We start from the raw sequence: 57671 nt of genomic DNA, 5'->3' as shown, positions 1-57671 counted from the left end.
TCGGCGGTCACCTCCTCGTTGGCCAGAACCGTGCCCAGCCCGGGGCACCAGTTGACCGGCGAGCGCGAGATGTAGGCCAGGCGGAAGTCGTTGAGCACCTCGGAGCGCTCAGCCTCGTCCAGCTCCTCCCAAGAGGCGTCGGGATGGCCTGGAATGGGCCTGCTTCCGGACTTGAAGGCTTCGACTAGTTCGCTGATGGGCCTGGCCGAGCCCATCCCCCCGTCGGCACGGCGGTAGTCGGGGTCATACCAGGACTCGTAGATGCGCGAGAAGATCCACTGGGTCCAGCGCACGTAGTCGGTATCGATGGTGGCGAAGGAGCGACGATCATCGAAGCTGAGCCCCAGCCGGTGCAGCTGCCAGCGCATGTTGGCGATGTTCTGCTCGGTGGTGACCCGCGGGTGCTGGCCGGTCTGGACGGCGTACTGCTCGGCGGGCAGGCCGAAGGCGTCGTAGCCCATGGCATGCAGGACGTTCTCGCCCTTCATCCGGTGGTAGCGGCTGACCACGTCGGTAGCGATGTAGCCCAGAGGGTGGCCCACATGCAGGCCCTTGCCCGAAGGATAGGGGAACATGTCGATGACAAAGTAGGGACTGCGGCCTCCAGCGTGATCTCCGTGGGCATCCGTCAAGTCACCCTTGGTGTTGGCGGCCCAGAAGGTGCCCTCCTTGTCCCAGCGCTGCTGCCAGCGCTCCTCGATAGTCTGAGCCATAGCGGCATCGTAGCGGAATTGAGGCTGATCTGATTCCTGGGTCTGCTGATGATCCCTATCTTCGTTCGCGTTCATATGGTGAATTATCGCCATTCACATGGACACGGCCAGGCCGATGTCCAGCATCCGTCATCCTGGCGGAATGCGTGCTCAGTGATCGCCGGGCTGCAGGGTGCGGGCAGCGGCATCCATGGAGAAACCAATCGACTTGGATGCCCGGCTCAGAGCAGCCTTGAAGGATCCGTCCCGCATCATCCTCTTCAGGGCCTGGTTGATGACGTCCACCAGCTCCGGATCTCCGTGGGGCAAACCGATACCGTACCGTTCATGGGAGAAGGGATTGCCTACCAGGCGCAGCTGGCCTCCTCCGCGAACATGAGCCAGCCCAGCCAGGGCGAAGTCGTCGCCACTGGCGGCATCGGTGTCCCCGCTGAGCAGAGCTGTGATGCATTCGGGAAACTCCTCACGCTCCTGGACCTGGGCCTGGGGGGCCAGCGAGCGCACCAGAACCCCGGAGGTGGATCCCGCAGCCACGCAAACCCGCTTTTGGGCCAGATCCTCCACCCCGGCAATGTCAGTCTGGGTGCGGCGAACCAGGAGGTCCTGTCCCGCAGCCAGGTAGGGCCCGGCGAAATCCACCAGCTTCTGCCGTTCCTGGGTGATGGAGTAGCCAGCCACGACCATGTCCACCTGGCCCTGTTCGAGCATGTGCTCGCGGTCCGCAGGCTTCACTTGGCGAAAAACGATCTGCGACTCGGCGTATCCCAGCTCGTGGACCACATACTGGGCCACGTCCACATCCAGTCCTCGGTACTGGCCGGACTGGGCGAATCCAAGTCCAGGCTGGTCGAAGGAGATGCCCACGCTGATCTTGGGTCCGATGGAACCCGCACGGTAGGAATCCTCCTGAGATCCGCACCCGCTCAGGGGCGCCGCCAGAACCAGTGCCAGCAGAGCCGCCGCAATCCTGCGTGCAAACATGATCGATTCCTACTTGAACATTTTCGAACGTGTCAGGAACCAGGTTACCAAGGCGGTCACCAGGCCTGACAGAATCACCACGACCGCAAATCCCCAGGGCTTGTCAGTAAAGGGCATGCCGAACATGCCTTGGTTGAAGTTCATGCCATACATGGAAAAGATCAGCGTAGGCACCGACAGGCTGATGGAGATGATGGTGAAGATTCTCATGACGTTGTTGACGTTGTTGGAGACGATGGAAGCGAAGGCGTCGGTCATATTTGAAAGCACACTTGAGTAGATGTTGGCCATCTCGATGGCCTGCTTGTTCTCCGTGATCACATCGCCCAGAAGGTCCTCATCGTCCGGGTAGCGCTTGATCCGCTCCAGGCCGGTCAGCTTCTCAAGGACGATCTCGTTGGACTTGAGGCTGGTGGCGAAATAGACCAAGGTCTTGTTGAGCTCCAGCAGCATGAGGATCTCTCGGTTCTGCATGGAGTGGCGCAGCTTGAGCTCCAGCCGGTCCGACTCGCGGTCGATGATGCGCAGGTATCGCAGGTAGAGGGTGGCGTTGCGGTAGAGGATCTGCAGGATGAAGCGGGACTTCATGAAGGTGTTGAAACCCCGGATGGTGCCCTCCATGAAGGGGTGGAGCAGGACGGTGTCCTGCATGCAGACGGTGACGATCAGATCCTCCGTAACGATGATCGACAGGGGAATGGTCTCATAGTAGTCCCGGCCGTCGCGCTCCTCGGCCCGGGGAATGTCGACGATGACCATGGTGTACTCGTCCTCCACATCCACACGCGAGCGCTCTTCATCGTCCAAGGGGGCACGCAGGTCAGCCAGGTCTATGCCCGTGGTCTGCGAGACGTTGGCCAGCTCGACATCGGTGGGCGCCGATAAGCATATCCATGAGCCCTTGGAAGCCTTGCCGATCTGCTCGATCTGCCCGTTCATGGTGCTGAATACTCTCATCATCGCCATCACCGCCTCTCGTGCTCGAACCTGGCCGACGTGTCTGGCCGAACCGATAGTAGCAGATAACCAGTCGCCGCCGTGCTCAATTTCGCAGGGTAGTCCCTGGTCACCCCCTCCATGGGCGCAGGACGGCGGGTTGGATTTTGGAGGCGTCGAAGCGGAAATGACCGGTGATGGGACGATGACCGGGCGATCCCAGGTAGTCGTTCTCCCTGGCGCGCTGGCCCATGTTGTGCAGAAGCAGGGGAATACCCCGGCTGTCCCTTTTATCCGAGGCCATGCCGATGTGCCAGGAGGTGTCGAAGATGACGATGTCGCCCTGCTGCCACTGGTCGGTGGCCGCGATGTCGTTGGTCAGACGCTGGGCGTGCCGGGACAGGAATACGCCGAGGACGTTGGTGCGTCTGAAGTCGATGTTCGGATCAGGCCTGCTGATGACTCCGGCATAGGCCCCGGGAGACGAGGCGATGTCAGCGTCGACCATGGCTTTGAGATCCTAGCCGGCCTGTCGGAAGGCCCTCCAGATCTCATCGGTACAGGCACCCCGGTCATCGGGTGGATAGCCGCCCTGATAGTAGCCGCTGTCATAACATGGATGGATGCGTGCCTCCTGATGGGCTCCACGCACCATAGCCGTGTAATCGTCCACACCGTCGTGGTTGTAGTCCACAGGCGAGATCAGAGGCGGGTAGACAGCAGTCTGCTCAGGAGAATACCCGGGAGGGCTATGGGAAGCGGTCTTGCGGCCGTTTGCAGAGGAACTTTGATTATCATGGCGAGCAGATCCGACACCCATCAGTCTGCCAGCCAAGGCCAAGGAGCCCGCCACAATCAAAGCAAGCGCCAGCAGAACGGCCACCCACCGCAGAACAGTCGTCCGCCCACGACTGTTGCCGCTACGGCTTTGCTCTGTCGGCACGGCGGTCACCTCATCCGGTTGCGAAGGGGTCTGCCATCCATGAACCGACGAAGATTATCCAGGCAAATTTCCCGAACCTTGTCCATGTTGGAGGGGAGATGAGCTCCCCCGGCTACATGCGGAGTGAGCAGGCAGCGTGGTTGCCTCCAGAGTGGGTGGTCTTCAGGCAGAGGTTCCGGTTCGGTCACATCCAGCCCTGCACCGAAAATGCCATCCTTATCCAGGGCTTGGGCCAGAGCCATGCAATCCACGGCATCTCCCCTGCCCGCGTTGATCAGCACGGCGGTGGACTTCATCAATGCAAGACGATGGCCGTCGATGATATGTCTGGTCTGCGGCGTTGAAGGCAGGGCCAGAGCCACTACATCCATCTCAGGCAGCAGGGCATCCAGATCGTCAAAACCAGCCAGACGGTCGAACCCCTCCACCGGCTGGTCGGGATGCCGCCTGATACCGATGGTCCGAGCGCCTACAGCCTTGGCCAGACGAGCGAAGGAGGCTCCGATATCCCCCGTGCCCAACACCAGAACCTGGCAACCGCGCGGTGAAAGGACAGCCCCGCGAGGTTCCCAACGGCCCATGCTTTGGTTGTCCCGGTAACCAGGAAGGTCCTTCATCAGGGCCCACATCATGGCGAACATGTGCTCGGAGACCGACTGCCCGTAAGCGCCTGAGGCACTGGTCAACATGGCGTCCGGAGGCAGAACCCCCGGTTTCAGGTAGGCATCCACACCCGCGCTGCTGGTCTGCAGCCAGACCAGGTTACGGCAGGCAACCACCTGCTCGGCCGGCGGATTACCCAAAATGATCGTGGCCTCCGATCGGAGGGATTGAGGGACATCGATGAGCCAATGCATGCTCTGCCGCATGTCCGTGTCGACAATGAACTCCTGATGAACGCCTGGAGCCGCCTGGAGGAATTCCTGTCGTTCGCTCTGGTCCAAGGGCAGGCAGTTGATGATGAGCTGGTGCCCAGGATGGTTCTCGTTCCGCTTTTCAGCCCGTACTTCGACATCGTTTTTGCCGGTCATGGTCCGCCGCCTTTCCGTTGCTGCCGACCCCCTTGGTCGCCCCTTGTTCATCATGCTAGCGCACTTGCAAGCTCAGGAATGACTCAAGACCATTCGAGGATAAAATCCATCAATTAGCTCACAATCCCTGCAATTCCGGGGCAACACACTGAGTTGCTCCATTCGCCAATCCCGGTGTACTATAAGCAAGGCTTCACCAAGCAAGGCAAGCACGGGGCTATGGCGCAGCTGGTAGCGCGTCTCCATGGCATGGAGAAGGTCGGGGGTTCGAATCCCCCTAGCTCCACAGACAGAATCCCGAGGTCACCTCGGGATTCTTTTTTATATCTAGTACCTCTGCAACCGCGAGATTCCAGACGAAAACGCAGCGGCAAACTCAGCTGGGCCATCAACGGGCAATCCCATCCGATGGCCGTCCACACTCGATGGAGCCCACATCGCAATCAAGGCTTTGACCCTGGCATGTTTGCATTGTTTTTATCTACCGCTCCACAGAGGCGGACACGTTCAGATTCCTGACTCCATTGCGAATCAAGCCTGCTGCAATGGTTGCGCCGGCACTCTTCCAAGGACCTACAATGATTCTGATTAAAATTTTGCAATCTATCGGCCGACAGATTGGTGGACCCATCGCAACGACTCTGGAGGCCTACACAACAATGACCAGAACTGAAAAGGGCGCACTTGGCGCGCTTACCGGGCTGTCCTTGGGGGACGCGCTGGGCATGCCCACGCAGAGCATGAGTCCAGCAGCCATCCATGAGGCCTACGGCAGAGTCGACACCCTTCGTGATGCCATTGCGGATCAGCCGATAGCTCCCGGTATGCCTGCGGGGGCTGTGACCGATGACACCGAGCAGGCGCTGATCGTGGCGGAACTGATCATCGATGGCAAGGGACACATCGATCCGAAAGAGTTCGCCAAGCGCCTTCTAGCCTGGGAGGACGATATGAAGTCGCGCGGATCGCTGGACTTGCTCGGGCCCTCCACCAAGCTGGCCCTGGAACAGGTTCGCCAGGGCGCAGACATCATGCGCACGGGAAGGACCGGCACCACCAACGGGGCCGCCATGCGAGTCACCCCGGTAGGGATAGCCAACAGGCCCAAGGACACCAGGAGGCTCGCCAATCGCATCTACGAGTCCTGCCAAGTCACCCACGACACGGTCGCAGGCTTCCAAAGCGCCGCGTTGATCGCTACGACAGTCAGTCTGGGACTTGAGGGAATGACCGTTCGCCAGGCGTTGCAGGAGTCCCTGCGCCTGGTGCCCGCCATGGAGACCTCAGGGGCTTGGACCCCCAAGGCATCGGTTCCCGCACGCGCCCGCCAGGCAATACGGCTGTCTGAGGAATTCAGTGATGAGGGCGATTTCGAACGCCACCTGGTTGAAGACTGCGGCACCTCGGTCGAATCCAATGAGTCTGTGGCAGCCGCCTTCGCCCTGGCCTGGAGGTTCGCCGACGATCCCCAATCGGCTCTGTTCGCCGCAGTCAACCTTGGTGGCGATACGGACACCATCGCTGCAATGACCGGCGCAATGACCGGCGCGAGTGCAGGTCCCGAGGCCTTTGACCCCACACTCTGTTCCCGGGTGGCTTCGGTATCTCACCTCGACCTGCAGAAAACCGCCCGTGGCCTGATTGCCCTAAGGCAGTAAAGCGCAAACCGACAAGACTGATTCCGTCAGGAACACAACAATGTAAAATCCAGTCCCCCCCCCCAAGATTGCGGGGACCACACAGACCAGGCCAACTGCCAGAACAGCTGATCCATCGCTACATTCAGTACAACGTGAGTCAAAGGAGACAATCCATGTCAACTGCGCCAAAAGAGGGCACCATCCTCTCCAGGGTGGAGCAAAGGGGCATCGAGCCTGTGCCCGAGGACCAGAGGAACGGATCGCCCGGCCAGCTCTTCTGGGTCTGGTTTGCCGCCAACATCTCGATCCTGGGAATCCCTCTGGGAGCAACACTGATTGCCCAGGGCCTCAACCTCTGGCAGGCCGTGCTCGCCACGACCATCGGGGCCTTCGGATCCTTCGCCCTGGTCGGCATCATCTCCATAGCAGGCAGAAGAGGCGGTGCCCCCACGCTGACCCTGTCCCGGGCCATTTTCGGCGTCAGAGGCAATGCAGGCCCCACCCTGGTGGCCCTGTTGTCCAGACTGGGCTGGGAGACGGTGAACACGATGACCGGCGCCTTTGCGCTGCTCTCCCTGATCGCCATCATCTTCGGCACCCCGGCTGATGCCAAGCGCTCCCCCTTCCTGACCTTCGTCTGCATCGCCGTCTTCGTAGCCCTGACCGTGGTGGTCTCGGCAGCTGGTCACGCCTTCATTCTCACCGTGCAGAAGTGGGCCACCTGGATATTCGGCGCCCTCACCCTCCTGGTGGCCATCTATCTGGCGACGACCGTCGACTGGTCCTCCTTCATCGGCAATGCCCCCGGCTCAGCCAGCGCCTTACTGATCGGTGTCGGCACCATAGCCGCGGGGACGGGCATCGGCTGGGTCAACTCCGGCGCAGACATGGCCCGCTACCAGAAGACCTCGGTGAAACCCGGCTCTCTGGTCCTGACTGCAGCGGCCGGCGCCGGCATTCCACTGGTGGTCGTCATCGGCCTGGGATCGGTCCTGACAGCAGGCAACTCCACCATTGCCTCCGCCGCCGATCCGGTCGCCGCGGTTCGAAGCGCTCTGCCGGCCTGGGTCTCCATCCCCTATCTGATTGCCGCTTTCGCCGGGTTGCTCATGTCAAACAACCTTTCCGTATATTCGACCAGCCTGACCACCATCACCCTGGGCATCAGAATCCCCCGCGTCTATGCGGTAGTCGTCGATGTGGTGGTGACCACCTGCGGAGCCCTCTACTTCACGCTGGGCCGACGGGTTCTACGGCCCCTTCGTCACCTTTATCTCCCTGCTGGCAGTGCCTCTGAGCACCTGGGCAGGCATCTTTCTGTCAGCCATGATCTTCCGGAAGCGCTACGATTCCGACGGCCTTCTGAACCTTCGAGCCGACTCCCCCTACTGGTACTGGCACGGCGTCAACCTCCCAGCCATCATCAGCTGGCTGGTCGGAATAGTCGTCGGCTTCCTGTTCGTGACGGCCCAGGTCTCCAAGGACGAGGTCTGGTTCTCGGGACCGCTGGCCGACAGCTTCCTGGGCAGGAACGGCCTGGCATGGCTGGTTTCCCTCCTGCTGGGAGGAATTCTCTACGCCATTCTGCACGTCCTCTCCAAGGATTCCATGGCGGTGAGGAGCAGTGGCGATGACTGAGCCAAGGATCCTCCATCTCGGTCAGGTGGTGGTTGACCTGAGCATGGACATCGACCACCTACCGGAGCGCGGAGGGGATATTTTCGCCAGGCGAAGCGCCATAAACGTCGGCGGCGGGTACAACGTGATTCGCGCAGCCAGGCAGATGGGGGCGCCGATAGCCTATATGGGAGCGATCGGCACAGGTCCGATGGCGGACATGGCCCGTGGAGCCCTTGCAGCCCTACAGGTTCCCGCCCAAGGGCCTGTGCTGGATGACTGTGATACCGGATACTCGGTAGCCATGATCGAGCCCTCGGGCGAACGCACCTTTGTATCGGCAAGGGGCGCAGAGACCCGTGTACCGGAGGGCACCTACGAAGGCATGGACCTGGTTCCCGGCGATGTCGTCTATCTGAGCGGGTATTCCTTCTGCCACAAGGACAACACCCGGAGCCTAGTCGGATTCGCGCACCTACACCAGGGCGAAGGATTCCCTGTGCTCTTCGACCTGGGACCCATGGTGGCCGATATTGCACTGGATGTGCTTGATGCTGTCAACGGACTGCATCCGATCTGGTCGCTGAATGAACGCGAGGGACCAATCCTGGCGCAACGTCTGGAGTGCCGACCCGAAACCGGCAATGCAACCGAGCTGGAATCCCTCTGCCGCTCGCTCTCGCTGAAACTGGACAGTCCGGTGGTTCTCAGGGCCGGCGCCCGTGGTGCCTGGTACTGCCAACCCAAGGATGCAAGGCAGAGCCAATACATTCCGACCCCGCAGATCCATGCCATAGACACCAACGGTGCCGGCGATGCCCACTCGGGTGTCCTCTGTGCGGGCATCTTCCAGGGCCTGCCCATCGAGGAGGCACTGACACTGGCCAATTGTGCAGGTGCCCTTTCCACCACGCAGCCAGGTCCAGCCACATGCCCAGGCGAGCAAGCCATACGAAAGGCCGCTGCCTCCCTACAGGAGTGACCAATGTAAACCCAAGCAAAATACAAGCGGCCGCCGACTTCATGCCGACGGCTGCTTGGCAACTCACAGAGGGATCAGAACAGGAGAGCTCAGAGCTGCTTGCCCAGCTGATCGGCTGCGCGCAGGGCGTGAGCCACATCGGTGGGAGTCACCTCGAAGGGCATGTTGCCCATGGTCTCGTCGGGACCGCAGGCATGCTCGCCGACCTTGAGCAGATCCTCCTCGCTGGCCTGGCCGATGCCGATCTGCTCCAGGGAGGTGGGCAGACCCACGCTGCGGAAGAAGTCATAGACCCCGCGGGTCTCCTCCAGAGGCCGATCCTCAAGGACCAACTGGGCCAGGGTGCCGAAGGCCACCTTTTCGCCGTGCAGCATGGAGTGGGTGCCCTCCAGGGCGGTCATCCCGTCATGAATGGCGTGGGCTGCAGCCAGGCCAGAGCTCTCGAAGCCCAGACCGCTCAGCAGCGTATTGGCCTCGATGATCTTCTCCAGCGCAGCTGTGCGCACACCGGCCTTGGCAGCGGCCACGGCCTTGACCCCATCCTCCAGCAGGGTATCGCGGCAGAGACGGGCCAAGGCAAAGGCGGCCATGGTGGCGTGGCCTCCGGTCATGGTCACGGCGTTCGACTGCACGCAGGCGGCGGCCTCGTAGTAAGTAGCGAAGGCATCGCCCAGCCCTGATACCAGGAAGCGCACCGGAGCCTTGGCGATGACGTCGGTATCCATCAGGACCACGTTGGGGTTGGCAGGCAGGGGCAGATAACGGTCAAAGACACCCTCAGGCGTATAGAGCACGGACAGCCTTGAGCAAGGCGCATCCGAGGAGGCTGCCGTGGGCACAATCATGACCGGCAGATGGGCGAAGTGAGCCACAGCCTTGGCGGTATCCAAAGTCTTGCCGCCGCCGACGCCGATCACCGCGTCGCTGCCGCCCAAATGGGCACGATGACAGTCGATCTCCTCCATGGAACACTCGCCGCCGAATTTCATCAGTTCGTAGGGGATCCCATCGTGCTCAAAGGAGGCGACAATGTCGTCGTGGTAGAGCCCGTCGATGACCGGATCGACGATCAGATGGGCGCCCTTGGTGCCCAGAGCCGCATATTCTCCGGCCAGCTTTCCCATGGCGCCCTCCTGCTGAACATAGGAGCCTGGAGAGCACAGAACCTTGCGCATATACACACCTTTCTCATTGCTGATCCCGCCTTCAGGACCAGATCCTTAGGGACGGGCCTCTTGGACCGCCCGAAAGTGACCCTAGTCACATTACATGGTGGGATGGGTATGCCGCGCCGACCGACAGGTCAGTTACGAGGAGATGTACTGGTCGTGCTCGTCGGTGACGACTGTGGCGTAGGAGCCGTACTTGAGGGACTTGGCGCGGAGCTGGTCGCGTCGGCAGACGGCGAAGGCGAGCTCGTGGGGTTCCCTCCCTGCTGTTGACTCTGCCCGGATCCCTGTTCGCTGCCTTGGTTCTGATTCGAGCCAGAGGGCTGGTTCTGAGGGGCACTTGGGGTCGTCTGATATTCAGGCTCCTCTGTGCGCCGCGCTGGTTTGGAGGGGGTCTCCTCCTCCCGGCTGGGGGTTACCGTCTGGCTGGTTGGCGGGCTGACCACGTTGCGAACCACCTTGTCGGTGCCTTCGCCCTTGGTCAGGGCATTGATGGCCAGGGCGGACAGCAGTACGGCCACCAGGGCGCTGACCACGGAGACGATGATGACATTGCGGCGACGCTGATCAAGCTTCTTCTTACTGGTTGCCGTCATGGAGGCCGCATGGGTCCGTGGACCATTGCTGGACGAAACGGTCCTGCCGGTCTTGGCTGGCGACTTTTCGTCACCGACAGGGCGCATGACCTGGGTGGACCCATCTACCGGGTCCATGACCTGGGTGGATCCGTCGGCAGTATCGCTGGATTCGTCAGCACGACCCTCACCCTGAGCCGGCAAGGTGGTGGTCTGTCCATCGGCGTCCGAATCGGTATTCGAGTCCGTTTTGGAGTCGTCATCGTCCTGACCAGCACCGCCGACCACGGACTCCTGCAGCTTCTGGCCAGAGGCTTCCAAAACATTCTTGTAGATCTGCGAGGCCACGGCAGAGACGATGGAACCGATGGCCACACCGATGATGGATCCTGCCACGCCGATCTTGGCGGCCAGCCAGAAGGAGGTCATGGCTGCAAGAGCGCCGGCGATGATCTGCGCCCAGGAAATGTCATGAAAGAACTGCTTCACTCCGACCCCTTTTGATCCAACGGCTGGTTGCTGCGCTCTTATGGTAGCTGGTGGTCATGGCGATACTGTGATGGTCGGCCAACCACCCAAGGACCTCAGTCGGTCTGGACCAGCCCCCGGGGATTATCCCAGTCCCCTCGCATGGCGATGGCCGGACCGCGATTGTAGTCGATCATGGACCAGCGCAGACCGCCGTCCGGCAGGTCTCGTGGCATCAATCGGGCCCAGTGGGCGTTCCGCATGGTGACCAGGCCCAGGTATTCGGGATATGCAGTGGCCATGCCCAGCAGGGCCTGAAGAGCCTCGGCGATGAAGGACCCATGGGAGAAGACCATGAGATCCGTGTCCGGGCCGGCCCGATGAATCCATCGGTTCAGGGTTTCCAGGCCCCGGTTGCCCACCTGTGCCTTGGTCTCAGCACCGTGGCGCAGCTCTCCTCCGGTGCCCCGGGACCAGGATTCGTAATCCTCGGGCCAGCGTTGACGGACCTCCTCGGCGCTGGCTCCCTCCCACTCGCCGAAACTGCGTTCACGCAACCCGGGATCAAGATGAACCGTCTGGCCCAAGGGGTCGGCGAAGGCGTGGGCGGTGGCGGCAGCCCGGCCCAGGTCAGAGGAGACCACCAGCAGATGGTGGTCTTGGGGTGCCCCGTCCACATATTCTGCGCGAAGCTCCTCGGCTGTTCTCTCCACCTGCCAGCGGCCAACGCTGTTGAGCGGGATGTCGATCTGACCCTGCATTCGATGGCCTGCATTGTATGATGTCTGCCCATGGCGGACCACGGTCATGGAGCGCACATGCCGCCCATCTTCGGCGGCGGTATCCGAGTCAGTCATGACTTTCCTGAGGGTCAACGAAACGGCTGCGCAGATCATCCCCGTTCAAATCGTCCGCCTTGGAGGCCAACTGGCCATCCGTATCATCATCGGCAAGGGTGAAGGGGTGCTCCAGCTGCACATCCACCTGGGGGCAGTCCTTCCAAAGCCGTTCCAGGTCGTAGTAGGCCCGGGCCTGTTTGTGCATGACGTGGATGACGAAGTCACCGTAGTCCAGCAGAACCCACTGGGCCTCCTGGACACCCTCCCGCGAGCGCGGATCCAGGTTCTTTTGCAGATGGAGCTGCTTCTCCACCTCCTCGGCGATGGCCAGGACCTGACGTTCGTTGCTGCCAGTGGCTACCATGAAGATGTCGGTGATGGCAATGGGCTGGGAGACATCAAAAGCCACGATATCCATGGCCTTGACATCGTTGGCGGCCCGAGCGGCCACCCGGACCGCGTCGATGGATTCCTGCAATGCTGGCACTTGTCACGCCTTTCCTTGTTGTGAAGCAGATGCTTTCAAGGTTACCGCTCCCAGGCGGGCTTCCAGTCCGGAACCTGGTGCTGATCATTGGTGGAATAGACCATGGCCCCGTCCTCGACCGGATGGCGGATGACCGATCCGGCTCCGGTAGTGACCCCGTTGCCCACCTGGACGGGTGCTACAAAGAGGTTCCCTGCGCCCACATGCACTTCCGAGCCGATCACGGTGCGGTTCTTGTGCACGCCGTCGTAGTTGGCCGTGATGGACCCGCCTCCCACGTTGCTGTCGTGGCCTATATGGGCATCCCCTACATAGGAAAGGTGGGGCACCTTGGTCCCATGATCGATGGTGGCCTTCTTCATCTCCACGAAGGCCCCGGCCTTGGTGTCCTCGGCAAGGACGTTGCCAGCACGCAGATAGGTCCAAGGACCGATGTTGGCCCTGGCTCCGATGCGAGTCTCCTGCACGCGGGAACGCTCCACCTTGGCCTGCGGCTCGACGATGGCGTCAATCAAGGTGGTATAGGGGCCGATGACCGAATCCGAGGCGATCTCGGTATGACCCTGCAGGAAGCATCCGGGCAGGATGACGGCATCCTGCTGGATGACCACATCGTCCTCGATCCAGGTGGTGGCCGGGTCCAGGATGGTCACGCCCTGGCGCATGAATTCCTGGCAGACCCGCAGGTTGTGGGCCTTGGCCAGATCAGCCAACTGGATCCTGTCGTTGACGCCTTCGACCTTGAGCGGATCAGGGGCAGCGAAGGCCCCGACCCTGCCCAGGCGACGGGCCGTCTCCAAGGCATCGGTCAAATAGAACTCACCCTGGGCGTTGCTGTCGTCCAGACCGCGGACCGCCTGTCGGAGCAGATCCGCCTCGAAGACGTAAACGGAGGTGTTGACCTCCTTGACGGCCAGCTCGGTACCGGTGGCGTCCCGCTGTTCGACGATGCGCAAGACCCGTCCATCCTGGTCACGGATGATGCGGCCGTATCCGGTGGGGTCGTCCAGGTTGACCGTCAGCACCGTAGCCCCGTCGCCGGAGCTGACATGGTAGTCGAGCAGGCTATGCAGTGTGCCCGCATCCAGCAGGGGCATGTCCGAGGCGACGATCAGCACCTGGCCGTCGTGCCTGAGCTCCCCATCGAGCTGGTCCACGGCGCATTGGACCGCGCGTCCCGTACCCGGTCGGCTGTCCTGACGCACGATGCGCACCTGAGGATCGTAAGAGCGTGCAGCCTGCGCCACCAGGTCAGCCTGATGATGAACCACCACGGCCGTCAGCTCGGGATTGAGGGCGGTCACCGAAGTCATGACCCTTTGCAGGAAGGTCTTGCCGGCAAGGGTGTGCAGAACCTTGGGGTGGGAAGAGCGCATGCGGGTACCCTCGCCTGCGGCCAGAATGATGCCAGCGGTCAGCGTCTGCCCCCCGCTCAAAACTCCACCACCCCGCTCTCGGCGATGTCGATCAGATCCTGAATGGAGTCCACCACCTGGTCAGGGCGGTAGGGGAAGGTTTCCACCTCGGATCGTGTAGTGATACCGGTCAGCACTAGGAAGGTGTTCAGGCCAGCTTCGACTCCGGCCACCACATCAGTATCCATACGGTCGCCAATCATGGCCGTGGTCTCGGAGTGGCCGCCCACCCTGTTAAGAGCCGTGCGGAACATAATAGGATTGGGCTTGCCTACAAAGTAGGGCTCCCGGTTAGTGGCCTTGGTCACCAGAGCTGCGACGGCTCCCGCCGCAGGCAGGACGCCGTTCTCGCTGGGGCCTGTGGCATCCGGGTTAGTGCAGATAAAACGGGCCCCACCCAGAATCAAACGGATGGCTGTGGTGATGGACTCGAAGGAGTAGGTCCTGGTCTCGCCCAGAATCACATAGTCCGGGTTGATGTCGGAAAGAATGAACCCGGCCTCGTGCAGGGCCGTGGTCAGCCCGGCCTCGCCAATTACGTAGGCCGATCCCCGCGGCATAGTCCGGGATACGAAGTCTGCGGTAGCCAGCGCAGAGGTCCAGATCCGATCCTCGGGCACGTCGATGCCCGAACGACCAAGACGTGCCGAAAGGTCACGAGGGGTGTAGATGGGATTGTTGGTCAGCACCAGATACTGGCGGTTGTTGCGCTTGAGGGTGTCGATGAATTCGGCAGCGCCAGGCAGGGCGGTGTTCTCATGCACCAGCACGCCGTCCATGTCAGTGAGCCAGGTTTCGATCTTCTTGACTGCCAAGACAGTTCCTTTCGGTTGGTCACCGACCCCAAGGAGGCCGTCTCCGACCGGAATCGGCGAGCGTAAGCTCCCCCACCTGGATTCGAACCAAGACTAAGGGTTCCAAAGACCCGTGTGCTGCCTTTACACCATGGGGGAAAGGCGGAACCTCACGGCCCCGCCAAATTTATTATGCCACAGACGGACGATTACGCCACGCCATGCCGGGCAGGCAAGGCTTTAAGCAAAGAGGAAGCCCTGACCATGATGGGCTGGATAGGTGTCGAAGAGCCGGGCCACCGAGCCGTCCTCGAAGACCGCCTTGATAGCCGAGGCCAGCAGGGGCGCGATGGACAGGACGGTCAGCCCATCCCAGCGCTTATCCTGGGGAATGGGAACCGTATCGGTCAGAATGACCTCCTTGGCCTTGCAGGACTTGAGCCGCTCCACGGCGGGTCCGGACATGACGCCATGGGTGGCCACAATGGTGATGGAGTTGGCGCCAGCCTCATCCAGGACGTTGCAGGCTTCGGCGATGGTGCCGCCGGTGTCGATCAGATCGTCTACCAGCACGCAGTCCAGGCCGCGCACGTCGCCCACCACCCGATGGGCCACAGCCTTGTTGGGCTGAGTGATGTCGCGGGTCTTGTGGATGAAGGCCAGGGGCACGCCTCCCAGACGCTGGGCCCACTGCTCAGCCACCCGGATGCGGCCCGCATCGGGAGAGACCACGGCCACCTTGGACAGGTCCATCCGGTCGCGCACATAGTCCACCAGCACAGGCATGGCGATCAGGTGGTCCACAGGCCCGTCGAAGAAGCCCTGAGACTGGGCTGCGTGCAGGTCGACCGACATGATTCGGTCTGCACCGGCCGCCTTGAGCAGGTCGAACATGAGTCGGCAGGAGATGGGCTCGCGCCCCAGATGCTTCTTGTCTTGACGGGAGTAACCCAGGAGTGGGCAAACAGCGGTGATGGATCGTGCCGAGGCCCTCTTGAGGGCATCAATCATGATCAGCTGCTCCATGATGGACTTGTTGACCGGGTCGGAATGGGTCTGTAAAACGAAGACATCGGCTCCACGCACCGACTCCGTATAACGCACATACATCTCGCCGTTGGCAAAGTCGTAGGCTGTCGTCTCCAGGACGTCGATGCCGAGTTGATCGGCCACGTCCGCCGCGAGTCTGGGATGGGTCCGGCCTGTGACAAGTATGAGATTTTTTCCTGGTCTGCCTTTGAGTATCGCGCTCACCATATCTCCAAACGTTGTTTTCGCTGAAGCGGACAGCCTCCATAATAATGGCGCGCGCTGACACAGCCGGACAGTCCGTGTTGGCGAGTCCGAGGGTATGCGAAGCTCAGGAAGCCGAGCGATAGAGCCCGTGCTTGTTGATGTACTGCACCACCCCGTCCGGGACCAGGTACCAGACCGGCATGCCCCGGGCCGAACGACGCCGCACGTCCGTGGACGAGATGGACAGGGCCGGAATCTCCAGGGTATCCACCCGCTGGGCAGGCACCTGAAGGTCGTCCAGGCTGGAGGAGTAGCCGGGTCGGGAGACGGCCACGAACTTGGCCAGATCCCACATCCGGTTGGCATCCTTCCAGCGCATGATCTCGGCCACAGCGTCCGCCCCAGTGATGAAGAAGAGGTCGCTGTCGGGGCGCATCCGCTTGATGTCGCGCAGGGTGTCCACCGTATAGGTGATGCCAGGACGCTCGATGTCCACCCGGGAGACCGTGAACTTGGGGTTGGAGGCCGTGGCGATCACGGTCATCAGATAGCGGTCCTCGGCATTGGTCACCGTCTTGTTCAGTTTGAAGGCCGGGCGGCCGGTGGGCACAAAGATGACCTCATCCAGGTCGTAGACCCAGGCCACCTCCGAGGCAGCCACCAAGTGGCCATTGTGAATGGGGTCGAAGGTGCCGCCCATGATCCCCACCCGGGGTCGGCGGTTATGGTGGGCAGGCCTACAGGACCCGTCAATATCCGATGGCTCCTGTCCGGTTTCTCCCTCCTTGGACAGTTCAGACATCATCCGGTTCACGCCTGCTCGCCCTCCCGTCTGGCTTCCGAGGCGTTCTCCTCGTTCTCGGACTCGGCCTCCTGGCGCATCTGCTCGGCGCTGGGGTTGACCCGGTCAGGATCGATACGCTCCATGTCGGCATTCCACTCCTCCTGGACCACGCGGCGGATCTCGGAGTAGGTGGGCAGGGGGAAGCCTGGCTGGTATGCCCGACGGACCTGGGCCACGCATCCGGTGATGGCTACCAATGAATCGGACAGGTCGGCGATGCGACCCTCCTGCTCCTGTTTGCGGAAGACCGGCACCCGCTCCTCCATGACGGTGATGTCGTGCCTGACGTGGTTGAGTTGGTCCTGATCCAAGTCACGCACATCATCGGCATGTTCGTCAGGCCAACCAATCAGGACTGCATCGGCGTACTCCAGGCAGGAGCGCTGCCCCGCGTCCGGGATGCCGTCCTCGATTTGGACCAGAAAGACGTACCGCAGCAGGCTCAACCGCTCTGAAGCCACCCTCAGCCAGATGCGCGGATTGTCGTGCTCGCGCTGAAAGAGCTCTTCGATCTTCTCGTTCACGGCCGCACCTGCCCCCTGCCGTAGCCGATCCATTTGGTGGTGGTCAGCTCCTGCAGACCCATGGGACCTCGGGCATGCAGCTTCTGGGTAGAGATGCCCAGCTCGGCACCCATGCCGAACATGCCGCCATCGGTGAATCTGGTTGAGGCATTGACCATGATCACGGCCGAATCCACCCGACGGGAGAACTCTTCAACAGCCTCGTAGTCCCGGGCCAGGATGGCCTCGGTATGGCCGGTGGAATGACGGTTGATGTGCTCGATGGCCTGGTCCAGGGAATCTACCACGCGCACCCCCATCTTCAAATCCAGATACTCTCGATCCCAGTCATTCTCTTCTGCGCGGACCAGCAGTTCTTCAGGCAGACCATGCCCGGCAAGGATGTCCATGGAAACTGCATCCAGGTGCAGCTCGACCTGGGCCCGGGTCAACGCTTGCGCCACACGTGGCAGGAATTCGGCGGCCACATCCCGGTGGACGACCAGCTTTTCAGCGGCGTTGCAGACGCCCACCCGCTGGGTCTTGGCGTTGACGATGATGGGAATGGCCTGATCCATGTTCACCGAGCGATCCACGTAAATATGGACATTGCCAGCCCCGGTCTCGATGGTGGGCACGGTGGCCTGCTCAATCACGCTGCGGATCAGCCCTCGGCCACCCCTGGGCACCAGCAGATCGATATGACCGCGCGCCTTCATCAGCGCCTGGGCCCCTTCGCGACCGTATCGGTCCACGGAAGCCACCAGAGCCGGATCCAGCCCCTGTTCACGGAGCACCCCGCACATAAGTTCCACCAGGGCGCGATTAGTGCGCTCGGACGCGTGGCCCCCTCGCAGGAGAGCCGCGTTGCCGGACTTAAGGCAGAGGGCCACCACATCTATGGTGACATTGGGCCGGGCCTCGTAAATCATGGCCACTACGCCCAGAGGAACCCGCACCTGATTGAGCCGCATGCCGTTGGACATGTCATGGCCGCGAACCACCTCGCCCAGGGGATCGGTCAGCCCGGCCACCATGCGCACGCCCCGGGCGGCATCCGCGATACGAACCTTGTCCAAGCGCAGACGGTCGATCAGACCGGCGCTCATTCCTTCTTCAAAAGCTTGGGTGCAGTCCTGCTCATTGACCGCGGCAATCTGATCGGCCTGGTCGATCAGTGCCTCGGCTAGGGCCAGCAAGAGAGCGTTCCTGGCCTGGCCGGTCATGCCTGCCAGACCTGCTTGTGCAGCAGCCGCTGCATCGGCCATGGCACAGACCCGATCAAACACATCCTGACGAATGGAGTTCTCGTTTTCAGTCATGTTCGTCAGATCCTTTCGCCCTCGCGGGTCAGCCAGACCCATATTCTGTACCGATTGTAACCCTCAATGAGGGCAATGACGACAGGAGGAGGGAGGGCATTGCTGCACCTCCCTCCTCCAAGGGCCAATCAGTGGGTCTGGTCCAGCTCAGGATAGAGCGGGAAGGCCTCAACCAGCCGGTCCACCCGAGCCTTGAGAGCATCCAGATCCACCTGGGGGCCCTGGGCCAGCGCAGTGCCGATCACGTCGGCCACCTCCTCGTACTGAGCAGGGCCGAATCCGCGAGTAGCCAAGGCGGAGGTTCCGATGCGCAGACCGGAGGCCACAGAGGCCGGTCGAGGATCGAAAGGCACTGTATTGCGGTTGACAGTGATGCCGATCTTGGCCAACAGGTCCTCCCCCTGGCGGCCGTCCATCTCGCTGTTGCGCAGATCCACCATGACCAGGTGGACATCCGTACCTCCAGTGAGCACGGTGATGCCGTTGTCGGCCACATCCTTGGCCATCAGGCGTTCAGCCAAGATCTTCGCACCCTCCAGGGTGCGCTCCATGCGTTCCTTGAATTCAGGCGTTCCCGCCAGCTTGAAGGCCACAGCCTTGGCAGCGATCACATGCATAAGCGGGCCGCCCTGGTTGCCGGGGAAGACCGAGGAGTTGAGCTTCTTGGCATATTCCTGACGGGCCAGGATGAAGCCGGACCGAGGTCCGCCCAGGGTCTTGTGGGCCGTGGAGGAGACCACATCGGCATAGGGCACCGGGCTGGGATGCAGACCGGCTGCGACCATACCAGCGAAGTGGGCCATATCCACCCAGAACTTGGCTCCCACCTCGTCGGCGATCTCCTTCATGGCTGCAAAGTCCTCAATGCGCGGATAGGCGCTCCATCCGCCGATAATCAGGGCTGGATGGGTTTCCAGGGCCCGCTGGCGGATGATCTCGGGCTCGATGCGGAAGGTCTTCGGATCGACCCCGTAGGATTCGGCATGGTAAAAACGTCCGGAGAAGTTGATCTTCATACCGTGGGTCAGATGGCCACCATGATCCAGGGCCAGGCCCAGCACGGTGTCGCCAGGCTTGATCAGGGCCTGATAGACGGCGGCGTTGGCCTGTGCGCCCGAATGAGGCTGGACATTGGCGTACTCGGCACCGAACAGAGCCTTAGCGCGGTCCCGGGCCAGGTTCTCGACCTGGTCCACCCACTCGCAACCACCGTAGTAGCGTCTACCAGGATAGCCCTCGGCATACTTGTTGGTCAGTACGGATCCCTGAGCCTGCAAGACGGCCTTGGGCACGAAGTTCTCTGAGGCGATCATCTCCAGACCACCGCGTTGGCGCTCCAACTCTCCATCCAGCAGTGCAGCGATCTCCGGATCCACCTGCGAGATCGAAGAGTTCAGGACATCGTAGGATTGCTGTACCGGGTTCTCTTCGACCATGGGTCACTCCTTTGTCTATAAGGTCCAGCCACGGATACAGGGCTGGTGGGCAATACTGTACGCCATGCCAACCCCTGGCAGGCCGTGGCGTCCATAGACGGTTTCCTCCGCGAGCCGAGCAAGGCCATGGTTCGGACTCCTGTACGGGGTAGAATGCCCTGGTAATGATCTGTTCGGCGACATGGCGGAGGGGCAGGCAACCATGAGCACATACCACAGCACCCGAGGCGGCAAGGAGCAACTGCAGTCCAAGCAGGCTATCAGACGAGGCCTGGCTCCTGACGGCGGACTCTACGTCAACGATGAACTGGACGCTCTAACCATCGACCCCGCCTCGGTCGCCGGTTTGGACTACAAGGGCACAGCCAAACTGATCCTTTCGGGACTGCTGAGCGATTACTCTTCCGCTCAGCTGGACTCCTGCCTGGATGCAGCATATGGAAAACAGTGGTCCGATACGGCAATCACCCCTCTGGTGGACCTGGGCGGTAACGACTTCGTACTTGAGCTCTTCCGCGGGCCCACTTCGGCCTTCAAGGACGTGGCCCTGCAGCTTTTGCCAAGACTGATGGCGCTGGCCGGAGACGATGATGAGCGAATCATGGTGCTTACAGCCACCTCCGGAGACACAGGCAAGGCGGCGCTGGCCGGATTCGCGGACGCGCCGGGCACGGGTATCACCGTCTTCTACCCTCAGGGCAAGGTCAGTCAGATCCAACGCCTGCAGATGGTCACCCAGGAGGGCAGCAACCTGCGGGTTTGCGCGGTTCGTGGCAATTTCGACGATGCCCAGTCCGCAGTCAAGTCCATCTTCGCCGACACTGATCTGGCTCGTGAACTGAGCGAGAAGGCCTCGACCGTCCTCTCATCGGCCAACTCCATCAATGTGGGCCGTCTGGCCCCGCAGGTCGTCTACTACTTCCGGGCCTATGGCTCCCTGATGGAACGGGGAGTGATCAGACCTGGGGATCCTGTCGAGTTCTGCGTGCCCACCGGCAACTTCGGCGATGTGCTGGCCGGATACTACGCCAAGATGATGGGCCTTCCGGTGGCCCGGCTGACCGTGGCCTCGGACCGGAACCGGGTTCTCAACGACTTCCTGACCACAGGCGTCTATGACCGCAATCGCCCCTTCTACACCACCACCTCCCCCAGCATGGACATTCTGATCTCCTCCAACCTGGAGCGGATGCTCTACTACATGGCCGACGGCGACACTGAACTGATCGCCTCGCTTATGGCCGATTTGGAGTCCAAGGGACGCTACCAGGTGCCTGAGGCCCTGATGACCAGAATCCGCGGGCTCTTCTCCTGCGGCTGGGCCGACGAGGACCAGGTGGCCTCAGCCATCAGCGACTGCTGGGAGGACCGTGGATACCTGATCGATCCGCACACGGCCTGTGGCTACCAGGTCATGACCGGGCAGACCGACAGGGATCCTGCCGTGCCCCGGGTGCTGCTGTCCACGGCCAGCCCCTACAAGTTCCCCCGGGTGGTCTGCCAATCCCTGGGCCTGGAGACCCCGGACAGCGACTTCGACTGCATGGACATCCTGGCCGAGTCCACCAACACCAGGCCCCCCAAGGCTCTGCGCACCCTGGAAAACGCGCCTGTGCGCTTCCAGGACTGCATCGATCCCGGAGACATGTCCGACTACGTCCGCCACGCGGTCATGCAGTCCTGAAGCCTGAGCGAATCGGCTCAGATCTCCTTCCTGGCATAGACCTTGCGAGATATGGCTATCGAAACCATATCAGCCGCCAGAATCACCGCCAGCCCGAGGAGCACCGGCCGCCACAGGTCGGATGTCAAAAATCGCATGATTGAATTCCAGACGGCCCCCCAGTCAAAGGGCAGCCAACTGCCGACAAGGGCCGTTATTGGTACCAAACCAAGAAGCGCCAGAAAAGCTATCATAGCTTTGGCCATTTCCAGCCAATAAAACAGGGGCGCAGCTACTGCAAAGAGCAAAGACTCAGACATGAACAACCCCAGAGTAAACAGGACGGTAGCACGCCAATGGTCCTGACCCTGCAAAAACGCATCAGCAACGCAGAAATAGAATATTGCATAGCCGCAAGACTGAACCAGGACCAGCAGACTTACAGCAGCATAGCGTCCGAATACCTGGTGATCACGTGTTATGGACAGCAGACCGTTCAACCGAATTGCCGCATTGTTGAAATCGACAAACAAACCAGATATCAGGCCTATAATCAGTCCGATTCCCGTGCCGGCCACTGCTCCCGTCAACGCAGTCCGTGCATCATCCCCATCATTGCCTGTCAGGGCCATGACCAGGTTCAGCAGGATTCCGATGACGGGCGCGGACAGGAAAATCAGCACACCAATCCAAGTTCTCCCTGCTCCTGAGAAACGTTGCATGTCCAACTTGATCTGCTTGGCTATCGCCTTCATGACTCCACCTCCTTATTCTTGTCGGCCGCAGCAGGTGAGCCTGCGGTCAGTCTGATGATGTTGTCAAAGTCGGCCCGCTCCACCAGGTAGCGGTCCTCTGAGGGCTCCATGGCGGCAGGGGAAGCCGATGCCAGAAAATCTTTCAAGCGTTCAGCGGGCACCAGAGCCTCGAAACCTGTGGCGGAGCGCTGCAAGCCCATCAGATAGGGTATCTGCGCTCTAGCCAGATCGTCCGGCCCCCCTCTTACAACCTGGAAAGCCTCCATCAACTCGTCCTTGGGGCCGGTGTAGAAGACAGACCCCCGATTGATGTAGGTAACGAAGTCAGCCACCCGTTCGAGATCTTCGGTGATGTGCGTGGAGAAAAGCACCGAGTGACGACCATCGCCGATGTAGTCCAGGAGAATATCCATGAGCTCGTCCCTGGCCAGGACATCCAGACCACTGGTGGGCTCATCCAGAATCAAGAGCCTTGCGTCGTGGCTGAGCGCGACGGCCAGCATCAGTTTCATCTGCATTCCACGGGAGAGCTTGCCGATTTTGCGGTTTTCTTGCAGACCGAACCGACGCAGATAGTCCTGATAGCGATCACTGTTCCAAGAGGGATACATGGGTGCCATCACTGGCTCGACGGCCTTGACCTTCCATGTCTCCAGGAAATAAATGGAATCGAAGACCACGCCCAGGTCTGCTTTGACCTCCTCCTCCTGGCTCAAGGGATCGCGGCCCAGAATGCTGATTGCTCCGCTGTCTCGGTGGGTCATATTGAGCAAGAGCCGGATCAGGGTGGATTTGCCTGCGCCGTTGGGGCCTATCAATCCCATGATGTAGCCCATGGGCAGGTCCATGGTGACCTGGTGCAGGCGGAAACCCGTGCCGTCGGCCTTGGCGTAGCTTTTCCCCAGGTCACTGACGCGCAGGGCATAGTCGACATCTTCGCCAGAGGTTGTCATCGCCGGTGATGCGCACATGCTGCTATTCCTTTCCTTCTTCGGACGCGGGTGCAGAACCCTTGTCGCCCAGCAGGCCGTCGAGCAGGCCGCGAATACGGTCCGGCTCCATGCCGGCCCGACGAGCCGTATCGACCGCCTCGCCCAGCAGGGACTGCACGCGGTCCTCCATATGCCGCCGCATGACCTGGTCGCCACTGTCAGCCACGAAGGTCCCCTTGCCTTGGATGTTCTCCACCAAGCCCTCTTGAGCGAGTTCGGTATAGGCGCGGGTCACGGTCAGCACGGACACCCTGAGCTCCTGCGAGAGATGTCGCAGGGAAGGCAGTCCCTCCCCCGCTTGCAGGTCTCCGGTCAGGATGGCCGAACGTATCTGGTCCTCGATCTGCCGATAAATCGGCTGCCCGGACAGGGATGAGATGATCAGCTTCATCCAAGCCCCTTTCATTGATTGTCGGCACGACCCTGGCTGAGCTGTGCCGGTGTTCATGTATACACTATAACAGTTTCACCATGAAGACAACTCGCCATTGATCTTCTGTCTGCGCGATTCAAGAATCGACAGAAACGGTGCTGCAGTGCTGAAATCCCGGCCGATCACGACTTCGGAGAAAATCCATTTGGAACAGATCATCGCCGCATTGCTCATGTCCAGGGCGGGTACGGGGTCATCAACGAAAATCCGGCACCTTCATTGCCACAGGCTCATTGACAGCCGATTGCCTACAGTCAAAGCATCAGAATGAAAAGCAACGGAATGACGAATGTCGAGCATGCATCGCACGGCCACAAAAGGCGGCAAAGCCGCCAAAGCTTGTCAAATTCGCTGAATTGTCGGACTTAGGTACAGCAAAGAGCAGACGACAACCAGACTTATCTGGTCTGGAGTCTGCTTGATGCCAGAAGCTCTCGGGCGTGCTTCAGGGAGGTTGCAGATTCGCTGCCGGCCAGCATCCGTGCGATCTCCCGCTCCCTGTCCTCGCCTTCTACCTGACGGACCAGAGTCTCTACGGCATCGCCGCCTTCGCGCCCTTTGGCCACGACGAACTGCCGATCGGCCCAGGAAGCCACCTGCGGCAGGTGGGTGACCACAATCACCTGGGCGGTGACGGCCAGCCAGGCCAGACGGCGACCAAGCTCTACAGCAGCCCGTCCGCCTACACCAGCATCCACCTCGTCAAAGATGAAAGTCATCGTCGGGTCGCCAACCTGAGAATCAAGGCCAATATGCCCAGCATCAGCTCCGTCAGATCCCGATGATGTCCGGGCTTCCGCGGCCACCAGCTCCAGGGCCAGCATGAGCCGGCTGAGTTCGCCGCCCGAGGCGCTCTTGCCCATGGGCAGAAGATCCGAACCTGGATATGGTCTGAAGAGGAAGTCGATCTGGTCCAGACCATGCCCGTCCATGTCCTGGTCCTGACGCGGCCTGACGCGAATCTCAAGCCCGGCACCCGCCATGGCCAGGGAGTGCAATTCGCTATCGACAAGATCGCTCAGCCTTCGTGCAGCCTTGGCCCGTGACGCAGACAAATTCCGTGCCGACTTCAAGGCGCTTCCGCGAAGCTGCTCAACCTGACCTTGAAGCTCCTCCAATTTCTCGGGTGAGGCATCCATGTCCTCAAGTTCAAATGCAGCCTTCTTGCGCCAGGCCAGAACATCGTCGATGTCTGGTCCCCAGCGTCGGGTCAGCTCATCCAGATCGTGGATGCGGGCGTTGATCTTGTCCAGATCGCCCTCCTGGCCTTCGTCATCCAACTGGCCGCTCAGGGTGAAGACCAAGTCAGACAGATCAGCATTCAGCGACCGCAACCGCTGGGCCGACTCCTGAAAGATCCCCTCCACACCGATGCCCTCCAGGGCGACAATAGCTCGTTCCACCAGGGCCGTAGCTGAAGGTGCGTCGGCATCCGGGTCGATCTGGCCGGAGTCCAAGGCGGACAGCGCGGACATGACTCCCTGACTGATCTGGGCAGCATGCTCGATCCTGTCCCGCTGAGCCTGCAGTTCGCGATCCTCGCCGGGATGGGGGTCAACACGGTCAATCCGGGCAATGGATTCACGGAGATAATCAGCCTGGGCCATAGCGCCGGACTGCTGGTTGCGCAGCTCCTCCAGATGGTCCTGGGCCTGTCGGTACTGTCTGAAGGCCTTGGAAAAAGCCTCCAGCTGCGGGCCGTGACCGGCATAGGCATCCAAAAATTCGCGCTGCCGGGCCGGACTGGCCATACGCATCTGATCCGCCTGGCCATGAACAGTGACCAGCATCCCAGCCACCTCCTCCAGCAGACCACGAGGTGCCGTCCTGCCGTTCAGAGCGGCACGGGAACGACCCTTGACCGGCATGGTTCGGGCCAGGAAGATCTGCCCCTCATCCTCCAAGGGCAGGCCAGCCTCGGCTATGGCAGCGGTCACTGGACTCTCAACACCTGCGGCTCCGGCATCGAAAATCCCCTGCACCCAGGACTCGCGTGCCCCAGGCGACACCAGTTGTGGTCGGGCAGTGGACCCCGAGATCAGTCTGATGGCGTTGAGCAGCATGGACTTGCCAGCCCCGGTCTCCCCGGTGATGGCCGTCATGCCAGCAGCTGGGCGCAGCAGGGCATGATGGATGGGACCCAGGTCTCGTACTTCCAGCTCTTCCAGCATCAGTGCTCCTTGTCCGACTCCGGCGGCTCCCCCTGGTCCTGCCCGTTCGCAGCCGCCGAGGGGCGATGCTGCTCCCTCCAGCCGACCACTGGCAGGTCGAACTTGGAGACCAGCCGTCTGGTGAAGGGCACCCCAGACAGCCTGGCCAGCCTCAGGATGTCGTGGGACTGTCGCACCACAATGCGGGACCGCTTGGGCACTGGCCGCTGACGGCGCCCGTCATTGCAAATCCAACCAGCCGACTGGGAATCACCCAGAATGTCAAGGGTGAACTGCGACTTTGGACCGATGATCAGGGATCGGGCGAAGAGTGCATGGGCGGCTATGGGCACCATCTGTAGCGACTGTGCATCCGGCCAGACGATGGGCCCGCCCACCGAAAAGGCATAGGCCGTCGATCCGGTCGGGGTGGCCACAATCATGCCGTCGCAGCCAAAGGAGCTCATCTCCACATCGTCCACTCGGACCGATACCTCGATCATCTTGCCCCGATCATATCGTTCCAGGGTCATGTCATTAAGGGCCCAGTCGCTCAGTGGTCGATCGGCTCCGGGTATCCACAGGTCCACATGGGCCACCATGCGCTCGTCGATGGAGTAGTCATGATCGGCCACCCGACGGATGGCCTCCCCTATCTGGAAGCTCTCGAACTCGGCCAGGAACCCCACGTGACCCAGATTGACCCCCAGGATGGGCACCTGGGTGCCCTTGACCAGCTCTGCAGCCCGCAGAATGGTCCCGTCGCCGCCCAGGACGATGACGATCTCGGTGTCGTCGGCCACCTTCTGGCTGGGGCTGCCGAATTCCGGGGCGGCAATGTTGTCGACAATCGAGACGCTAAATCCGTCCCGGCGTAGCTGCTCCTCGACCTCATCCACCAGGTGGCCGCTTGCCCGGACCCGACTGTGCGTGACCACGACAGCGCTACGAGCACCCATGGAGCCTCCCTTCCGGCAACAATGATCATCCTATCGGGCCCGGCCAACAGCGGTGCTCATCGTGGCGGGGTCAGGCCAAACGACGACCAGCGGCTGCGGCCATGCCCTGCCCGGTCTCATAGCGAGGTGATCCGGTCCCGTCCACAGCATCGGCATCCACCACGACACGGGAGACATCAGTCCTGTCCGGCAACTCGAACATGGTCGCCTCAAGAGTGTGCTCGATGATCCCCCGCAACCCCCGGGCGCCCACCTTGCGCTCCAGGGCGATGGCGGCAACCCGATCCAAGGCGGCATCGGTGAAGACCAGATCAGCCCCGTCATCCAGGAACATGCGCCGGTACTGGTCGACCAGGGCATTGTCCGGTTCGGTCAGCACCCGCCGAAGCTCATCGGCGCCCAGTGGCTCAAGCGTGGAGATTACCGGCAACCGCCCCACGAACTCGGGAAGCAGGCCAAACTGTTCCAGGTCCTCAGCCCTGACCTGACTCATGACCCGGTCGTCGGGCACCCTATCGCTCCCCTGGGTAGCCGAGAATCCGCTCTCTCGCAGCCCCAGCCGTCGGCGGACGATCTCCTCAAGACCGACGAAGGCGCCGCCGCAGATGAAGAGGATGTTGGCCGTGTCCATGACGACCGTGCGGACATCGCCGTGCCGACGCGAACCCTGTACCGGCACGCGGGCCTGGGTGCCCTCGATGATCTTGAGCAGGGCCTGCTGGACCCCCTCGCCTGACACGTCCCGGGTGATGGAGGTGTTCTCCCCGGATTTCCTGGCGATCTTGTCGATCTCGTCGATGTAGATGATCCCGCGCTGGGCCAGGTCCATGTTGCCGTCGGCAGCCTGGAGCAGCCCCTGGAGGACGGATTCCACGTCCTCGCCCACATACCCAGCCTCGGTCAGGCTGGTGGCATCCACAATGACGAAGGGGACGTTCATGATGGTGGCCAAGGTTCGCGCCAGGTAGGTCTTGCCCACGCCGGTGGGGCCCATGAGCAGGATGTTGGACTTGTCCACCTGGACGCGTAGTGCTGCGCCCTTTCGATCAAACGCGGTGTCAGCAACACGGCCACGGTCGCCCAGGTCCATATTGACGCGCTTGTAGTGGTTGTAAACAGCAACGGACAGGGTGCGCTTGGCGGCCTCCTGGCCTATGACATACCGGTTCAGATAGGCGAATATCTTTGAAGGTGCAGGCAGGGTCACCCGCTGGTCGGCGGCATCCTTGGCCATGTCCTCCTGAATGATCTGGGCGCATAGACGTATGCATTCGTCGCAGATGGCACAGGAAGGACCCTTGACCAGGCGGCGCACCTGGTGCTCATCCTTGCCGCAGAACTCGCAGCGATTCAGTCCGTCATTGTAGCTGACCACACGGCCCATGGCTCTCCCTTCCCGGAGAATCCGCAAGGATCGGCGAAATCAAATTTGACTGGCATCTTCCATGATGCCAAAAACGTCCGGAGGCCGTAGGTCCTAGGGGCCCGCCGCCATCCGGACGATCAATCATGCGTGCAGTCACCGGAGCTAATTGCGGTGCTCCAGGACCTCATCCACCATCCCGTAATCCTTGGCCTGTTGGGCGGTCAGAATGGTGTCCACCTCGATGTCCTTGCGGATCTTTTCCACATCCTGACCGGTATGCTTGGCCAAGGTCTCCTCCAGCCAGGTGCGCATGCGCAACATCTCCTTGGCCTGGATTTCGATCTCGGTGGCCTTGCCGAAGTCCTGCTCCATGGCCGGCTGATGAATCAGCACACGGGCGTTGGGCAGGATCAAGCGCTTGCCCTTGGTGCCGGCCGCCAGGAGAACTGCAGCGGCCGAAGCAGCCTGGCCCAGGCAGACAGTCTGTACATCGGGCTTGATGTACTGCATTGTGTCATAGATGGCGGTCATGGCCGTCATGGATCCCCCCGGCGAGTTGATGTAGATGATCACGTCGCGATTGGGGTCCTGGCTCTCCAGAACCAAGAGCTGGGCCATAATGTCATCCGAGGAGGTGTCATCCACCTGGACGCCCATGAAGATGATCCTGTCGTCGAAGAGCCTGGTGTAGGGGTCCTGACGCTTGTAGCCGTAGGGGGTCCGCTCCTCGAACTGCGGCAGCACATAGCGGTCGGTGGGCATGGAGGCCAGGCCGCGGGGGCCGGCCAGTCGACGGGCCCGTGCTACGAATTGCGCTTCTTCAGATGCCATGTGGAGTGCTCACTTCCCTTGATCCGCGGTCATAGTGCCGTGGGTGGTCACGATCCGGTCGACAAAGCCGTACTCCAGGGCCTGCTGGGCCGTGAACCAGTGATCGTATTCGTTGTCCCGGTAGATCTCCTCCAGGGTGTGGCCGGTCTGTTCGGCCGTCAGCTGGGAGAGGGTGCGCTTCATGTCCATGATCAGCTCAGCGTTGATCCTGACATCAGTGGCTGTGCCACCGACGCCGCCTGAGGGCTGATGCATGAGCACCCTTGCATGGGAGGTGACAAAGCGCTTGCCCTTGGCCCCGCTGGAAAGCAGGAACTGGCCCATGGATGCCGCCATGCCGACCGCAACCGTGGCCACGTCCGGCTCGATCAACTGCATGGTGTCGTAGATGGCCATGCCGGCCGTAATGGAGCCGCCAGGCGAATTGATGTAGAGCCAGATATCCTTCTTGGGGTCCTCGGCCGCCAGCATCAGCATCTGTGCGCAGATGACGTTGGCGTTGGCGTCCTTGACCTCGTCCCCCAGCCAGATGATCCTGTCCTTGAGCAGTCGGTTGAAGATGGGATCGGTCGGCGTAGGGGCCTCCCCCTCCTCCATCACGGGACTGGTTGCCAATGAGTTGTTCACCCTGTCTCCTTCGATAAACGTATCTGTATTGAGAGTAGCCCCCACAATCGACGCGGCCACGGTCTTTCCGCTCTTTGCGCAACCGCTACGACAGGGCCGCACCCAGGCTGTTTCGCCATTGGGTGCGGCCCTGTTTGCTGCTTTGGAAGCTACTCCTGATCCTGGGAGAGCTGGTCGGCCACTTCAGCTGCGGCGGAAGCAGCCTGGACGCTTTCGTCCTGCTCCTCCTGGGCCTGGGGCTCATCCTCGCCCAGGAAGCGGCTCAGGTCCACCTCCTGGCCATCGGGATCCTTGAAGGTGACGGCCCGCATGCCGGCCAGCATACCCTTGGAGCGGCCGACCTCCTGCACGGCCGAACCCAGCTGGCCGTTGCGGACGATGCCGTTGATGAAGGCGCTGGGATCCATGCCGTACTGCTGGGCGATGGAGGCCAGGAAGTTGGTCACGTCGGCCTGGCTGACCGTGATGCCCAGCTTCTCGGCCAGGGCGTCCAGGGTCATCTGGTCGCGCAGTTCCTTCTCCACGGTCTGCTCGGCCTCGGCCTTCTCGTCCTTGCTGGCCTTGTCGGGATCCTTGCCTGTGTTCTTGAGCTGATCGGTCACCATGGACTGCCTGATGCCCTTGGGCACCGGGATATCCAGGCCGTCCTGGAGCTTGGCAATGAAGGCGTCGCGGGCGTCAGTGGCCTGCCGACCCTCGGCATCCACCTGGCACTGCTTGCGTACATCCTCGCGCAGCTCCTTCAGGGTCTCGAACTCCGAGGCCTCCTTGGCGAACTCGTCGTCCAGGTCGGGCAGCTCCTCGGCCTTGACCGAGTTGACCTTGACCTTGATCTGGGCCTTCTCGCCCTGGTGCTCGCCGGCCTCCAGGGTGCCCTCGAAGGTGGTCTCTTCCCCGGCGGACAGCCCGTCCAGGGCCTCATCCAGGCCGTCCAGCATGGTGTTGGAGCCCAGCTCGTAGCTGACCCCCTGCTGGGAGTCCACGGACTCACCGTCGATGACGGCATCCAGATCGATGTTGGCGTAGTCGCCCTTGGTGGCGGGGCGATCCACACTGACCAGGGTGCCAAAACGCTGACGCAGGTTGTCCAGACGCTTGTCCACGTCCTCGTCGGTGACGGCAGGCTTGGGGACCTCAATCTCCATGCCCTCGATGTCGGGCAGCTCGAACTTGGGACGAATCTCCACCTCGGCGGTGAACTTGAGCTTGGTGTCGTCCTTGGCCGAAGAAGGAATGTCCTTGACATCGATCTGCGGCTGGGCCATGGCGTGCAGCTGCTTCTCCTCCAGGGCCTTGGAGTAGAGCTCGGGCACGCCGGAGTTGACGGCTTCGCCCGCCACGCTGGCAAAGCCCACGCGCTGATCGATGATGGGTCCGGGCACATGGCCCTTGCGGAAGCCGGGGATGGTCACCTGCTTGCCGATCTCCTTACGGGCCTGATCCAGGTAGGGGTTCAGCTCATCGGGATCGACGGTGATGGTGAGCCTGACCTTGGTGGGCTCGAGGTTTCTGACGCTGATTTTCACGCTGCACTCCAATTCATCCAAACCGTTTGATCTGCCAGTAAGGCAACCGTTACATAATAGCGCGAGTCAGGGACTCTGACAGGAGCGAAATCTGCCAGGGACGGGCGCCCTCCTGACGCAGGAAGTCAGCCACATCCCGTTTCTCCGGTTCGTCTGTCCAGCAGAGGTTGCGCAAGTAGCGGGGCTTGATCAGAATCTCGTCGGGGGTGTTGGTCTGACGTCCCACCTCAGTCACCGCCTTGCGCGCTTCCTCCAGCCTGGCATATCGTTCCGGGTGACGGTGCCGCCAGACCTGCATGGACTTGGGGGCATTGGTCTCCTCACACCGCGGCTTGGGAGGCACAGGCAGCTCTTCGGTGGGCAGATGCAACGCATCCAAAATGGCCTGTTTCCAGACTGAGGGTCTAACCCGGCGCTGGATGGGCGCATAGCGCTCGAACATGCGGTCCTGCTCTCCGCCGGTGTGGATCCTGACCCGCTCGTTCAGGGATCTGATGGTCCGGAATTGGGCGTTGTTGTGGGGTTTGAGCCTACCGGCCTCGATGATGGCCTTGTCGGGCAGGAGCAGCGTCGGAGCTATGTCGTAACGGCGGGCCAGCTGGTCTCGGGTCGTCCACAGGGAACGGGCCACAGCCAGGCCTCGACGGTCATTGTGCAGGGCGTTGATATGCGAGATATGCCGCCAGGGCTGCTCAGGCTCCGGCTTGGGGATTTTGCACCGCTCCAGCAGCCAGGCGAATTCCTGCCTGGCCCATTCATCCTTGCCGTGATGACGCAGATCCTCCAGCTCGCGCACTCGCACCTGATCCAGCAGCTCCACGTCCAAGGCGGCGTAATTGCGCCAATCACGCGGCAGTGGACGATAGGACCAGTCCGCAGCAGAGTGCTCCTTGGCCAGCGTCAGCCTCAGGTAATGCGCTGTCACAGCAGACAAGCCGTAATGACCTAAATTGAGCATCCTGGCCGCCAACTCAGTGTCGAAGAGTGATGATGGCCTCATGCCCAATGCATAGAAGCCAGGCAGATCCTGAGGGGAGTCATGAATGATCCATTGGGCCCCATCAACAGCCTTATTGAATTCCGACCAGTCACAGCCGGCCTGCATCAGAGCGGGCGGATCCAGCAGGAATATCCCCGCCCCCCGGCGTTTGAACTGGACGAGGTAGTCGTCGTGGCCATAGCGGAAGCCCGAGGCCCGTTCAGCATCCGCGGCCAGCGCACCGCTGCCCTGGGACAGCATCCGACAGGCCCGGCTATATCCGGCCATATCGTCAATGACCGACGGCACACCCTGGGCGGGCTCTAAAAGCAGCTGCGTCTTAGGCTCCGTGGTCACCTGCGCTCAACCTCTTTTGTAGTTTGTCTTCCATCACGACACCGGGCCGACCGGCCCGGAAAACACACGCCTGAAAGCATAGTCCATGCCCTGAACCCACTGGGAGACATTTGCAAAGCATGCCTTGTTGGCAATTTATCGATGTACAGTATCGGTCATTCATAAAGCCGGTCATTCAACGTTCCAGTCATTTAATGATTCCGCCATTCAGCGAGTCTGCCATTCGCTGATTGGCTGGCTGGCCTTCACACAAGCAGACAAAACTCCCCACGGTGTTAGCCGTGGGGAGTCATAAGACAATTATTCTGATTGTTCCTGGGCCACCCGGGAACCAAACTAGTTCTGCGCCTCAGTAGACCACGAATCCATGGGCCTCCAGCTGCTTCTTGACCCGATCCTTCAGGGCCGCGGAAGGGCCTTTGGCATCCTCCAGCGGGTAGGGAATGCGCAGCTCATGCCACTTGGGCCGTCCAAGCTGATGGAAGGGAAGCACATCAATGTGCTCGATGGCATCCTTGAACTGTTCGCACACCCGAGCCACATTCTCGACGTTCTCCTCGGAGTCGGTCAGCCCCGGCACCAGCACGAAGCGAACCCAGATCTTGCTGCCGCGGGCAGCCAGACGCTTGCCGAATTCGATTGTGGGGGCCAGCGTACCACCGGTCACCTTCTTGTAGGTGGCCTCGTCGCCGGATTTGACATCCAACAGGCACAGGTCGATATCGTCAATCATGGCATCGGTGTAGTTGCGATTGAGGAAGCCTGATGTGTCCAAGCATGTGTGGACGCCCATCTCCTTGGCAGCGCGAAAGACGCGTGAGACAAAGGCTGCCTGCATCATGGACTCACCGCCGCTGAAGGTGATTCCTCCGCCCGTGCTCTTGAAGAGGTCCTGGTAGCGGGCCACCTTGTCGATCATGGCCTGCAGGTAGACGGGCTGGCCGTCGCGCATCTTCCAGGTGTCAGGATTCTGGCAGTACTGGCAGCGCAGGGGGCATCCGCTCATGAAGACGGTCATCCTTGTGCCCGGCCCGTCCACTGAGGTGTTGATGTCCCAGGAGTGAACAAATCCGATGTCGCCCGTGCGCAGGGCATTCATGCGGTCGTGCCGGTCCAGTCCAATGGGCGATTCGAACCCCGAAAGGCCGCCCATCAGGGTCTGGCTCTGGTAGACCTTGGATTCCTTGAGCATGTGCGGCTGTGTGGTATGGAAGGTGGTGGTCTCCGTCATTGGATCCTCCTGAAAAAGACGAAAAGGGGGCGGGGCCTTGGTGCGCCCCGCCCCATGATTCACCGTCTCATCGACGGTTGACTATCGCCACAAGGGCGATCAGTCGGTCACCGCGCCCTGGTGGAAGGTGCGGGAAATCACGTCGAGCTGCTGCTCGCGCGTCAGCTTGACGAAGTTGACGGCGTAGCCCGAGACGCGCACGGTCAGGTGCGGGTACTTCTCGGGGTGCTCGACAGCATCCTCCAGCTGCTCCTTGCGCAGGACGTTGATGTTGGCGTGGTAGAGCCCATGGCCGTTGCCGGCATCCAGGATGCCCACCAGGTTGTTGATGCGCTCATCCTCGTCACGGCCCAGGCCGTCAGGGGTGATCGTGTTGGTCAGCGAAATGCCGTCCAGAGCATCGTCGTAGTCGATCTTGCCCACGGAGAACATCGAAGGCAGCATGCCGTGCGAATCCATGCCGTTCTCGGGGTTTGCACCGGGAGCATACGGGGTGCCCTTCTTGTGGCCGGAGGGGAAGGACCCGGTGTTCTTGCCATACTCCACGTTGGAGGTGATGGTCAGGATGGACTGGGTCGGCACAGCGCCACGGTAGACGGGCAGGCGCTTGATCTGACCCATGACGGTGGACACGGTCCACTTGGCCAGGTCGTCGGCGCGATCGTCGTCGTTGCCGTAGATCGGGAACTCGCCAACGGTCTTGTAGTTGACGATCAGGTCGTCGTCAGCACCCTCGACATACTCAGGGGTGCCCTTGGCATCCTTGTTGTAGATCGGGTAGACCTTGGCGTACTTGATAGCCGACAGGGAGTCAGCGGCGATGGACAGGCCGGACATGCCGCAACCCAGGGTGCGGTAGACCTCCTTGTCGTGCAGGGCCATCTCAATGGACTCGTAGTCGTACTTATCGTGCATGTAGTGGATGATGTTCAGAGCCTCGACGTAGGTCTCGCTCAGCCACTCCAGGGCCTTCTCGTAGTTGTCCTTGACCTCCTGGAAGTCCAGAGAACCGTCTTCCTTGGGGGTGACAGGCTTGATTACGTCCTTGTCGATGACCTGCATGCCGGTCATCTCGTCACGGCCGCCGTTCATGGCGTAGAGCAGGGCCTTGGCGGAGTTGACACGGGCGCCGAAGAACTGCATCTGCTTGCCGACCCTCATGGGGGACACGCAGCAGGCGATGGCAGCATCATCGCCCCAGTGGGCGCGAATGTCCTTGTCAGACTCGTACTGGATGGCGGAGGTGTCGATGGAGATACGCGCGCAGAAGCGCTTGTAGCCCTCAGGCAGCTTCGGATCCCAGAAAATGGTGATGTTGGGCTCGGGGCCGGGTCCAAGGTGCTCCAGGGTCAGAGTAGCCAGCAGACGGAAGGAGGTCTTGGTGACCATGGGCCTGCCGTCGTCGCCGAAACCAGCGTCGGACCAGGTGGCCCAGTAGGGGTCGCCCGAGAAGATGTTGTCGTAGTCCTTGGTCCGCAGGAAGCGCACGATGCGCAGCTTCATCACGATGTTGTCGATGATCTCCTGGGCATCGGTCTCGTCAATCAGGCCAGCGGCCAGATCACGCTCGAAGTAGACGTCGAAGAAGGCGGACAGACGGCCGATGGACATGGCGGCGCCGTCCTGGCTCTTGACCGAGGCCAGGTAGGCCATGTAGGTCCACTGGACGGCTTCCTTGGCGTTCATGGCAGGACGGCTCAGATCCAGGCCGTACTCCTTGCCCAGGTTCAGCAGCTGCTTCAGAGCCTTGATCTGCTCTGCGTGCTCCTCGCGGAAGCGAATCCAGTGCTCGATCTCTTCCTCGGTGAAGTCGTTGCGGTAAGGAATCGAATCCTTGTCGGCCTTCTTGCGGGCGATCAGCTCATCGATGCCGTAGAGGGCCACACGACGGTAATCGCCGATGATGCGGCCACGGCCGTAAGCATCGGGCAGACCAGTCAGAATCTTGTTGTGGCGGGCCAGCTTGATCCTCTTGGTGTAAACGTCGAAGACGCCATCATTGTGGGTCTTGCGATACCGGGTGAAGATCTTCTTAACCTCTGGATCGGGCTCCTTGCCGGCCTCCTTGAGGGCCTGCTCAACCATGCGCCAGCCGCCGTAGGGCATCATCGCACGCTTGCAGGGAACGTCGGTCTGTATGCCGACAATCACGTCGTCTTGGGTCTCGCCAGCAGGCTTGCCGTCGATGTATCCGGCCGGGAAGGCGTCAATGCCCGCCGGAGTGTGGGTGTCCACGTCGTAGACGCGCTGCTTGCGCTCTACGGCAAGGAAATTGTCATCCAGGTAGTTCCACAGGAACTTGGTCTTCTCTGTAGCCGGTGCCAGGAAGGATTCGTCACCGGTGTACGGAGTGTAGTTCTTCTGGATGAAGTCGCGAACGTCGATATCTTTCTTCCAGTCCTCGCCCTTGAAGCCCTTCCAAGCCTTGGCTTGCAGCTCTGCGGGAGAGACGGTATTGGTCTCAACTGCTGTCATAGTCAACTCCTTGTTGATATGGTCAATGGCGCTTCCTCACACCACTGTCACTTTCAAGTATAGGGGGCGCGTTACCACGGGAAACCGAATCGCGACGTGAGCTATATCACACTGCACGAAGACTCGCAATGGGCGTCACAACAATATCTTGCGAGCAGGCCCGGCACACCGCCTGAGTCCCGATCCGTTTTGACGGTATGGCCGACTGATCGCCAAAGATAGTGGGCGATCCAGCGGGAGCTTCATCTGTCAGCTGATGACTGCCCCTGCCCGGGATCACCCTCCCAGGCCTGCCGCCAACGGCGGTCTTCTTCATCCCATTCCTTGTTGCGGCGCTTGGCGATCTTCCAGGCATCAAGGGCCTCCTGCCTGCTGCGGTAGGGGCCCATCCGCCTGTCCTGCGGAGACAGCTTGCCCTGCTCGGGCCTGCCGGTGACGGTGTTGAAGTACCAGGCCGGTTGCTCCTCTTGGGGATCCATGGCAATCACTCTTTGAAGGCGTTGGTTACGGGCAGCCGGCGGTCACGGCCGAAGGCCAGGGAGGTGACCTTGGGCCCCAGCGGGTACTGGCGCCGCTTCCACTCGGCCCGATCCACCAAACGCATGACCGTGTCGACCGTGTCGGGATCGAAACCGTCGGCCAGAAGGTCGGCCCGACCATGCGCATGCTCGATGTATGCCTCCAGAACCTTGTCAAGCAGGCTGTAGTCAGGCAGGGAATCAGAGTCCTTCTGCCCTTGGCGCAGCTCGGCCGAGGGCGGCTTGACGATGGAATTGACCGGGATGGGCTCACGTTCACCCCGTGCCTGGGCCTGGGCGTTGCGCCAGCGGGCCAACTGCCAGACCCGGGTCTTGAGCAGATCCTTGATGGGCGCGTAGCCACCGACCGCATCGCCATAGATCGTTGAATAGCCGCAGGCCAGCTCGGACTTGTTGCCGGTTGCCAGTGCCAGAAGCCCCTCGGCATTGGCATAGGCCATGACGATGACCCCGCGTATCCGGGCCTGCAGATTCTCTTCAGCCACCCCTTCCAGATGCAACTGCCTTTGGAAGGCGTCGAATTCAGGGCCTATGGCTTGCACCACGTAACGCACGCCCAGACGCTGGGCCAGGTCAGCAGCATCATCCCGGGAGCCCTCCGAGGAGTAGCGGCTGGGCATGGAGATGCCACGCACGTGCTCCCCTCCGCAGGCATCGGCGGCCATGGTGGCCACCAGGGCCGAGTCGATCCCGCCTGACAGCCCCAGGCAGACGCCCGTGAAATGGTTCTTGGCCATGTAGTCCTTTAAACCCAGCACGCAGGCCCGATAGACCTCTTCATCCCCAGGCATCTCTTCAGCCATGCAGGATTCACTGGGCAGAGGCCGCTCCCCTGGTGCAGGCAGGGTCCAAGTCGACAGATCCTGGACGAACCTTGGCGAGCGCTCCAGTAGAGTGCCATCCTGGTCCACCACAAAACTGCCTCCGTCAAAGACCAGATCGTCTTGACCACCCACCTGGTTCAGATAGAGCAGAGGCGCGCCGACCTGCTTGGCCCGACGAGTCGCCAGCTCGTAACGGACGTGCCCCTTGCCCTCCTCGAATGGGGAGCCGTTGATGGTCACCAGGAGGTCGATGTCCCGGTCAGCCAGGTCGCTGATGGGATCGCCAACCTGCCAGATGTCCTCGCAGATGGCCAGCCCTATCCGGTGCCCCTGCACCTCCAGGACCACAGTCCTATCTCCCGGGGTAAAGATCCTGTACTCGTCAAAGACACCGTAGTTGGGCAGGAAGTGCTTGTCGTAGCCAGCCTCGACCCGACCCTGATGCAGGACCACCAGCCGGTTGCGGGGCCTGTCCTGATCCGTGTCGGTGCCGACGGTTCCCACGATCACATAGAGATGGCCCAGACCCTGCTCCTTCAGCTCCCTGGCCAGACGGTCGGCCCGAGACCAGGCGGCCCGACGGAAGCTGGCGCGGAATGCCAGGTCCTCGATTGGGTAACCTGTCAGGCTCATCTCGGGAAAGACCACCAGGGTCGCCCCCTGCTCAGCTGCCTTTCGGGAGTAGTCCATAATAATGTTGGCGTTGCCGTCAAGATCGCCCACACAGGTGTCGATCTGAGCCAGAGCCACCAGCAGATCGCCATCCCGCCGCGGCTGTTCCTCTTGTATGCCCATACCCATGATTCTAAACCGTGTCAGGGCTGGCCCACGGGCAGACAGTCCCGAATTAGGGAGCGATACAGAGAAGTCAGGATTGCGGACGCCTCAGACCTTATCGGCACCAGCCTTACGGGCGGCCCGACGCACCAGTACCGAGGCGACCAATCCCAGGAAAAGCAGCAGGACTGCAAAGCCCATGGCCCACTGGGCACCTTGGGTAAACCCCTCGGTCAGGGCGTTGGTCACCTGAGGTCCCAGGACTCCCAGTCGGCCCCGGGTGCCCTGGGCCCGCATGCCGACAATGGCGTTTCCGGCTGAAGACTGGACAGATCTGACCAGGCCATCGGCCATCTTTGCCGAAATCCCCTTGAATGCTGTCAGATGCCTTGGCAGCACCAGACTCAGAGCCAGGGAGAGGGCAGAACCTGAGACTGCAGCGCCCAAGGCGGTCCCCCACTGGCGGATTGTGGACTGGGTGGCCGAAGCCTGGCCGGATTGGGCCACCGGAACACCGGAGAGCACCAGGCTGGTCAGCTGTGCCGAGGCAAAGCCCAGACCGGCACCGTAAATGATCAGAGTCAGGGTCATGGGCCAGACCGGTACCGACCCACGCATGAGCAGAATGGACAGGGCCACGCCGACAATCTCCATCAGCAAGCCCGTCTGCACCGTGCCGCCGGCTCCCAGACGGGCTGAGACCACCCGGGCCAGACCGCCCGAAACAATTGACCCCAGGGCCATGACACCCAGGATGGATCCGGCCCCCAGGGGGCTCAGGCCCCTGGCGTTGATCAGGTAGAGAGGCAGGATGAACATGACCGCGAACTGACCAGCGTTGACAATGGCGGCCGTGAGATTGCCCCAGCCGAAGGTGCCAATGGCGAACATGGACACGTCCAGGATGACCATCTTGCCCCTGCGCGCCCTGGCCAGCTCGATCAGCGCGAAGGCGGCCAGCAGGGCCAATCCAAGGATCAGACTGACCGGAACCGGCGACAGGGGTGCCGATGCAGACCAGTGCAAGGGGCCCAGTTCAAGTGCAGCACGGGGGCGCCACCAGCCGTAGGTCTGCCCCTCGATCAGCGCAAAGACCACCAGGGCCGATCCCAGGGCCGAAAGAAGTATGCCCTTCCAGTCGGCAAGCATCCCCCAGCGGTTGTCAGTCTGCCCGGGCGCTGACTTGGTTTCGGGCACAAAAACTGCACTCGCCACAAGAACAATCAGCCCCAAGGGCAGATTGACCAGGAAGATCCACCGCCATCCGATGGTGCTGGCGAAGACCCCGCCCAGGAAGGGGCCGACCGCCGCAGCGGAGGACATGACGGCCCCCCAGATGCCGAATGCAGTAGCCCGATGACGACCCCGGAAGGTTGCGGACACGGTGGACAGGGTGGATGGCATGACCAGGGCGCCGCCGATTCCTTGAACAAGTCGCGCCAGAAGCAGCAATGTACCGGAGGATGCCGATGCGGCGAAGACGGATCCCAGCACGAAGATGACCGTGCCCACCTGCAGAATCCGCTTGCGCCCGATCATGTCCCCCAACCGACCGGAAGGCAGGAGCAGGGCCGCCAGGACGATGCTGTAGAGAGCGGTCACCCACTGGGCTTGAGCCAGGTTGATGTGGATGGCAGCGATGATGGAAGGAATGGAGACGTTGACGATGGACGAATCCAGCACAATCATGGCCAGACCCAGGGCCAGCACCCAGAGAGCACGCCAGGTCGGTGCCGCCTCCTGAGACTCCTGGCTGCCTTTCTGACTGCCCTTCTTCACGTCTATGCTTGCCGATCCGGTCATCAGATCTCCCCTCACCATGGTCTGCGATTTTTTGCGACTATACGTCGCTAAAACCAGCCTGGCAAGTTCACTCAGCGCGGACAAGCCGCAGGCTAAAGAGGCTTTGGCAGCTTGGCTCTGTTGCAAATAGGCCATATCATATGTCCCAAGACCGGCCGAACCCGATTCACAATCGCAGCACCCGGCTGGCCAGACCAAGGAGGACCATGCCCAGGATTCGCGAATCCACGCTCCAGGAGCACCGAGCCAAAACCCTGGACCGGATCATCGCCGCCGCCGAGGCCATCCTGCGCACCGGCGGACGCGACCAGCTGACCATGGCCGAGGTGGCCCGACGAGCCAATCTGGCACGGAATTCCCTCTACCGCTACGCCCGAGACGCCGATCAGCTCTGCGACATGGTCATGGAGCGGCACCTGCCTGACTGGGGTCGTGCCCTGGACCAAGCCCTAGGCAAGGCAGAAGACCCGCGCCGAACAGTCGAGATTTGGACCCGCACCAATCTGGAGCAGGCCGGACTGCACGGACACGGTTGGCTGATGAACCTCTACGCCGAGCAGCACGACGAACAGCTACGTCAGGCCCTGATCTACGGGAGCACCTCGAATCCACATGAGAGCGCCCCAAGGAGCGATCGGTCCACAGACCGGCAGGTCCAGGCTCTGCTGGACTTCCACCGGCAGGTCAACCAGCCGCTGATCCAGGCTTGGACAGCCCTGCGACAAGCGGATCCGGCCATGGGCGTGGAGGTGACGCGAGGCATTGTCCAATCCGGTATGCGATTGATTGATGCCCTGGACCAGGAACTCGCCCCCGAACAACGGCAGAAACGACTGACCACAATCATCGAGAAAGTGACCGCCTGTGCTAAGGCCGTCACCGCCACCCTGACGGAAGGACCTACATGCGCCTGATCGGCAACATCTGCTGGCTGCTGCTGGGAGGACTGGCCATCGCACTGGCCTGGACACTGGTGGGCATCGTGCTCTGCCTGACCGTGGTGGGCATCCCCCTGGGTCTCCAGGCCTTCAAAATGGCCAGACTCACCCTGACCCCCTTCGGCAGGCAGGTCATCTATGGAGGCGGGTTGGGATCCTGGCTGGCCAACCTGCTCTGGATCATCCTTGGCGGCTGGTGGCTGGCTCTGGCCTATCTGGTGGCCGGTCTGGTCACCATGCTGACCGTGGTGGGCATACCATTCGGCCTGCAGGCCTTCAAGATGGCTCGCCTGGCCCTGATGCCCTTCGGGTCCTCGGTTCGCGTCGCCGTCTTATGAAAGGATTAAGGACATGAGCACAGTCATCATGCATACCTCAGAAGGCGACATCCGCCTGGACCTCTTTGACGATCAGGCCCCTGAAACCGTAGCTAACTTCCTGGATCTGGCCGCCGGCCGCAAGGACTGGACCGACCCCGAGACGGGCCAGAAGCGTCAGGATCCCTTCTATGACGGGCTGACCTTCCACCGGATCATCAAGTACTTCATGATCCAGGGCGGCTGCCCGATGGGTACCGGCACAGGCGGTCCCGGATACGAGTTCGATGATGAGATCGATCCCTCCCTTACCTTTGAGGAACCCTACAAGCTGGCCATGGCCAATGCGGGGCTGCGCCGGGACCCCGCCACCGGGAAGACCCACGGCACCAACGGATCACAGTTCTTCATCACCACCGTGCCAACCCCTTGGTTGAACGGGCACCACACCATCTTCGGCCAGGTTGCCGACGAGGATTCCCGGAAGGTGGTCGACAAGCTGGATGCCGTGGCCACCGACTCGGGCGACCGTCCCCTGGAGCCGGTCTTCATCAACAGCGTCGAAGTCCTCTGAGCCGGGCCGGGTATGGTTTCGAAAAAGACATCCAGCAGATTCCAGCCCGGCACACGCAGCTACACCATGTCCCGAATCAGGAGCACGGAAACATCAATAGAGCGCCAGGTCCGGTCCTACCTCTTCTCGCGTGGTCTGCGGTTTCGCAAGAACGACAAGAGGTACCCGGGCCATCCTGATGTGGTTCTGCCCAAGTGGCGAGCCATGGTATTCGTCAATGGCTGTTTCTGGCATATGCATGAGGGGTGTGCCAAATTCTCCCTTCCCAAATCCAATGTGGAGTTCTGGACCACAAAGCTGACGAGGAACCGTCTACGGGATCAGGAGCAACGCAAAAAGCTGAAAGCCACGGAATGGCGGGTCTTCACTGTCTGGGAGTGCCAGCTGGATGCCCACCATACTGAGGAAACCCTGCAGAAATTGTATGAGGCCATCACAGCAGATGGCGATCCAAACGAAGGAGTCAAGGATGAGCAGATTGAACGGCAAGCGGCAAGAGGCTGAGCAGAAGGGCATGCGGGTCAACTTCGCCATTCTCGGTGCCGGAAGGATAGCCAACGCCCTGGCCAAAACGGTGGTGATGATGGCTGGGGATCAACGGTATAGCCACCTGGTGGCCCCCTATGCTGTGGCCTCCAGGGATGGGGATCGTGCAGCCGCCTTCGCCAAAAAATATGGATTCCAGCATTCCTATGGCTCCTACCAGGAGCTCCTGGATGATCCCCAAGTGGATCTGGTCTACATCGCCACGCCTCATAGCCTCCACGCCGAGCAGGCCATCGCCTGCATGAAGGCCGGAAAGAACGTGCTGGTCGAGAAGTCCTTCACCGCCAACGCCGATCAGGCCAGGCGGGTCATGGAGACATCCGAGAGCACCGGCCTGCTCTGTACCGAGGCCATCTGGACCAGATATATGCCCTCGCGCTCCATCATCGACGACATCATTTCCTCGGGAGAAATCGGCACAGTAAGGACCGCCACCGCCAATCTAGGTTACGTGACCGTAGGCAAGGCCAGAATGACCGATCCGGCCCTGGCCGGCGGCGCTCTGCTCGACGTGGGCGTCTACCCTCTCAACTTCATCGACATGGTCATGGGACCCAAGCCCATTGAACGGGTCTGCACAGATTGGGTCCGTAGTCCGGAGGGCGTGGACAGCCAGAACTCCACGACCATTTTCTACAAGGACGGATCCATGGGCGCGGCGACCAGCTCCATGGTCTCGGACAGCGACCGGACCGGCAGCATCTGGGGAGACCGGGGTTACCTGCAGTGCGCCAATATCAACAACGTGGAGTCCATCGACCTGTACGACGGGGACCACAAATTGAGGAAGAGCTACCCCATTCCCGAACAGCTGACCGGCTACGAGTACGAGGTGGCCAGCGCCGCACAGGCCATCCTTGACGGGAAAAGCGAGTGCGCCCAGATGCCCCACAAGGACACCCTGCGCATCATGGAGCTCATGGACTCCCTGCGCCGCCAGTGGGGATTGGCCTTTCCCTTCGAATCATGAACTAGCGCATAGGCCACTTCAGTGATGGAATCATCCCGCAAGATGTGGTTTTTGCCAATGAGGAGGATGCAGGCAGACCTTGGCCTATTTGATGCGGCGGACATTGCCATGCTCGACCAGATAAGCCCGCCGGGCAAGATCGATCATGGGCAGATCGAAGGCCGAATCGGTGTAGAAGGCATCAATGGCTGTCTCCTGGCCGAGGATCCGCTGAAAGTGCAGGGGCTTGTCAAGTCCAAAGTTAAGGTAGCCCACGGTCAGGGATTCCATATCCAGGGTGGAGCCGATACAACGGGTGATGCCTAGTCGGCGGCAAGCCTCCCCTGCCACTAGATCGAAGGATGCGGTCACCACCACGTCGTCGGCCTGAGGGGTGTACCAATCCATGATCTTATGCATGTTGACATCCCAGAACTGGCTGACCAGTCGGTCCATGTCAAAGCCGGGACGCGAGGTCAGCCGACGAAGATAGCGCGAACCCACCCGACGCATGGCCGAATCCAGCTGCTCCAGGGTGACCCGGCCCAAGCGGTAGCGAACGGCATAGAATAGGGCAACCGGCAGGTAGTGCAGCACCCGCAGATCCTTGCGGGCAGTGAACAAGTAGAAGTCAAGCAGACTTTCGCCATCATAGATGGTGCCGTCGAAGTCCAGTACCCGCATGCCAATCCTTTCCAGATCCCGTCACGAAAAGGGAACATCTTAGCATACCGTGGAGCAATGACGGTGATAGTCCCCGACTTCGGCCGAGCAAAGAGGCAATCCCTTTTAACTCAAAAGCCTGAGGTAGACAGAAAATTTCTGGATGATCGAGTGACATAGACATCGAGTAGGAGCAGAGCCTGAGGAATCATGATGCGCCTGGCCCCTGTTCCGATTGTGGACCATCCCCATGGTGTCGACGGTATTGATATGATGAAAAATGCGTCGTCCGTGCTGGGCCGAGGCTAGGGAGTTGCCGGAAATAGGCCTGGAAGGGAAACGGCGCCGAAGGGGTCCCTGCGGTTATCGGGTTAACCATGCCCGCAGAATTCTCCGATCTTCCTTACCAGCTAGGGGGCAGCAGCGATGTTAAAGAAGAGCCACTACCACAACTTGAGCAGCTGCATAGCCGGAATCTACCGGCATGCACGCAACGATGCCAGCCGATATACAGGCGACTCCACCTTAAGGGGCACACAGGGTGACCTGATTGTATACCTCTATGATCATCCAGGCCTCAGTCAGCGCCAGATAGCCCGGGACCTGTGCGTAGATCCCAGTCTGCTGGCCCGGGATCTGAAAGCCTTAAAAGCCCTAGGCCTGGTCAGCCGTGAACAGAACCCTGCAGATCACCGCGTCAATATCATTACCCTGACCAGATCGGGCGCAGACATAGCTCGCAAGAGAATCAGGTCAGTCAACAACTGGTGGATCGACCTGTTCAAGCAGAATCCGGATATCGACCCTGAAACCTTCCAGACCGAGCTACGCTGCGTCTACAACCGGCTCCTGGCCAATCAGCTCTGATCACTCTTTGCTGACAAAGGAGCCTTGCTAAGAAGAGAAACTGGCCGAACTTTTCACCACCTCTCGACGGCTCCAGGCTCATGCCAAGTCCCTTACTTTTCAGATGCTTGTATCAGCCCACCGAGCGGCCGGAAGTCTCCCAGCCCATCAGGCCCACAACCAGCATGGAGGCAAGAGCAACCAGGCTGATGGTGATGAAGATTGAGGTGCTCCCCCACTGGCTGAGCATGGCCCCGATCAGCACAGGCATGAGAACGTTGCAGAGCTTGGCGACGGCATTGGCAATGCCCACGCAGCGGAAACGGACCGTGGTCGGAAAGAGCTCAGGCGCATAGACGGCCACAACCGAAGACATGAGGACGTAAAGGCTGGCCATGAGCAGGATGCCAACCAGAATGGCCGTGACCTGGCTGGTCTGCGCGGCATAGAGCAGACCGAAGACCGCCGTCAGCAGGAAGGCCGTAACAATGATCCGCTTGCGGCCGACCCGGTCCAGAAGCAGGGATCCGATCAGGCAGCCCAGGGGGGCGCCCAGCATCATCAGGGTGCTGATCCACAGGGACCCGCTCAGATTTATGCCCCGCTTGAGCAGAATGGTGGGCACCCAGGAGGTGAAAGCGTAGGAGCAGACGTTGGTGGCCGAGACAGCCACAGTGGCCACAATCAGGCCGCGAACAACGCCACCCGACGCCTTGGCAGCTGTCTCAACCCCCTCATTCTTCCCAGCGAGGGCGGAACCACTGACAGAGTCAGAGTCAGACTTTCCCTGACCATTATCGGCCTCCAAAAGCTGGACCACCCGGACGGCCTCGTCCATCCGCCCGTGCAGGGCCAGCCAACGAGGAGACTCAGGGATGTCACGCCGCAAGTACCAAATCAGCGCCGCCGCTAGACCAATGCCCACAAAGAGCGGCCGCCAGGACCAGCGCGGAATGATCCAGGCGCACAAGAGCATGGCCAGGGGCACTCCGGTGTTGGCCACCAGTGAGACGATGGCGCTCCAGCGGCCGCGGTGCCTGATGGGAGCGAATTCGTTGACCATGGAGAATCCGGTGACAATCTCGGCGCCCAGCCCCAGGCCGGCCCCCAGCCGACAGACCGAAAGGACAGCCATGTTCGGCGCCAGAGCGCCCAGCAGGGTAAAGCCTCCGAAGAGCAGCAGGTTGATCTGATAGGCGGTCTTGCGCCCCCGCAGGTCTCCGATGAAACCGGCCAGCAGCGAGCCCACCAGGAGCCCCAGGAAACCGGCCGACAGGAAGAGGGAATTCTGGGCGACCGTGGACCATCCCGTGCTCAATGCCGAACTGGCTACTGCGCTGCCCACATAGACATCGATGCTGTCCATGAGCATTCCCGCGGCCACCAGGGCCACGATCTTATAAAAAGTAGCCGATTCACGAGCATTGTCTACTCGCCGGGTAATCTCGCGGACCGCCAGGTCGTCCTCGGCCATGCCGAGATTCTTGGATTGTTCGGATATGTCTGCATTGTCAATGACCGCTGTCGACATCGTCACCCTCGCGCCCGTGCATGAGGCAGGCATGCCCCATGCGTCCATGCCAGACCTGCCGACGGCGACAGGCTCCTTCTGGGAGCATGGCGACCGTCAATATGGAAGGCCTGGACCCTGCGGCGTTTCGGTCATTGTGTGGCTACTCAACGTCTATTGGGTGACCAGTATAGGAGTCCGGACGGTCATTGCCCAGACCCGGCGTTTCCATCCCGCCCGACGGCCCTGTCCAGGATGGCCCTGATCGCCTCCAGACGTGGGCCCAGCTGACGCTCATAGCCCCGATCATTGGGGTGATAGTAGCGCCGTCCGACCAGTTCGTCCGGCATGTACTGCTGGGGTGCCACTGCATCCGGCGCATCGTGGGCATACTGATAGCCCTCGTGGTTGCCCCAGGCCTTCATCAGCTTGGTGGGAGCGTTGCGTAGATGCAGGGGAACCTGACCGATATGCCCGGCGTCCACGTCCTCCAGGGCCTGGTTGATGGCCAGATAGGAGGCGTTGGACTTGGGTGCGGTGGCCACGGCGATGACCGCCTCGGCCAGAATCAGACGGGCCTCAGGCATGCCCACCATGGCCACGGCCTGGGCAGCCGCGACCGTGATCTCCAGCACCTCAGGAGAGGCCATGCCCACCTCCTCGGCGGAGGCGATCATGATGCGTCGGGCGATGAAGCGCGGATCCTCGCCGGCCCGGATCATCCGAGCCAGGTAGTGCAGGGCCGCATCCACGTCGGACCCCCGCATGGATTTGATGAAGGCCGATGCCACATCATAGTGATCGTCGCCCTTCTTGTCATAGCGGACGGTGGCCACGTCCATGACCGAGGAGACCACCTTGGCGTTGATCAGCGGGCGACGCGCACCCTTGGCGCGAGACCCGTCCTCGGTGACCGCCCCGGCCGCAGCCTCCAGAATGGTCAGGGCCCGACGGGCGTCACCTCCGGCAAAACGCACAATTTGGTCCAGGGCCTCTGGAGCCAGCCGCACCTGGTCCTTGAGCCCACGCTGGTCCTTGACGGCCCTGCGGACCAGCTTGGCCAGGTCCTGGTCGTCCAGGGCCTCCAGCTTGACCACCACCGAGCGCGAAAGCAGGGGCGAGATGACCGAAAAGCTGGGATTCTCCGTGGTGGCTGCGATAAACGTCACATCCCGGTTCTCCACGCTGGGCAACAGGGCATCCTGCTGGGACTTGGAGAAGCGGTGGACCTCATCGATGAAGAGGACCGTCTCCCGCCCCTGGCTGACCAGCCGCTCCCGGGCCTGGGCGAGGACCTGCCGCACCTCCTTGACCCCCGAGGTGACGGCCGAAAGCTCCTCGAAATGCCGGCCGGACTGTCGGGCCACAATATAGGCCAGGGTGGTCTTGCCCACCCCGGGAGGACCGAAAAGAATGACCGAACTGGGAGCGGTCAGACGGTTGTTCGGATCCGAGCGGGCCAGCCGCTCCAAGGGGGTTCCAGGAGCCGTGACCTTGCCCTGGCCGACCACCTCGTCCAGGCTCCTGGGCCGCATCCTGACCGCCAGAGGCAGGGTGTGTTCCTCGGGGGGATCCGCCGCCTGGAAGAGATCATCAACCATCTGCAATACCTCATTCCTCGGGGCCCCTATGGCTCCCTGCCTTCACCAGCATAAGCCTGAGCCTGCCGCAAATAGAAAGACGAACGCGCTAGACTGGGAACCCATATGGCCGTATCGCCCAGCGCGTAGTTGGGTCCCGGAAACACGGTGTGTGTACAGTTTACTGGTCATCCGCCTGAATATCTTCAGGTAGGCCCATGGAAAACCGGGACCGGCACAGTCGGAACAATAAGGAGAATCGCCAGTGATCGCCAAGCATGTTCGCCAGGGATGGACATCGGGTCCAGACAGGTGGGCCATGGGCCTGCTCGCCTTGGTCCTGGGGCTCTCAGCCCTGATCGTCGCCCCTCTGGCCACGCCGGCGCAGGCGGCCCAGGACTCTCCCGCCGCCCAAGCGGTCCAAGGACGCACCTTCCGTGTCGCCACCGATACCACCTTCGCCCCCTTTGAATTCAGGGACTCCTCCGGCAAGCTGGTCGGCATCGACATGGATCTGATCCGCAAGATCGCCGACATCGAGGGGTTCTCGGTGCAGATCCAGTCCCTGGGCTTCAACGCCGCCCTTCAAGCCTTGAACTCCCAGCAGGCCGATGTGGTCATAGCCGGTATGACCATCACCGACCAGCGCAAGCAGGTCTACGACTTCACCGACCCCTATTTCGACTCCGGCGTGCAGATGGCCATCGCCAAGGACAACGACCAGATCCACAGCTACAAGGATCTGCAAGGCAGCGTGGTGGCCGTCAAGACGGGCAGCGAGGGCGAGGCCTTCGCCAAGCAGCGTGCGGCCCAGTATGGTTTCACGGTCAAGGCGGTGGACCAGTCCTCCACCATGTATGAGATGGTCAAGTCCGGCAATGCCCAGGCGGTCATCGACGACTACCCGGTCCTGGCCTACGGCATCGCCCAGGGCAACGGACTGAAGACCGTGACCAGGAAGGAGCCTGGCGCCTCCTACGGGGCGGCCGTCCGCAAGGGCGAGAACAAGGAGTTCGTGGCCGCCTTCAATGAGGGTCTGGCCAGGATGAAGGCTGACGGCAGCTATAAGAAGCTGGTCGATTCCTACGTAGGCAGCGGCCACTCCAGCAAGAGCGCGCTCGCATCGCGGCCCGGATTCTTCGAACTGGTCCGCCAGGCCTTCCCCTCCCTGATGCTGGGCCTGCGCAACACCCTGGCCATCACGGCAATATCCTTCGTCATCGCCCTGGCCATCGGCGTCATCCTGGGACTGTGGAGGATCAGCCCCAACCGGATCCTGTCCTGGATCGCCCGCATCTACGTGGCGGTCTTCAGGGGCACACCCGTTCTGGTCTGGGCCTTCTTCTTCTACCTGGGTGTCCCCCAGCTGATCGGCCACCGCATCAGCATCTGGCTGGCCGGCGCGCTGACACTGTCCCTGAACTCCGGAGCCTACCTGGTCGAAATCGTGCGCGGGGCCATCGACTCGGTGGACGTCGGGCAGATAGAGGGAGCCCGCAGTCTGGGCCTGACACGTCGCATGGCCCTGCGCCGGGTCATCCTGCCCCAGGCCGTCAGGTTCGCCACGCCCTCCATCATCAACCAGCTGGTCATCATGCTCAAGGATTCCTCCCTGCTGCTGGCCATCGGCTTCGGCGAACTGCTCTACCAGGCCCAGCAGATCTACGCGGCCAACTTCCGCGTGACCGAAACCCTCTTCATGGTGGGCGTCATCTACTTCGTCGCCATCAGCGCCCTGACCTGGATGGCCAATATGCTCGATAGGAGGCTGCATCGATGAACTTCGAGGACCCGGACATGGACACCGGACGACTGACCCGTCGCATCCGCCAGAACCAGAATCGCCGCAACCAGGGAGAATCCCAGGCGGCAGTATCCATCCGCGACCTGCACAAGCGCTACGGCGACACCGAGGTCCTCAAGGGGATAGACATGGAGGTCAAGCCTGGCGAGGTCATCTCCATCATCGGCCCCTCGGGAGCGGGCAAGTCCACCCTGCTGCGCTGCATCAACGCCCTGGAGATGCCGACTTCGGGCACAATCAGCGTCTATGGAATCGACATTTCAGATCCAAAAACCAATATCGACAAGCTGCGCGAGCACGTGGGCATGGTCTTCCAGCACTTCAACCTCTTCCCCAACATGAGCGTGGCCGACAACATCATGCTGGCCCCCCACATGTTACACAAGACGCCCAAGGAGGATGCCCGGCAGCAGGCCCTGGACCTGTTGGAGATCGTCGGCCTGGAAGAGAAAGCTGACGCTCGACCCACGGATCTGTCGGGCGGACAGCAGCAACGTGTGGCCATCGCCCGTGCACTGGCCATGCACCCGGACATCATGCTCTTCGATGAGGCCACCTCAGCCCTGGATCCGGAGATGGTGGGCGACGTGCTCCAAGTCATCCGCTCCCTGGCAGAGGGCGGCATGACCATGATTCTGGTCACCCATGAGATGGCCTTTGCCCGGGAGGTCTCTTCCAGGGTGATCTTCACCGACGCCGGAATCATCGAGGAGGAGGGCACGCCCGAGCAGATCTTCGGCCACCCGCAGAGTCCCCGTCTGCAGTCCTTCCTCTCCAAGGTCCTGTAATGCCCCGGGTCTAGAGGTCCATCAGTTCCTCGATGGGACCCACCCGGTATTCCTTGAAGACCACCTGGCCGCTCTCTTGGGTGGCGTCCAGGTCCACGATGCCGGCGATGCCCCAGTCGCGCTCCCCCTCCACATCGTCGAAGATCTGCTGGACCCGCCAGGTGTGTCCCTGACGCTCGTCCCGGTCATCCAGGCTGAAGAAGTCCGAGGACCTGGCCTGGGCATCGGTCAGAATCTGCTCATGGTCCTCATAGAGGTCGTCAAGCGCGTCGCTCCAGGCCCGCAGGCCGTAGCCCCAGTCCGCGTCCAGATCAGCCAGGGCCTCCGGCCGGTCGGCTGCTACCAGCTCCACCCGCTGGAACATGGCGTTGCGCACCAGCAGGGTCAGCCCACGCCGGTCCGCCACCACCTGGTTTTCCACCTGGGGCGGAGCGGCATCCAGACCGCTTGCGACCTCGCCGTTTTCAGCCCTGCCAGCGGCCTCCCACTCATCCACCAAGCTGGAGTCCACCGAGCGCACGATCAGTCCCAGCCAGGCAAGGATGTCCTCCAGCCGCTCATCCATGAACTCTTCGGGAACCGTCCTGCTGAGCGCCCGATACGCATCGGACAGGTATCGCAGCAGGGTCCCCTCCGACCGGGATATTCCGTAGCGGGCGATGTAGCCATTGAAGTCCGAGGCCGTCTCGATCATGTCCCGCAGAACGGACTTGGGATGGATCTCATAGTCGTTGGCCCAGGGAACATCCCGACGGTAGCGGTCGAAGGCCTCCCCCAGCAGCTCCTCCAGGGGCTTGGGCCAGGTCACCTCCTGCAGGCGCTCCATCCGTTCCTCGTACTCCAGGCCATCCTCCTTCATCTGCTGGATGGCCGCGTCACGGGCCTGCCGCTGCTGGGCCTTGAGAATCTGCCGGGGATCCTCCAGGGTGGCCTCGACCATGGAGAGCAGATTCATGTCGTAGTCAGGGTCCTCGGGATCCAGCAGCTCCAGGGCGGCCAGCAGGAAGGGCGAGAGGGGCTGGTCCAGGGCGAAGTCCTCGGGCAGGTCCACGGTCGTGAAGTAGTCCAGGCCGCCGTCGGGGTTCCGTTCGGTCTCGATGACCCCGGTGTCGGTCAGGGTCTGGAAGATCTCGTCGGCCCGGTCCTGCAGATGCTCCTTCTGCTGCGGTGTCTGACGGGAGTCCTCGATCAGGTCCTCCACCCGTCTCCTGGCATCCCCGCCCTGGTCGACCTCGTTGAGCACCATGGCATGGGAGATCTTCAGGTGCGGCGTCAGGGTCTCGGGACGGGCCTCGATCAGCTTGTCGAAGGTTCCCTTGCCCCAGGTTACGAACCCCTCCTGTGGCTTCTTGCGTTTGATCCGCTTGAGCTTCTTGGGGTCGTTGCCAGCCTTGGCCACGGCCCTGGCGTTCTCAATCTCGTATTCGGGGGCCTCGGCCACGACCAGCCCGCTGGTATCGAAGCCCATGCGCCCGGCCCTGCCAGCAATCTGGTGGAATTCCCGAGCCCTCAGGCGACGCATCCTGTAGCCGTCGAACTTGGTCAGCCCGGTCAGCAGGACCGTGTGGATGGGCACATTGATGCCGACCCCCAGGGTGTCCGTGCCACAGATGACCGGCAGAAGGCCATCCTGGGCCAGCTGCTCCACCAGACGCCGATACCGGGGCAGCATGCCCGCATGGTGGACCCCGACCCCGGTGCGCAACAGCCGCTGCAGAATCCTACCGAAGGCCGTGGTGAAGCGGGTGCCGGCCATGGCCTCCTTGATCCGGTCCCGCTGGCCCCGGTCGGAGACCCCCGTGCTGGACAAGGCCTGGGCCGTCTCCAGGGCGGCATCCTGGGAGAAGTGAACAATGTAGACCGGCGAATCCCCATCGGCCAGCAAGGACTCCACAGTGTTGGGCAATGGGGTGTCCACATAACGGTAGTCCAGAGGCACCGGTCGTGGGGCATCGGCGACGATGTCCACCCCCACCCCGGTTTTGCGTTCCAGGTCCTGGGCGATTTGGTCCACGTCGCCCAGGGTGGCCGACATGAGCAGGAACTGCACATCGGGCAGGGTCAGCAGGGGTACCTGCCAGGCCCAACCTCGGTCCGGATCCCCGTAATAGTGGAACTCATCCATGGCCACGCAACCGATGTCGGCATGCCTGCCCTCCCTCAAGGCCTGGTTGGCCAGGATCTCGGCCGTGCAGCAGATGACCGGGGCATCCGTGTTGATGTGGGTGTCGCCGGTGATCATACCCACCCGGTCACGGCCCAGAACCGAAACCAGGTCGAAGAACTTTTCGGATACCAGGGCCTTGATGGGAGCCGTGTAATAGGAGCGCCGTCCAGTGCACAGGGCGATGAAGTGCATGGCCAGGGCCACCATGGACTTGCCCGAGCCGGTCGGGGTCGACAGAATCACATGGTCGCCTGAAACCAAGGAGAGGACGGCCTCCTCCTGATGCGGCCAGGGGGTGATGCCTCGGGAAGCCACCCAGGAGAAGAAGCGGTCATAGATCTGATCCTCGGTCAGGTTGCGGGGACCTCCCGCCTCAGGGACCAGGTCGCCCAGGGATGGAGGCTGGTCGGTTGAGGCGGTTGGGGAATCAGCATGTTCTTGGACCATGTCCACCAGTCTATCCGGCAAGGCACACAAGTCCGGCCGGATAGACTGGCTTCGTTTCCTTGAGTCCGGAGACCGGGAAAGAAACCAGGAGCTTTCAGTCAGCTCCTGTTCTTGCCGTCTTTGCTGCTACCGCCTTTGTCATCCTTCCCGGTCTTGCCCTCGGCTTTCTGCTCGCCGCCGGAGCGGCTGCCGCGTCCGGGCTTGAGGAAGTCGGGAATCTCCAGGCTCGCCTTGTGCGGATCGACCAGCGTGTCGGGCTGGGTCCTGTCATAGCCCTGGATGTAACGGGTCTTCCTCCAGTGCTGGATGGAGGCGTTCGATCCACGGTGATGTGCATGGTACTGCAGCGGCGCGCCGCCGTACCGGTCCTCGTCCACCTCCTTGGCCACGGCTATCTGGTTGACGTTGGAGGGATCCATGATGGCCACGGGCGCGGCCGGCTCCACGAAGTCGGCTGGGGCAGCGGTGCGCTCCTGCATCTTCTTGGGCAACCAGCGGGCGAAATGCGACAGCAGGAAGCAGACGAAGAAGTAGACCACCGAGGCCACCACCAGGGTCTGCAGGATGTTGAAGTACATGGAGCCCAGACGACGGGACTCCTGCAGCAGATCCGTATACATAATGATGGAGCCCAGAGCCGTGTCCTTGAGGACCACGACCAGCTGGGTTACGGCCGCCGGCAGCATGGCATAGACAGCCTGGGGAACCTCGATCTGCATCAGCGACTGGGTCCTGGTCAGCCCCAGAGCCAAAGAAGCCTCACGCTGGCCGTTGGGCAGATTGCCCACGCCCGAACGGATGAGCTCGGCCACCACGGAGCCGTTGTAGAGGATCAGACCCAGCACGACGGCCCAATAGGAGGCCTGGCTGACTCCAGCAAAGGCGAACCAACGCCAGAAGAAGATCATCATCATCAGCACCGGGACGGCCCGGCAGAACTCCACGATAATGCCTGAGACTACCCTTACCAGACCGTTGGGCAACAGACGGCCGATGCCGAAGATGAACCCAAAGATGACCGAGCCGATCACTGCAACTACTGAGGCCTTGATGGTCAGCCAGAGCCCGGGCAGGTAGAAGTCGGACCAGGCCTCATAGTCCAAAGCCGGGCGCCAAAGCTCCCAGCTGAGCTGGTTTTCACCGTCCGGAGGATTGTGCAGCCGCATCAGCACCATGATGACCACTATGGCGAATATGACAGCAGCTATCCAGTTGGCGATTCGTATGGTGCGCCGGCCCTTAGGACCAGGCTGATCGAAGAGCAGCGAGCTCTCATTGTCCTGTGCCATGGCCGCTCACCTCCTCACTGCCAGCTTGTTGGACAGGTACGTGGTCAAAGCCCCGATGGGCAGAACCAGGATCACGTATCCCAGAGCAAAAATCAGGAAGATGGCCACGATGGCGTTGGCGTGGAACTCGATCATCTCGCTCATCAGGGAGGAGCTCTCCGAGGCCACGGAGGCCGCTGCAGCCACAGTGGAGTTCTTCAGCAAGGCGATGAAGGTGTTGCCCAGGGGCGCCACTGAACCGCGGAAGGCCTGGGGCAGAATGATCTGCGAGGCCGACTGGAAGAAGCTCAGCCCCAGGGCACGGGCCGCCTCGGCCTGGCCCAGAGGCACCGTGTTGATGCCCGAGCGCAGGGACTCACAGACGAAGGCTGCCGTATACAGGGATAGGCCCGTCACTGCCAACCAGAAGAAGTTGACGGAGAATTCCGGCGAGAAGCTGATCTTGAGCTGGGCGAAGGCCCCCAGGACCATGAAGACCATGATGATGGTCAAAGGCATGTTCTGGAAGAACTCCACGTACCCGCGGCCGACGGCCCGCAGGGAGGAGATGGGCGAGATGCGCATGATCACCAGGATGATACCCAGGATCAGCGAGAAGAGTGCCGACCAGAGGGTCAGCTGGATGTTGACCCAGAAAGCTGCCGGGATGTCGTAGTCGGTGAACAGTTCGATGATGGTTGACATCTCACTCCCCTTCCTTGGGCCTGGGCGGGTTGAAGCGCGGGTCGGGTTTGTAATGGGTGCCCCGGGTGTTGTTCTCAAGCGCCCGCTGCCAAGAGCCGTTGGCCTCCATGTCAGCCAGAGCGGCGTTGATCTTATGGGCCAGCTTGGTATTTCCTTTCTTGATGCCTACGCCGTAGTACTCCTGGGTGAAAGGCTTGCCCACCAGCCGCAGCCTCCCACGGGAGGCGGAGGCCAGACCGGCCAGGATGATGTCGTCAGTGGTGACTGCATCGACGATGCCGGAGAAGAGGGCGGTGGCGCATTCGGCATAGCCCGGCTGCTCCATCAGCTGGACCTCCTTGGCGAACCGTTTCTTGACGGTGACGGCCGAGGTGGATCCGGTCACCGAGCACAGCCGCTTGCCGTTGAGGTCCTCGGGGCCGCGGATATGATGGTCCTCCTTGCGCACCAGCAGGTCCTGGCCGGCTACAATGTAGGGTCCGGCGAAGGAGACGGCCCGCTTGCGCTCGTCGGTTATTGAATAAGAGGCTAGGATCATGTCCACGTCGCCGTTCTGGAGCATGGCCTCACGCTGTTTGGAGGGGGCCTCCTTCCAGACGATGTCGTCGGCGCTGTATCCCAGCTTGCCGGCGATGTAGGTGGCCACATCCACGTCGAAGCCCACATAGGTCCCGGCCTTTTTGAAGCCCAGGCCGGGCTGGTCGAACTTGATGCCCACGCGGATCTTGCCTGCCTCCTTGTCGGAGCCGCAGGCCGCCAGGGAGACCAGGCAACCCAGGGCGCACAGAATTGCGGTCAGATTCCTGACCAGACGTTTCAGCGGCCGGCCCATGCCATGCAAATTTGCATTCATGCGGATATGCTTCCCTCCTGCTTCAGTGGGTCAGGATCTTGGACAGGAAGTCGGCGGCCCGCTGGGTCTTGGGGTGGTCAAAGAAGTCGTCGGGGTTGTCCTTCTCCAGGATGCGTCCATCGGCCATGAAGACGATATGGTCGGCGGCCTGACGGGCAAAGCCCATCTCGTGGGTAACGCAGATCATGGTCATGCCCTCCTGGGCCAGCTCAATCATCACGTCCAGCACCTCGTTGACCATCTCTGGGTCCAGCGCTGATGTGGGCTCGTCGAAGAGCATGATCTTTGGCTGCATGGCCAGGGCGCGGGCGATTGCCACACGCTGCTGCTGGCCGCCTGAGAGCTGGGATGGCATCTTGGAGGCCTGGGATTCCACACCCACACGGGCCAGGAGGTCCATGGCCAGGTCCTCGGCATCCTTCTTGGGCATGTGGCGCACCTTGATGGGCGCCAGGGTCATGTTCTCCAGGATGGTCTTGTTGGCGAACAGGTTGAAGGACTGGAAGACCATGCCCACCTCGGCCCTGAGCCGAGCCAGGTCTCGTCCCTCCTGAGGCAGGGGCTCACCCTCGATTCTGATCACACCGGAGTCGATGGACTCCAGGCGATTGATGGTCCGGCACATGGTAGACTTGCCGGAGCCTGAGGGGCCGACCACCACCAGCACCTCGCCGGTATCGACCTGCAGGTTGATGTCCTTGAGGACGTGCAGGCTGCCAAAATGCTTCTCGACGTGGGCCAGCTCGACCAGCGGCCCGGACTTGTCCTTGACGGGGAGATCAGAGACCGGTTTCTCTGGAAGAATCCGCTCCGACGGCTGTTTGGTTGTTTCGCTCATATTGGGCAGTTTACTCATCCTTTGTTGCGTAACGGCCATAGAAACGGTTCTCCTGAAAAGCGGAGCCTCTGGCCTACCCTTGCCAATTGGTTCGTCCGCGCGTAATAGTTTATAAACAATAAGGCCGGAACCCCGCAGGATTCCAGGCCTTGTAGTCTCTCGTCTATCAGCGACGGAATGCGCTCAGTCGGCATCCTCCTGATCCGGCTCCCAGTCCACGCCGGTCTCGGCGCGTTGCTGGTCGGAGATAGGCGCAGGAGCACCGGTCATGGGATCCTGTCCGCCGCCGGACTTGGGGAAGGCGATGACATCGCGGATGGAGTCCGCTCCCGTCAGGATCTGGGCGGTCCTGTCCCAGCCGAAGGCGATGCCTGCGTGGGGCGGAGCGCCGTACTTGAAGGCATCCAGCAGGAAGCCGAACTTCTCCTGGGCCTCCTCGGGACCGATGCCCAGCACCTTGAAGATCCGGTCCTGGATGTCGTCACGGTGGATACGCACCGAGCCGCCGCCTATCTCCTCGCCATTGCAGACGATATCGTAGGAGTCGCTCATGGCGTGCTCGGGATCCTTGTCAAAGCGGTCGATCCAGTCAGCCGAGGGCATGGTGAAGGGGTGGTGCATGGAGGTCCACTTGGAATGGCCCACAGCCACATCGTCGTC

General features: G+C 61.6%; 51 protein-coding genes, 2 tRNA genes and 2 pseudogenes (2 of these 55 cut by a window edge). 14 read left to right on the top strand and 41 right to left on the bottom strand.

The genetic code is table 11. The features are described 5' to 3' along the window. From leuS to DKK74_RS03410, 5 genes and pseudogenes are all read right to left on the bottom strand, one after another. Positions 1–788 carry the start of a leucine--tRNA ligase gene (gene leuS / locus DKK74_RS03430; protein WP_110412740.1) on the bottom strand. The gene continues 2182 nt to the left of window position 1, outside the view, so only the first 788 of its 2970 coding nucleotides appear in the window; its start codon is at positions 786–788; its stop codon lies off the left edge, out of view. 75 nt (positions 789–863) lie between these two features. After that, positions 864–1694 carry a glutamate ABC transporter substrate-binding protein gene (locus DKK74_RS03425; protein ID WP_110412739.1) on the bottom strand — a complete coding sequence of 277 codons (831 nt, stop codon included), beginning with the start codon at positions 1692–1694 and terminating at the stop codon, positions 864–866. Between the two features lie 9 nt (positions 1695–1703). Continuing rightward, complete coding sequence (locus DKK74_RS03420) at positions 1704–2654, bottom strand: magnesium transporter CorA family protein (RefSeq protein WP_029678922.1); 951 nt, start codon at positions 2652–2654, stop codon at positions 1704–1706. Positions 2655–2760: 106 nt separating this feature from the next. After that, a pseudogene (locus DKK74_RS08815) lies at positions 2761–3450 on the bottom strand (DUF1287 domain-containing protein). A gap of 128 nt (positions 3451–3578) precedes the next feature. After that, on the bottom strand, positions 3579–4604 hold the full coding sequence (locus DKK74_RS03410; RefSeq protein WP_110412738.1) for a D-2-hydroxyacid dehydrogenase: 1026 nt from the start codon (positions 4602–4604) through the stop codon (positions 3579–3581). A gap of 213 nt (positions 4605–4817) precedes the next feature. Here DKK74_RS03410 and DKK74_RS03405 point away from each other — a divergent pair. From DKK74_RS03405 to DKK74_RS03390, 5 genes and pseudogenes are all read left to right on the top strand, one after another. After that, a tRNA-Ala gene (locus tag DKK74_RS03405) sits at positions 4818–4890 on the top strand. A gap of 373 nt (positions 4891–5263) precedes the next feature. After that, positions 5264–6262 carry an ADP-ribosylglycohydrolase family protein gene (locus DKK74_RS03400; protein ID WP_110412860.1) on the top strand — a complete coding sequence of 333 codons (999 nt, stop codon included), beginning with the start codon at positions 5264–5266 and terminating at the stop codon, positions 6260–6262. Between the two features lie 155 nt (positions 6263–6417). Next, positions 6418–7410: pseudogene (locus DKK74_RS03395) on the top strand (purine-cytosine permease family protein); the annotation flags it as partial. A 121-nt stretch (positions 7411–7531) separates the two neighbouring features. Further along, positions 7532–7882, top strand: coding sequence for a cytosine permease (locus tag DKK74_RS08810; protein WP_258334445.1), 351 nt, complete (start codon positions 7532–7534; stop codon positions 7880–7882). After that, positions 7875–8843, top strand: coding sequence for a PfkB family carbohydrate kinase (locus DKK74_RS03390; protein WP_110412737.1), 969 nt, complete (start codon positions 7875–7877; stop codon positions 8841–8843). The genes DKK74_RS08810 and DKK74_RS03390 overlap by 8 nt, the downstream gene beginning before the upstream one ends. Before the next feature lie 89 nt (positions 8844–8932). Here DKK74_RS03390 and DKK74_RS03385 read toward each other — a convergent pair whose 3' ends face one another. From DKK74_RS03385 to DKK74_RS03330, 12 genes are all read right to left on the bottom strand, one after another. Then, on the bottom strand, positions 8933–10018 hold the full coding sequence (locus DKK74_RS03385) for a glycerol dehydrogenase (protein WP_110412736.1): 1086 nt from the start codon (positions 10016–10018) through the stop codon (positions 8933–8935). Positions 10019–10146: 128 nt separating this feature from the next. After that, complete coding sequence (locus DKK74_RS03380) at positions 10147–11076, bottom strand: hypothetical protein (protein WP_110412735.1); 930 nt, start codon at positions 11074–11076, stop codon at positions 10147–10149. 95 nt (positions 11077–11171) lie between these two features. Continuing rightward, entirely contained in the window at positions 11172–11912 is a 741-nt protein-coding gene (locus DKK74_RS03375) for a histidine phosphatase family protein (RefSeq protein WP_181414890.1), read from the bottom strand. Next, entirely contained in the window at positions 11905–12381 is a 477-nt protein-coding gene (gene rsfS, locus DKK74_RS03370) for a ribosome silencing factor (RefSeq protein ID WP_110412734.1), read from the bottom strand. Before rsfS ends, DKK74_RS03375 begins: the two co-directional genes overlap by 8 nt. Before the next feature lie 41 nt (positions 12382–12422). Beyond that, complete coding sequence (gene glmU, locus DKK74_RS03365) at positions 12423–13799, bottom strand: bifunctional UDP-N-acetylglucosamine diphosphorylase/glucosamine-1-phosphate N-acetyltransferase GlmU (protein WP_258334444.1); 1377 nt, start codon at positions 13797–13799, stop codon at positions 12423–12425. Positions 13800–13813: 14 nt separating this feature from the next. Continuing rightward, a complete protein-coding gene (locus tag DKK74_RS03360; protein WP_015021717.1) occupies positions 13814–14611 on the bottom strand; it encodes an HAD-IIA family hydrolase in 798 nt (265 codons plus the stop codon). 67 nt (positions 14612–14678) lie between these two features. Beyond that, positions 14679–14749: transfer RNA gene (locus tag DKK74_RS03355), tRNA-Gln, on the bottom strand. 81 nt (positions 14750–14830) lie between these two features. Continuing rightward, complete coding sequence (locus DKK74_RS03350) at positions 14831–15847, bottom strand: ribose-phosphate diphosphokinase (RefSeq protein ID WP_110412732.1); 1017 nt, start codon at positions 15845–15847, stop codon at positions 14831–14833. Between the two features lie 103 nt (positions 15848–15950). Then, entirely contained in the window at positions 15951–16631 is a 681-nt protein-coding gene (gene nadD, locus DKK74_RS03345) for a nicotinate-nucleotide adenylyltransferase (protein ID WP_110412731.1), read from the bottom strand. A gap of 5 nt (positions 16632–16636) precedes the next feature. Next, a complete protein-coding gene (locus DKK74_RS03340) occupies positions 16637–17194 on the bottom strand; it encodes a phosphoribosylglycinamide synthetase (protein WP_110412730.1) in 558 nt (185 codons plus the stop codon). Further along, entirely contained in the window at positions 17191–18504 is a 1314-nt protein-coding gene (locus DKK74_RS03335) for a glutamate-5-semialdehyde dehydrogenase (protein WP_375537551.1), read from the bottom strand. Before DKK74_RS03335 ends, DKK74_RS03340 begins: the two co-directional genes overlap by 4 nt. A 119-nt stretch (positions 18505–18623) precedes the next feature. Continuing rightward, positions 18624–19931, bottom strand: a complete 1308-nt coding sequence (locus DKK74_RS03330; protein WP_110412728.1) for a serine hydroxymethyltransferase — start codon at positions 19929–19931, stop codon at positions 18624–18626. A gap of 202 nt (positions 19932–20133) precedes the next feature. Here DKK74_RS03330 and thrC point away from each other — a divergent pair, with 202 nt between their 5' ends. Then, the gene (gene thrC / locus DKK74_RS03325) at positions 20134–21615 is read left to right on the top strand and encodes a threonine synthase (protein WP_110412858.1); all 1482 of its coding nucleotides are present in this window, start codon (positions 20134–20136) and stop codon (positions 21613–21615) included. A 17-nt stretch (positions 21616–21632) separates the two neighbouring features. On the opposite strand, the gene DKK74_RS03320 is transcribed toward thrC, so the two are convergent. The 15 genes from DKK74_RS03320 to DKK74_RS03250 all read right to left on the bottom strand — a co-directional run bounded on the left by DKK74_RS03320 (position 21633) and on the right by DKK74_RS03250 (position 40218). Then, positions 21633–22349 carry an ABC-2 transporter permease gene (locus DKK74_RS03320; protein ID WP_110412727.1) on the bottom strand — a complete coding sequence of 239 codons (717 nt, stop codon included), beginning with the start codon at positions 22347–22349 and terminating at the stop codon, positions 21633–21635. Then, the gene (locus DKK74_RS03315; protein WP_375537550.1) at positions 22346–23302 is read right to left on the bottom strand and encodes an ABC transporter ATP-binding protein; all 957 of its coding nucleotides are present in this window, start codon (positions 23300–23302) and stop codon (positions 22346–22348) included. Before DKK74_RS03315 ends, DKK74_RS03320 begins: the two co-directional genes overlap by 4 nt. A 22-nt stretch (positions 23303–23324) precedes the next feature. After that, positions 23325–23732, bottom strand: coding sequence for a GntR family transcriptional regulator (locus DKK74_RS03310; RefSeq protein ID WP_110412725.1), 408 nt, complete (start codon positions 23730–23732; stop codon positions 23325–23327). Between the two features lie 440 nt (positions 23733–24172). Further along, the gene (gene recN / locus DKK74_RS03305) at positions 24173–25945 is read right to left on the bottom strand and encodes a DNA repair protein RecN (protein WP_110412724.1); all 1773 of its coding nucleotides are present in this window, start codon (positions 25943–25945) and stop codon (positions 24173–24175) included. Beyond that, the gene (locus tag DKK74_RS03300) at positions 25945–26883 is read right to left on the bottom strand and encodes an NAD kinase (protein WP_110412723.1); all 939 of its coding nucleotides are present in this window, start codon (positions 26881–26883) and stop codon (positions 25945–25947) included. Before DKK74_RS03300 ends, recN begins: the two co-directional genes overlap by 1 nt. A 70-nt stretch (positions 26884–26953) precedes the next feature. Further along, positions 26954–28267 (bottom strand): ATP-dependent Clp protease ATP-binding subunit ClpX, encoded by a 1314-nt coding sequence (clpX, locus tag DKK74_RS03295; RefSeq protein ID WP_110412722.1) that lies wholly within the window; start codon positions 28265–28267, stop codon positions 26954–26956. Between the two features lie 144 nt (positions 28268–28411). Then, positions 28412–29080 (bottom strand): ATP-dependent Clp protease proteolytic subunit, encoded by a 669-nt coding sequence (locus DKK74_RS03290; RefSeq protein WP_110412721.1) that lies wholly within the window; start codon positions 29078–29080, stop codon positions 28412–28414. A 9-nt stretch (positions 29081–29089) separates the two neighbouring features. Beyond that, entirely contained in the window at positions 29090–29677 is a 588-nt protein-coding gene (locus tag DKK74_RS03285; protein WP_029678947.1) for an ATP-dependent Clp protease proteolytic subunit, read from the bottom strand. A gap of 179 nt (positions 29678–29856) precedes the next feature. Beyond that, complete coding sequence (gene tig, locus DKK74_RS03280) at positions 29857–31233, bottom strand: trigger factor (protein WP_110412720.1); 1377 nt, start codon at positions 31231–31233, stop codon at positions 29857–29859. A 49-nt stretch (positions 31234–31282) separates the two neighbouring features. Then, positions 31283–32569, bottom strand: a complete 1287-nt coding sequence (locus DKK74_RS03275) for an HRDC domain-containing protein (RefSeq protein WP_110412719.1) — start codon at positions 32567–32569, stop codon at positions 31283–31285. 349 nt (positions 32570–32918) lie between these two features. After that, the gene (gene pflA / locus DKK74_RS03270; RefSeq protein WP_015021700.1) at positions 32919–33800 is read right to left on the bottom strand and encodes a pyruvate formate-lyase-activating protein; all 882 of its coding nucleotides are present in this window, start codon (positions 33798–33800) and stop codon (positions 32919–32921) included. A gap of 99 nt (positions 33801–33899) precedes the next feature. Beyond that, positions 33900–36275, bottom strand: coding sequence for a formate C-acetyltransferase (gene pflB, locus DKK74_RS03265; RefSeq protein ID WP_046322815.1), 2376 nt, complete (start codon positions 36273–36275; stop codon positions 33900–33902). Between the two features lie 242 nt (positions 36276–36517). Further along, positions 36518–36754 (bottom strand): hypothetical protein, encoded by a 237-nt coding sequence (locus DKK74_RS03260; RefSeq protein ID WP_110412718.1) that lies wholly within the window; start codon positions 36752–36754, stop codon positions 36518–36520. A 5-nt stretch (positions 36755–36759) separates the two neighbouring features. Next, complete coding sequence (locus tag DKK74_RS03255; protein ID WP_375537545.1) at positions 36760–38439, bottom strand: NAD+ synthase; 1680 nt, start codon at positions 38437–38439, stop codon at positions 36760–36762. Positions 38440–38523: 84 nt separating this feature from the next. Further along, on the bottom strand, positions 38524–40218 hold the full coding sequence (locus tag DKK74_RS03250; RefSeq protein WP_110412716.1) for an MFS transporter: 1695 nt from the start codon (positions 40216–40218) through the stop codon (positions 38524–38526). A gap of 206 nt (positions 40219–40424) precedes the next feature. Here DKK74_RS03250 and DKK74_RS03245 point away from each other — a divergent pair, with 206 nt between their 5' ends. Genes DKK74_RS03245 through DKK74_RS03225 form a run of 5 tightly spaced genes read left to right on the top strand, consistent with a single transcriptional unit; the run spans position 40425 to position 43563 of the window. After that, positions 40425–41132: a TetR/AcrR family transcriptional regulator gene (locus tag DKK74_RS03245; RefSeq protein ID WP_181414889.1), complete on the top strand. Its 708-nt coding sequence runs from the start codon at positions 40425–40427 to the stop codon at positions 41130–41132. Continuing rightward, positions 41123–41494, top strand: a complete 372-nt coding sequence (locus DKK74_RS03240) for a YccF domain-containing protein (RefSeq protein ID WP_110412714.1) — start codon at positions 41123–41125, stop codon at positions 41492–41494. The genes DKK74_RS03245 and DKK74_RS03240 overlap by 10 nt, the downstream gene beginning before the upstream one ends. A 13-nt stretch (positions 41495–41507) precedes the next feature. Further along, a complete protein-coding gene (locus DKK74_RS03235) occupies positions 41508–42047 on the top strand; it encodes a peptidylprolyl isomerase (RefSeq protein WP_110412713.1) in 540 nt (179 codons plus the stop codon). A 12-nt stretch (positions 42048–42059) separates the two neighbouring features. Beyond that, entirely contained in the window at positions 42060–42551 is a 492-nt protein-coding gene (locus DKK74_RS03230; RefSeq protein ID WP_110412712.1) for a very short patch repair endonuclease, read from the top strand. After that, positions 42517–43563: a Gfo/Idh/MocA family protein gene (locus DKK74_RS03225; RefSeq protein WP_110412711.1), complete on the top strand. Its 1047-nt coding sequence runs from the start codon at positions 42517–42519 to the stop codon at positions 43561–43563. Before DKK74_RS03230 ends, DKK74_RS03225 begins: the two co-directional genes overlap by 35 nt. Positions 43564–43647: 84 nt before the next feature. Here the strand turns inward: DKK74_RS03225 and DKK74_RS03220 are convergent, their stop codons facing one another. After that, entirely contained in the window at positions 43648–44226 is a 579-nt protein-coding gene (locus DKK74_RS03220; RefSeq protein ID WP_110412710.1) for a haloacid dehalogenase-like hydrolase, read from the bottom strand. Between the two features lie 405 nt (positions 44227–44631). Here DKK74_RS03220 and DKK74_RS03215 point away from each other — a divergent pair, with 405 nt between their 5' ends. Beyond that, the gene (locus DKK74_RS03215) at positions 44632–45072 is read left to right on the top strand and encodes a MarR family winged helix-turn-helix transcriptional regulator (protein WP_110412709.1); all 441 of its coding nucleotides are present in this window, start codon (positions 44632–44634) and stop codon (positions 45070–45072) included. A 112-nt stretch (positions 45073–45184) separates the two neighbouring features. Here DKK74_RS03215 and DKK74_RS03210 read toward each other — a convergent pair whose 3' ends face one another. Then, complete coding sequence (locus DKK74_RS03210; protein ID WP_181414888.1) at positions 45185–46525, bottom strand: MFS transporter; 1341 nt, start codon at positions 46523–46525, stop codon at positions 45185–45187. 242 nt (positions 46526–46767) lie between these two features. Beyond that, complete coding sequence (locus DKK74_RS03205) at positions 46768–48162, bottom strand: replication-associated recombination protein A (protein ID WP_110412708.1); 1395 nt, start codon at positions 48160–48162, stop codon at positions 46768–46770. Positions 48163–48406: 244 nt separating this feature from the next. Between DKK74_RS03205 and DKK74_RS03200 the strand changes: the two genes are divergently transcribed. Both DKK74_RS03200 and DKK74_RS03195 read left to right on the top strand, forming a co-directional pair. After that, entirely contained in the window at positions 48407–49921 is a 1515-nt protein-coding gene (locus DKK74_RS03200; RefSeq protein WP_258334426.1) for an amino acid ABC transporter substrate-binding protein/permease, read from the top strand. Next, positions 49918–50733: an amino acid ABC transporter ATP-binding protein gene (locus DKK74_RS03195; RefSeq protein ID WP_110412707.1), complete on the top strand. Its 816-nt coding sequence runs from the start codon at positions 49918–49920 to the stop codon at positions 50731–50733. Before DKK74_RS03200 ends, DKK74_RS03195 begins: the two co-directional genes overlap by 4 nt. A 10-nt stretch (positions 50734–50743) precedes the next feature. Here the strand turns inward: DKK74_RS03195 and DKK74_RS03190 are convergent, their stop codons facing one another. From DKK74_RS03190 to aspS, 6 genes are all read right to left on the bottom strand, one after another. Then, complete coding sequence (locus DKK74_RS03190) at positions 50744–53347, bottom strand: DEAD/DEAH box helicase (protein WP_110412855.1); 2604 nt, start codon at positions 53345–53347, stop codon at positions 50744–50746. A 98-nt stretch (positions 53348–53445) separates the two neighbouring features. Further along, positions 53446–54636 carry an amino acid ABC transporter permease gene (locus tag DKK74_RS03185; RefSeq protein WP_110412706.1) on the bottom strand — a complete coding sequence of 397 codons (1191 nt, stop codon included), beginning with the start codon at positions 54634–54636 and terminating at the stop codon, positions 53446–53448. Positions 54637–54642: 6 nt separating this feature from the next. Beyond that, a complete protein-coding gene (locus DKK74_RS03180) occupies positions 54643–55320 on the bottom strand; it encodes an amino acid ABC transporter permease (RefSeq protein WP_110412705.1) in 678 nt (225 codons plus the stop codon). A 1-nt stretch (position 55321) separates the two neighbouring features. After that, a complete protein-coding gene (locus DKK74_RS03175; RefSeq protein WP_110412854.1) occupies positions 55322–56152 on the bottom strand; it encodes a glutamate ABC transporter substrate-binding protein in 831 nt (276 codons plus the stop codon). Positions 56153–56195: 43 nt separating this feature from the next. After that, on the bottom strand, positions 56196–57050 hold the full coding sequence (locus tag DKK74_RS03170; protein ID WP_375537544.1) for an amino acid ABC transporter ATP-binding protein: 855 nt from the start codon (positions 57048–57050) through the stop codon (positions 56196–56198). A gap of 144 nt (positions 57051–57194) precedes the next feature. Continuing rightward, a protein-coding gene (aspS, locus tag DKK74_RS03165; RefSeq protein ID WP_110412852.1) for an aspartate--tRNA ligase crosses the window boundary here: on the bottom strand, positions 57195–57671 show its 3' end. 1326 nt of this gene lie beyond the right edge of the window; the window shows 477 of its 1803 coding nt (coding positions 1327–1803); its start codon lies beyond the right edge, outside the window; its stop codon occupies positions 57195–57197.

Source organism: Bifidobacterium asteroides (assembly GCF_003202755.1).
Lineage (GTDB): Bacteria > Actinomycetota > Actinomycetes > Actinomycetales > Bifidobacteriaceae > Bombiscardovia > Bombiscardovia asteroides_F.
This window is presented reverse-complemented; position numbering and strand designations above follow the sequence as displayed.

Bases quoted from the DNA above. Each gene is read 5' to 3' on its own strand.
- DKK74_RS03425 (WP_110412739.1), bottom strand. From the start codon at position 1,694: ATGTTTGCACGCAGGATTGCGGCGGCTCTGCTGGCACTGGTTCTGGCG.
- DKK74_RS03420 (WP_029678922.1), bottom strand. From the start codon at position 2,654: ATGATGAGAGTATTCAGCACCATGAACGGGCAGATCGAGCAGATCGGC.
- DKK74_RS03410 (WP_110412738.1), bottom strand. From the start codon at position 4,604: ATGACCGGCAAAAACGATGTCGAAGTACGGGCTGAAAAGCGGAACGAG.
- DKK74_RS03400 (WP_110412860.1), top strand. From the start codon at position 5,264: ATGACCAGAACTGAAAAGGGCGCACTTGGCGCGCTTACCGGGCTGTCC.
- DKK74_RS03390 (WP_110412737.1), top strand. From the start codon at position 7,875: ATGACTGAGCCAAGGATCCTCCATCTCGGTCAGGTGGTGGTTGACCTG.
- DKK74_RS03385 (WP_110412736.1), bottom strand. From the start codon at position 10,018: ATGCGCAAGGTTCTGTGCTCTCCAGGCTCCTATGTTCAGCAGGAGGGC.
- DKK74_RS03375 (WP_181414890.1), bottom strand. From the start codon at position 11,912: ATGACTGACTCGGATACCGCCGCCGAAGATGGGCGGCATGTGCGCTCC.
- DKK74_RS03350 (WP_110412732.1), bottom strand. From the start codon at position 15,847: ATGGTGAGCGCGATACTCAAAGGCAGACCAGGAAAAAATCTCATACTT.
- nadD (WP_110412731.1), bottom strand. From the start codon at position 16,631: ATGATGTCTGAACTGTCCAAGGAGGGAGAAACCGGACAGGAGCCATCG.
- DKK74_RS03330 (WP_110412728.1), bottom strand. From the start codon at position 19,931: ATGGTCGAAGAGAACCCGGTACAGCAATCCTACGATGTCCTGAACTCT.
- thrC (WP_110412858.1), top strand. From the start codon at position 20,134: ATGAGCACATACCACAGCACCCGAGGCGGCAAGGAGCAACTGCAGTCC.
- DKK74_RS03320 (WP_110412727.1), bottom strand. From the start codon at position 22,349: ATGAAGGCGATAGCCAAGCAGATCAAGTTGGACATGCAACGTTTCTCA.
- DKK74_RS03315 (WP_375537550.1), bottom strand. From the start codon at position 23,302: ATGACAACCTCTGGCGAAGATGTCGACTATGCCCTGCGCGTCAGTGAC.
- DKK74_RS03310 (WP_110412725.1), bottom strand. From the start codon at position 23,732: ATGAAGCTGATCATCTCATCCCTGTCCGGGCAGCCGATTTATCGGCAG.
- recN (WP_110412724.1), bottom strand. From the start codon at position 25,945: ATGCTGGAAGAGCTGGAAGTACGAGACCTGGGTCCCATCCATCATGCC.
- DKK74_RS03300 (WP_110412723.1), bottom strand. From the start codon at position 26,883: ATGGGTGCTCGTAGCGCTGTCGTGGTCACGCACAGTCGGGTCCGGGCA.
- clpX (WP_110412722.1), bottom strand. From the start codon at position 28,267: ATGGGCCGTGTGGTCAGCTACAATGACGGACTGAATCGCTGCGAGTTC.
- DKK74_RS03290 (WP_110412721.1), bottom strand. From the start codon at position 29,080: ATGGCATCTGAAGAAGCGCAATTCGTAGCACGGGCCCGTCGACTGGCC.
- DKK74_RS03285 (WP_029678947.1), bottom strand. From the start codon at position 29,677: ATGGAGGAGGGGGAGGCCCCTACGCCGACCGATCCCATCTTCAACCGA.
- pflA (WP_015021700.1), bottom strand. From the start codon at position 33,800: ATGACGGAGACCACCACCTTCCATACCACACAGCCGCACATGCTCAAG.
- pflB (WP_046322815.1), bottom strand. From the start codon at position 36,275: ATGACAGCAGTTGAGACCAATACCGTCTCTCCCGCAGAGCTGCAAGCC.
- DKK74_RS03260 (WP_110412718.1), bottom strand. From the start codon at position 36,754: ATGGATCCCCAAGAGGAGCAACCGGCCTGGTACTTCAACACCGTCACC.
- DKK74_RS03255 (WP_375537545.1), bottom strand. From the start codon at position 38,439: ATGGGTATGGGCATACAAGAGGAACAGCCGCGGCGGGATGGCGATCTG.
- DKK74_RS03250 (WP_110412716.1), bottom strand. From the start codon at position 40,218: ATGACCGGATCGGCAAGCATAGACGTGAAGAAGGGCAGTCAGAAAGGC.
- DKK74_RS03245 (WP_181414889.1), top strand. From the start codon at position 40,425: ATGCCCAGGATTCGCGAATCCACGCTCCAGGAGCACCGAGCCAAAACC.
- DKK74_RS03240 (WP_110412714.1), top strand. From the start codon at position 41,123: ATGCGCCTGATCGGCAACATCTGCTGGCTGCTGCTGGGAGGACTGGCC.
- DKK74_RS03235 (WP_110412713.1), top strand. From the start codon at position 41,508: ATGAGCACAGTCATCATGCATACCTCAGAAGGCGACATCCGCCTGGAC.
- DKK74_RS03230 (WP_110412712.1), top strand. From the start codon at position 42,060: ATGGTTTCGAAAAAGACATCCAGCAGATTCCAGCCCGGCACACGCAGC.
- DKK74_RS03225 (WP_110412711.1), top strand. From the start codon at position 42,517: ATGAGCAGATTGAACGGCAAGCGGCAAGAGGCTGAGCAGAAGGGCATG.
- DKK74_RS03220 (WP_110412710.1), bottom strand. From the start codon at position 44,226: ATGCGGGTACTGGACTTCGACGGCACCATCTATGATGGCGAAAGTCTG.
- DKK74_RS03215 (WP_110412709.1), top strand. From the start codon at position 44,632: ATGTTAAAGAAGAGCCACTACCACAACTTGAGCAGCTGCATAGCCGGA.
- DKK74_RS03210 (WP_181414888.1), bottom strand. From the start codon at position 46,525: ATGGCCGAGGACGACCTGGCGGTCCGCGAGATTACCCGGCGAGTAGAC.
- DKK74_RS03205 (WP_110412708.1), bottom strand. From the start codon at position 48,162: ATGGTTGATGATCTCTTCCAGGCGGCGGATCCCCCCGAGGAACACACC.
- DKK74_RS03195 (WP_110412707.1), top strand. From the start codon at position 49,918: ATGAACTTCGAGGACCCGGACATGGACACCGGACGACTGACCCGTCGC.
- DKK74_RS03190 (WP_110412855.1), bottom strand. From the start codon at position 53,347: ATGGTCCAAGAACATGCTGATTCCCCAACCGCCTCAACCGACCAGCCT.
- DKK74_RS03185 (WP_110412706.1), bottom strand. From the start codon at position 54,636: ATGGCACAGGACAATGAGAGCTCGCTGCTCTTCGATCAGCCTGGTCCT.
- DKK74_RS03180 (WP_110412705.1), bottom strand. From the start codon at position 55,320: ATGTCAACCATCATCGAACTGTTCACCGACTACGACATCCCGGCAGCT.
- DKK74_RS03175 (WP_110412854.1), bottom strand. From the start codon at position 56,152: ATGGGCCGGCCGCTGAAACGTCTGGTCAGGAATCTGACCGCAATTCTG.
- DKK74_RS03170 (WP_375537544.1), bottom strand. From the start codon at position 57,050: ATGGCCGTTACGCAACAAAGGATGAGTAAACTGCCCAATATGAGCGAA.